Genomic DNA, 56832 nt, shown 5'->3' on the forward strand with positions numbered 1-56832 from the left:
ATGATCCTTTCCCGCTATGAGCGGATGATTGCCAAACGCTATCTTTTGCCGGGCAAGGGGGAAGGGTTCATCTTCCTCGTCGCCGGGATCAGCCTTTTTGCAGTGATGCTTGGCGTCGCTGCGCTGATCATCGTGATGAGCGTGATGAACGGCTTTCGCGCGGAGCTTTTCGACAAGATCGTCGGGCTCAACGGTCATGCCGTGGTGCAGGGCTATGGCGGCAAGCTCAACGATTGGCGCGATGTGCTCGCCGAGGCGCGCAAGACCCCGGGGGTCACCTCGGCCACCCCGCTTATCGAGCAGCCGCTGATGGCCAGCGCCGATGGCCGCGTCGAGGGCGTTCTGGTGCGCGGGATGGACGTCAAGGACATCACCGGCAACCCGACCATTGCGGGCAACGTCGTGCAGGGCGATCTGCGCAGCCTTCAGCCGGAATCGGATAATGTCGCCATCGGCGCGCGTCTGGCGGAGTCGCTTGGCGTTCGCGTCGGCAGCCAGATCAGCCTGATCAGCCCGCAGGGGCTCACCACGCCGTTCGGCAGCGTGCCGCGCATCGTCAGCTATCAGGTCGCCGCCATCATCGAGGTCGGCGTTTATGATTACGACAAGGCCTTTGTCGTCATGCCGATGCAGGATGCGCAGATATTGCTGCTGATGGGCGATGCGGTCGGCATGATCGAGGTCGAGACTGTCGATGCCGACAAGGTCGGCGAGATCCTCGCGCCGCTTGCCGAAAAGGTCGCCGGCAGCGCCGTGATCTCGGACTGGAAGGCCATGAACTCCCAGCTTTTCGAGGCGCTGGCGGTTGAACGCGTCGCGATGTTCGTCGTGCTGTCGATCATCATCCTCGTGGCGGTGTTCAATATCCTTTCCTCGCTCATCATGCTCGTGCGTGCGAAAAGCCGTGACATTGCGATTTTGCGGACGATGGGCGCCACCCGCGCCGGGCTCATCAAGATCTTCGTCACCGTGGGGGTCACCATCGGCGCGCTCGGCATCGTCGCCGGCATGATCCTGGGGGCGATCTTCCTCTTCTTCCGTCAGTCGGTGGTGAACTTCATCCAGCTGGTCACCGGGCAAAACCTCTGGGATCCCTCGATCCGCTTCCTGACAGAGCTTCCCGCCAAGACCGATCCGTTCGAGGTTCTGGGCATTTGCGCCATGGCACTCGTCTTCAGCTTCCTCGCCACGCTCTATCCGGCCTTCAAGGCGGCGAGCACTGATCCGGTTCAGGTTCTGCGTTATGAATGACATTCTCTCGACGACCGATCTTCGCCGCAACTTCACCCAGGGTGGGGAGGTCATCCATGTGCTGCGCGGAGTAAATCTTCGCGTCGCGCCGGGGGAGATTGTCGCGCTCCTCGGCCCCTCGGGCTCGGGAAAATCGACCCTGCTTCAGGCGGTCGGGCTGCTCGAGGGGGGCTTTGAAGGCTCGATCCGGATCACCGGGCAGGAAGCCTCGAAGATGAATGCCGATGAACGCACCACGCTGCGGCGCGATGCGCTCGGCTTCGTCTACCAGTTCCACCATCTTCTCCCCGATTTCACGGCCGAGGAAAATGTGGTGCTGCCCCAACTCATTCGCGGGGCGGAGAACGAACCCGCGCATGCCCGGGCAAAGACATTGCTCTCAACGCTCGGCCTTGGTCATCGGCTTTCGCACCGTCCCAGCCAGCTTTCGGGCGGCGAGCAGCAGCGCGTGGCCGTCGCTCGCGCGCTCGCCAACCGTCCGGCGCTGGTGCTCGCGGATGAACCCACCGGCAATCTCGACGAGCACACGTCCGACGTGGTGCTTGGCGAATTTCTCCGGCTCGTGCGAGAAGAGGGCTCGGCGGCCTTGGTCGCCACGCATAATGAGCGCCTTGCCGCGCGGATGGACCGCGTGGTCCGCCTGCACGACGGGGTGCTCGAATAACTGGGAAGGGGGATCCCATGCGCGTTACCGATTTTGCCGTAAACATGCCCGGCGGGGAAAGCCGCCACCTGGCCGAATATGCCGGTAAGGTTCTGCTCATCGTCAACGTCGCGTCGCGCTGCGGCTTCACGCCGCAATATACCGGGCTCGAGGCGCTTTACCGCAAATATCAGGGTCAGGGCTTCGAGATTCTGGCCTTCCCCTGCAACCAGTTCGGTGCGCAGGAACCGGGCGATGCCGCTGAAATCGCCAGTTTCTGCAGCCTGAACTATGACGTCACCTTCCCGCTCTTCGCGAAGGTTGAGGTCAACGGCCCGGGCACCGATCCACTTTACGCTTATCTGAAGCGCGCGCGCACCGGCATTTTCGGCACCGGCCGGATCAAGTGGAACTTCACCAAGTTCCTCGTCGATCGCTCGGGCAATGTGGTCGAACGCTTTGCGCCGACAACAAAGCCCGAGGCGATCGAGGCCGCGATCGCGCGGCTGCTCTGATCAGGTTACGCGGCGCGCGATCATCAGCGCCGCGACCCCGCTCATCACGAAACTGATGCCGAGGATGTAACCGGGCAGCGTCATCGCGGTGAAGGGGATGGTCATCAGGATCAATATGTCGAGCAGGATGTTGAGCACACCCATGCCGATCATGATCCAGCGGTGCCGCGGAAAGCGGATGCCCCAATAAATCTCGAGCGCGCCGCGCACACCCAGCCAGATGGCGACGAGCAGGGTAATCGAAATCGCCCCTGACATGGGCCGTGCGATCATCATCACGCCCACGATCAGCGTCAGCAGCCCGAACAATATGTCGTACCAGCGCGATTCGTGCCCGGTTCCGCCAATGCCCGAAGCGATGGCGGCAACCCCCGAAATGATCAGCGCCACCCCGACATAGACGGTAACCGCAATCGTCGCCGGAAACGGCCAGACAAATGCCAATATGCCCAGAACAAGCGAAATCACGCCATAAGCGATCAGCCATTTGCGCCCGCGCTTGAACGGATCTGGCGCTGCTTGTGATGCATCATCCATCATCTCTGCCCCTTCGCAATGTCTCGTTTCGATGTCTAAACGAAAGACGGGTAAAGGCGTTCCGGCGGTGATCCACGCTTTTCAAATCGCGGCGGAAAGCCTAGCGTGAATCGATGTCTCACGCCGCTTATGTACCCCTTCGTATCTTTTCGTCCTTCACCATGCTCGATGGCGCAATCGAGCCGAAGAAGATCGCCTCGCGCGCCCGCGACCTTGGCTTTCCTGCCGCCGCGATCACCGATCGCAACGGCATGTACGGCGTCATGGCCTTTTCGGACGGGTGCAAGGGCTCGGGCGTGCAACCCGTTATCGGCACCATGCTGTGCGTGGCGCGTCCCTCGGTCGACGGCGCGGAACGCTGCTTCGATTGGCTCGCGCTCTATGCGCAGGACGAAGCGGGCTATGACAATCTCTGCGCGCTGGTATCGGCGGCGCATCTCGATCGCCCGGTCGAGGAACAGGCGCATGTCGAACTCTCGGCGTTGCAGGGGCGTACCGACGGTCTGATCGCGCTCACTGCGGGCGGCGAAGGCGCGCTCGCGAAGCTGCTCGCCGAAGGGCAGGCCAATCACGCCGCCGCCTATCTCGACAAGCTTCAGGCGCTGTTTCCCGATCGGCTCTATATCGAGATCGCGCGCCGGAACGAGGATGTGGAAACGCAGGCCGAGCCGCATCTCATCGAACTCGCCTATGCGCGCAATCTGCCGCTCGTCGGCACCAATCCGTGCTGCTTTTCCGAGCCCGATTTCCACGCCGCACACGATGCGATGCTCTGCATCGCGAGTTCATCGTATGTAGAAAGCGACGATCGCAAGAAAAGCTCGCCCGATGCCTGGCTGAAGCCGGTCGAGGAAATGCAGCGGCTTTTCGAGGATCTGCCCGAAGCGCTCGCCAACACGCTCGTCGTCGCGCAGCGCTGTGCTTTCATGGCGCCCAAGCGACCGCCCATTCTGCCCAGCCTTGCGGGCGACCGCGAGGGGGAAGCGAAGAAGCTGCGCGAGGATTCCTTTACCGGGCTCGAAAACCGGTTGGAAGTGGCTGGCATCACCGACCCGGCCGAGCGCCAGCCCTATTTCGATCGCCTCGAATTCGAGCTGGGCATCATCATCCAGATGGGCTTTCCCGGCTACTTCCTGATCGTTGCCGACTTCATCAAATGGGCCAAGGATCACGATATTCCCGTGGGGCCGGGCCGTGGTTCGGGCGCGGGTTCGCTCGTCGCCTGGGTGCTGACGATCACCGATCTCGATCCGCTGAAACTCGGGCTGCTCTTCGAACGCTTCCTCAACCCGGAACGCGTCTCGATGCCCGACTTCGATATCGACTTCTGCGAAACCCGGCGTGAAGAGGTGATCCGCTACGTCCAGCAGAAATATGGCCGCGACCATGTGGCGCAGATCATCACCTTTGGGCGCCTCAAGGCCCGCGCCGTGCTCAAGGACACCGGCCGTGTTCTGCAGATGAGCTATGGTCAGGTCGATCGCCTCGCCAAGCTCGTGCCGAACCATCCGACCGATCCGTGGACGCTGGAACGGACGATGGAAAAGGGCGGGGTGGCCGAGTTCCGCCACGAGTACGAAACCGACAAGGAGGTCCGTCGGCTCGTCGATCTCGCAATGAAGCTGGAAGGCCTGCCGCGCCACAGCTCCACCCACGCCGCCGGTGTGGTGATCGGCGATCGTCCGCTCGATCAACTGGTGCCGCTCTACCGCGATCCGCGCTCGGATATGCCGGTCACCCAGTTCGACATGAAATTCGTCGAGGGCGCGGGCCTCGTCAAATTCGACTTTCTGGGCCTGAAGACGCTTTCGGTTCTGCAAAAGGCGGTGCAGCTCCTCGCCAAGCGCGGGGTGACGATCGATCTTAGCAGCCTCGCCTGGGATGACGTCGATACCTATGCCCTGCTTCAGCGCGGCGATACGGTGGGCGTGTTCCAGCTCGAATCCGAAGGCATGCGCCGCACGCTTGCGGCCGTTCGCCCCACCAATTTCGGCGACATCATCGCGCTCGTCTCGCTCTACCGTCCGGGTCCGATGGATAACATCCCAACCTTCGGCGCGCGTAAGAATGGTCGGGAAGAGATCGAATATCCGCACATGTTGCTGGAGCCGATCCTGAACGAAACTTACGGGATTTTCGTCTATCAGGAACAGGTGATGCAGGCCGCGCAGATCCTCGCGGGCTATTCGCTCGGCGAAGCAGATCTTCTGCGCCGCGCAATGGGTAAGAAGATCAAGGCGGAAATGGATGCCCAGCGCGCCCGCTTCGTCGAAGGTTGCGCCGAAAAGGATATCGCTGCCGCCAAGGCGAACGAATTGTTCGACTTGATCGACAAGTTCGCGGGCTACGGCTTCAACAAGTCGCACGCCGCCGCCTATGCGCTGCTCGCCTATCAGACGGCGTGGCTGAAGGCGCATCACGCGCCCGAATTCTTCGCGGCGTCGATGTGCTACGATATGGCGCTGACCGACAAGCTCAGCATTTTCGTCGATGATATGCGCCGCCTTGAAATCCCGTGCCTGCCGCCGTGCATCAACGCCAGCGAAGCCGAGTTCACGGTCGAGCAGGGCGAAGACGGCCTGTCGGTGCGCTATGCGCTCGCCGCGCTCAAGGGCGTGGGCGAAAAAGCGATGGACGGCGTCGTCGACGAACGGCTCAAGGCCGGGCCTTTCCAGTCGCTCGACGATTTTGCCGACCGGATCGATCCCAAGCTGATCAACCGTCGCCAGATGGAAAGCCTGGCCGCGGGCGGCGCGTTCGACGCGCTCGAACCCAACCGCGCGGGCGTTCATGCGGTGGCGGAGACGATCCTGGCGGTCGCCGCCAGTGCGGAGCAGAGCCGGACCAGCGGGCAGGGCGGTCTTTTCGGCGATTTCGAAGCCAAGACCACGACGATCAAGGTGCCGCAGGATGCGCACTGGTCGCTTGCCGAGCGTATGGCCGAGGAAAAGGACGCTTACGGCTTCTACTTCTCGGCGCATCCGATCGATCGCTTCCGCCACATCGCCGACGGGCACGGCGCCCGCAGCTATGCCGCGCTCTGCGCGCAGCCCGGCGGGGCAGAGGCCAGCCGCACCATGGCGACGATGGCGGGCCTTGTCGAAGACGCGCGCTGGCGCACCTCCGCGCGGGGGCGCCGCTATATGATGGCCACCTGCTCCGATGCGTCCGGCCAGTATATCGCCACCTGTTTCGAGGAAGATCTCGGCAAGGAGCTTGAGGAAATCGCGCGCGAAGGCGGCTGCGTGCTCTTCACGGTCGAGCTTGATCGCCGCCCGGGCGAAGATGCCCCGCGCGTCACGATCAAGCGCATCCAGCGTTTCGAGCAACTGGCTGGCGCCACGCGCCTGACATTGGAAGTCGGCGTTTCCAGCGAAGCCGCGATCCGCACGCTCGCGCAACTGCTTGCCTCTGCGCAAGGGGGACGGGGCGAACTGGTCATCGATGTCGCGCTGCCCGATGGCGCGTCGGCGCGGCTCAGCGCGGGGCGGGATTTCTCGCTCGATGCCGAGCTTTCCGCGCGCATCGAAACGGTCACCGGCGTCACCTCGGTTTCGCTCCGCACCACCGACACGCCCCGGCTTGCACTCGTTTCCTGATTGTCTAACATTCCTGTAAATAAAACAGGAGAGTTGGATGCTTGGCGGGATGCAGGATTTCGAGCTGCGCGTGCCTCGTTTGCTCGACTATGCGGCGCGCGAACATGGTGGCCGGGAAATTGTCAGCTACTGGGCGGACGGAACCACCACGCGCACGAACTGGGCGGGCATTGCCCGCGATGCGCGCAAGCTTGCGCAGGCGCTTGAACGACTGGGGTTGAAAAAGGGCGACCGTGTCGGCACGCTGGCGATGAACCATGGCCGCCATCTGGCCGCATGGTACGGCGTGATCGGCATGGGCGGCGTGATCCACACGATCAACCCGCGCCTGTTCGACGAACAACTCGTCTATATCGCCAATCATGCCGAAGACCGCGTCCTGCTATACGACCGGGCGTTTCAGCCGATTGTCGATCGTCTGCGCGATCAATGGACGACCATCGAGCATTATGTCTGCTTCGATTCCCCGGGGCTCGACGGGTTCGAGGCGCTGATCTCGCCCTTCTCGGGGGACTATGCCTGGGATGAGGGATCGGAACGCGAACCCTGCATGCTCTGCTATACCAGCGGCACCACGGGCAATCCAAAGGGTGTGCTCTACGAACATCGGTCCACGGTGATCCACGCCGTGTCTGAAATTTCGCCCTCCTGCTTCAACCTTGAACCGCGTTCGGTCGCCTTGCCGATCGTGCCAATGTTCCACGCAGCGGGCTGGGGGCTTCCCTTTGCGGGCGCGATTGCTGGCGCCAAATTCGTCTTTTCGGCGATCAACGATGCCGCCGTGCTGTGCCGCCTCATGAACGAGGAAAAGGTCACCCATTCGGCGGGCGTACCAACCGTGTGGCTCGCCATGTTCAGCCATATCGACCAGACCGGGCTCAAGCCCGAATATCTGCAACTCGTCACCATCGGCGGGTCGGCGGCACCCCGTGCAATGATCGAGCGGTTGATGGGGATGGGCATTCGTGTCGGCCACGCCTGGGGGATGACCGAAACCTCCCCCATCGGCACCATGGGCGCGCCCACCTGGAACTGGGATGAGCTCAGCTTCGATGAACAGGTGGATCAGGTGTCGAAACAGGGCCGGGTTCCCTTCGGCGTCGAACTGCGCGTGGTGGACGGCGACGGCAATGTGCTGCCGCGCGACGGCACCTCATCGGGCCGTCTGCAGGTGCGCGGCCCCTGGGTGCTCCGGCGCTATTTCCAGGATGAAGCCGGCGATTGCATCGATGCGGAGAACTGGTTCGATACGGGCGACGTGGCGGTCCTCCACCCATGCGGCACGATGCAGATCACCGACCGGTCAAAGGACGTCATCAAGTCGGGCGGCGAATGGATCAGTTCGGTCGAACTGGAAAACGCTGCGGTCGGCCACCCCGACATTGCCGAAGCCGCGGCGATCGGCGTCCATCACCCCAAATGGGACGAACGCCCGCTGCTCCTCGTCGTCCGCAAGGCCGGGGCAGACCCTTCGGCGGCCGATATCCATGCCTTCCTGTCAGACAAGGTGGCCAAATGGTGGCTTCCTGACGAGATTCTGTTCGTCGATAGCCTGCCGCACACCGCAACGGGCAAACTGCTGAAAACCGCACTCCGGGCGCAATATGCCGATCATGTCCTGCCCACCGCCAAGGCGGCGTGACGGGACGGATCAGAACAGGTTGAACTGGTCTCCGGCGGGGGCCTTGAAAAGATCGCAGCGGAGCGGCCTCATCGGTTCCCGGTTGAGGCCGTTCTTGCGACAGGCGATCCTGAAGCGCGCGCGGATCAGTTCCGCCCATGGGCCGCTACCGCGCATCCGCCCGTAAAAATTTGGATCATTGTCACGCCCCCCGCGCAGCGAACGGACGATCGCCATCACCTTGTCCGCGCGGTCGGGATAATGCGCGTCGAGCCAGGCGCCAAACAGCGGCGCCACCTCGTGCGGCAGCCGCAGCGGGATGAACGATGCGTGGGATGCGCCGGCTTCGGCTCCCGCTTCGATCAGCGCCTCGATCTCATGGTCGGTGATCGCGGGTATCACCGGTGAAATCGACATGACGACGGGAATGCCCGCCTCGCTCAGCGCCTTCACCGCCGCAAGCCGGCGGCGCGGCGCGGGCGCGCGCGGCTCCAGCGTCATCGCGATATGCGGATCGAGCGAGGTGATCGAAACCATCACCGAAACAAGCCCCTTTGCCGCCATCGGCGCCAGCAGGTCGATATCACGCACGATCCGGTCGGATTTGGTGGTGATCAGCAAGGGGTGCTGCGTTTCAGCCAATATAGCCACGCAATCGCGCATGATGTGCCAGTCGCGTTCGATCGGCTGATACGGGTCGGTATTGGTCCCCATCGCGATCGGCGCGACGGTATAGCTGGGCTTCGACAATTCCTTGCGCAGCAGCGCGGCTGCACCGGGCTTGGCAAAGAGCCGCGTCTCGAAATCGATGCCGGGCGACAGGTCGTGATAGGCATGGCTCGGCCGCGCAAAGCAGTAGATGCAGCCATGCTCACAACCCGAAAAAGGGTTAATAGACAGGGTAAACGGAATGTCTGGAGAGTTGTTTCGCGTGATGATTGTGCGCGGGTGAAGGACGGTTACGGTCGTCCTCAATCGCGGGATTTCACCATCGACCAACTCTCTTTCGTCGACCCAATCTCCATCAACCTCTTGATGTAGAGTGTTAAATCTGGTGCAGGCCCGATTGTTTGTTGCGCCTCGTCCACGTTCCTTACGCATTGCGTCACTAGAACATAAAGTGAACGAAATCGCAAGCCGTTCGATGGGCGCTCTTCGATTCCGAGCAATAGATACAGCCATGGACAGCGATGAAAAAATCAGCGGCTGGTTTGTGAGTGCAATGGGCTTCGCATCCCATATAGAATCACACTCAGGTTTCTTTACCTATCTGCGGCTGCACGCCGCCAGTTCGCTCTGAACTCCACACTCATATGTCAGGATATTTATCTATCGATGCCATTCATTTGTTTGCGTGAAACCAATCTATGAACCGTTTGCTCAGGTCAGTTACATCTTCGCGTAGTTGGATTGCTGCCTTGTAAGCCGTGGTACGCTCAAGGCTGAACTGACCACGTTGATAGACGACCTTTGTGAAGTGCCTAAAAGGATCGAGGTCGCCTTCTCGTGTAGCTGGTCCACGACCAACGCCAGCAGCATAATCATCAAAGTGTTCAATCATATCGCGCAATGCCTTGAGGCCATTGTGACCGTTTATTTGAAAAGTGTTATCAAACTTGGCCACGGCATGATCAGTAGCACTTTCTACTGGGCTAAGTTTCCTCAGCGTTCTAACGGTGGTGCGATACAGCCAGAGACGGATGATGAAGTTTTCCCAGTGATACTCCACCTCAAATCCGCGAGCCATTTCGTCTGCTGTGTCTGCGATCTGATCCAGCTCGCGCCATGAAAGAACGAGCATGTTCCATGCGTGGGTATGGCGTGGTTTGTAATAGTCCCAAATGACGCCTTGCTCTTGAACGGAACGCATTCGCAAATCCTCGACCGTGATCTCAAACCACATTTTCACTTGCTAGAAACGGCTTGCAATCCCAGATTTTCGGCGCCTTTGCGGGTTTACACATCTGTTACTGGGATGCTCGCACCCGCGATAGGGATTGATCGAACGGTCGAAGAAAATATCGGGTGAGTAGTTGCGTGTGATGATCGTGCGTGGATGCTCGATGGTCACTGTCGTCCGCGCTGGGGGCGTCTCGCCGTCGATCTGCGCCTGCTCATCGCGCCAGTCGCCGTCCAGCTCGCGTCCGGGAAGGTTGAAGCGGTCGCTCAGCCGGTTGAGCGTAGCGCCGCGGGCAGGGCGACGTCGGGCATCCATCCGAAGATGGTGCCCGACATTGTGGAACATATCAAGAACAAATGTGTGAGGCGCGCGCTCAGTCTGCGGTCAGTGCCCGGGTCCGCGGGTCGATGCGAACGGCGGTTGCGCCGCGCAGCCCCGGGAAGCGCGGCCACATGCCCTGCGCCAGCGCCGCCAGGCTCGACGACGGATCACCGGCATTGCGCTGGTACATCCAATAGTTGCGCAGGACGATGGTCACATATCCGCGCGTTTCCCAATAGGGCAGCGATTCGATGTAGAGCAGCGGATCGCCGCCATCGATGTTGCGGGCGTTCCAGTCGCGCACGGGCGCGGGGCCGGCATTATAGGCCGCGATCACCTTGGGCAGCAGCCCCTGCGTTCCCTGGAAATCGCGCAGATATTCCATGTAGCGCTGGCCGAATTCCATGTTGGTGGAAGGATTGGTCAGCGCCTCGCGCGACGGATCACCGCCCCGATCCCGCGCCATATGGCGCGCGGCGGCCGGCATCACCTGCATCAAACCGTAAGCCCCAGCCGGGCTCACCACGTCGCGGCGGAAGTTCGATTCCTGCAGTGCGTGCGCGAACACCAGCGACTTGTCGACGCGCCAGCCGCCATCGGGCACCCAGTCGGGCGCGGGGTAGCGCGCATTGGCCGATGGATTGGCGCCGGATGGGCCGTTGTGCGAAAGCCAGATCTGCGTTTCGGGCAGGTTCAGCCGCGCGGCGAGCGATACCATCGCGGCATGATCGCCGCGCCCGCCGATCCGCGCCTGATGGCGCAGCGTTTCATCCGCCAGCCGATATTCGCCAATCTCGTTGAAGGCGATCGCCGCCCGCACATTATTGAGCTTGGACAGGCGCTTCCAGTCGGCCGAAAGCATGTCCGGCCCGGTGTCGTTCCTGGGCGCGAGGCCGAGCGCCTGCGCCGCGAGCAGGCCATAAAAGGTTTCGTCCATGCGCGCGGCGATGCGCAGCCGTTCCTGCACGCGCGCCGGTTGCCCGCCGGCCATGTCGGCACGCGCGGCCCAGAAATGGCCGGCGGCGCGAAATTCGCTGTCATCCCCACGCGCGGCGACCGCCTGGAACGCGGTGCTGGCTTCGCGGAAATCGCGGTCGCGCCAGGCGGCAAGCCCGATCACCCATTCGGCATGGGTGGCCCAGACGCCGGGGCCGCGCCGGGCTTTTCCAGCCAGCTGGCGCGCGGCCGCATCATTCCCGGTGAGATAATAAGACCAGGCCACGCGCTGCTGCCATTCGGTAAGCGCCTCGGGGGTCAGCTGGCCTTCGACTTCGGAGATCAATTTCTCGGCGCTCGCCGGATCGTCGATCTTGATGAGCGGCAGAATCTTGGCGCTCAGCGCGTCGGCAATCGGATCGCCCTTGGTCGCCGAAGCGCGCGCACGCACGGGCTTGCCGCCGAGCCACACCATCTTCTGCGTCTCGGGGATGGAGGGCAGGGAGGTGCCCCCGCGCGTCGTCGCCAGGCGGGTAAGCTGCGCGGCGCGGGGCATGTCGGGTGCCGCGTTGATCAGCGATACCAGCGGATCAAGCTCCACCTTGGGTGAGCCCTTGGCCAGGAACAGCTCGGCCCGGGCATAGGGGGCCAGCAGATCGTCCTTCAGCGCGTCGATCCGCATGGCGGCATCGGCCCATTGCTGGGTACGAATCGCCGCAAAGATCGCGCGATATTCCTCGCGCTCCGAAGCCGAGAGCTGGCGCGGCAAATCTTCGCGATCCGATTTTTTGACACTGGCCAGCGTTTCGTTCGCGATCACCGGCTGCGCGACGATCGCGAGCATCGCGCCCGCCAGGAAAAACTTAAGCTTCAATGTTCCAGTCCCTTGGTCAACAATCTCAGATCCTTCCAGGCATCGGCCTTGCGCGCCGGGTTCTGGATCAGGAAGCGCGGCGCGAACGTCGCAACCGCTTCGATTTCAACCCCATTGTCGTTGATGATGTGCGTTTGCCCGCGTGCGGCGGGAAGGTCCATGCCCAGCACCGCCTGGCACGTCGCCTGCCCCATGAGCAAAAGCCGGCGCGGGTGAACCAGCGCGGCATGGCGGCGGGCCAATCGGCCCAGCGCCTTGTGGTGTGCCGGATCGATCCGGCCACCGGCGGGCCGCGCCAGCGCGATCGATCCCAGATAGGCGGTTCCGCGATCCTGCCCCACGGCGGCCAGCATGCGATCCAGCAATTGCCCCGTTTCGTCGGAGAGCAGGCGTTCCGCCTCGGCGTCGGCCGCTTCGGGCATATCGACAAGGATCATCACCGTTGCACCCGCGGTGCCTTCCGGCAGCACGCGGCGGTCAACAGGCGAATCGTCGGGCAGCGCGCCGTGGCTTGCCAGCCAGTTCCGAAATGCTTCGATCGTCTCTGGCATGGCGGTTCTGGCCGCAGGCACCTGCGGCGCGGGAACTGCCGCTACGGCACGCGCGACCGGCCGGCTGCGTTCCGCCAGCCAGTTCCTTGGCACCTCGTCGATCATCACGTCGACACCGGCTTCCTGCCACCAGTCAAGTACGCTCAACGCACTCGCCGTATTCATGATCTCAGCCCCCGCTTCCATCAAAACACTAGAGTCAGAGGTTGACGGCGGGGTCAATCTAATTGCACGGGCTATTGTGACAAAGCGTTGTACGGGTGCGATGACAGGATGCATGGCGCCCTGCATGGAGGGAAGCGGAATGAGTGAACGGGAATCGATGCCCTATGACGTCGTGATTGTCGGCGCGGGGCCTGCTGGCCTCGCAGCGGCGATCCGGCTGAAACAGCTGGCAAATGAGCAGGGCAGCGAACTCTCTGTCTGCGTGCTCGAAAAGGGCTCGGAAGTGGGCGCGCACATCCTGTCCGGTGCGGTCGTCGACCCCAAGGCGCTTGATGAGCTGCTGCCCGAATGGCGCACCATGGGCTGCCCGATGGCCGAAGTGCCGGTGACGGAAAACCATCACTGGGTGCTCACCGAGAACAAGAAATATGAAATGCCGCACATCATGATGCCGCCTTTCATGAACAACAAGGGCACCTATACCGGTTCGCTCGGCAATCTTTGCCGCTGGCTCGCCGAACAGGCCGAAGGGCTCGGCGTTGAAATCTTTCCGGGCTTCGCTGCGGCTGAAATCCTGTTCAACGAGGATGGCTCGGTAAAGGGCGTCGCCACCGGCGATATGGGCATTGCGCGCGATGGTTCGCGCAAGCCCGATTATCAGCCCGGCCTTGAACTCCACGCAAAATACACCTTCTTCGCCGAAGGCGTGCGCGGTCACCTGACCAAGGAGCTGAAGCGGATCTACGATCTGGAGGCGGATTGCCAGCCGCAGGTCTACGGCATCGGCCTCAAGGAACTGTGGGATATCGATCCCGCCAAGCACGTCCCCGGCCGCGTCATTCACAGCCAGGGCTGGCCGCTTGACGATGCATGGGGCGGCGGCTTCCTCTATCATCAGGCGAACGGCCAGGTCGCGCTCGGTTTCGTTGTCGCGCTCAGCTACAAGAACCCGCATATGTCGCCCTTCATGGAATTCCAGCGTTGGAAGACGCATCCGGAAATCCGCAAGATTTTGGAAGGCGGCAAGCGCGTGTCCTATGGCGCGCGTGCGATCAACGAGGGTGGCTGGCAGTCGGTGCCCAAGCTCACCTTCCCGGGTGGCGCGCTGATCGGCTGTTCGGCCGGTTTCGTGAACGTGCCGCGCATCAAGGGCAGCCATACCGCGATGAAGTCGGGCATGCTCGCCGCCGAAGCCGCTTTCGAGGCGATCGCAGGCGGCCGTGAGGCCGACGAGATCACCGCATATCCCGATGCGCTCAACAGCAGCTGGGTAGCCAAGGAACTCAAGAAGGTCCGCAACGTCGAGCCCGCCGTCGCCAAGTTCGGCGGCACCTTTGGCACGATCATCGCCGGCGCCGACATGTGGATGCGCCAACTCGGCCTCGGCCTGCCGTTCACCTTCGGCCACAAGCCCGATCACAGCAAGCTGTGGCGTGCGGACCAGTGCCAGAAGATCGACTATCCCAAGCCCGATGGCGTCATCAGCTTCGATCGCCTCTCGTCGGTGTTCCTCTCGAACACCAACCATGAGGAAGATCAGCCCTGCCACCTGACGCTCAAGGATCCCGACGTTCCGATCAACTACAATCTGCCCGTGTTCGACGAACCCGCGCAGCGTTACTGCCCGGCGGGCGTGTACGAAGTCGTTGGTCAGGACGAAGGAAATCCGCGGTTCCAGATCAACGCGCAGAACTGCGTCCACTGCAAGACGTGCGACATCAAGGATCCCTCCCAGAACATCAACTGGGTGGTTCCCGAAGGTGGCGGGGGGCCGAACTATCCCAATATGTAATCGCCTGACGGCAGCGGCGCTTTTTGCCGCGCTGGCACTTCCCCTCCCGGCATCGGCCAATCGGCCCGATGCCGTGGAGATGGCGGAATATGTACGGGCGCGTCTGGCGGATTCCGCCGGGCGCCCCGATCTGGCGGTTGCCAGCTATTCGGTTTTGCTTGCCGATAATGCAGGCGATCCGGCGATGGCGCTGCGCGCCTATCGCGGCGGCATCGGGGCGGGAGACATGGTGCTCGCCGTTCGGGCCGCGCACGCGCTCGATCAGGCCCAGCAACTGCCGCCCGATGGCCTTGTGCTGCTCTATGCCGATGCCCTTTCCCGGCAGGATTGGGCGGGTCTTGATGCGACGATCACGCGCATCGAAGGGCAGAATAATTTCTCGTTTCTCGCGCCCATCCTGCGCGCCTGGGCCGAATTCGGGCAATCCGGAAACGGCTCCGCCATTTTGGATCGTCCCACGCAAAGCGCGCTCACCGGTGTCTATGCGGGTGAACAGCGCGCGCTGATGCTTCTCGCCGAAGGCCGCGCAGACGAAGGCTATTCCACGCTACTCGCACTGAATTCGGGCGCCACGGGCATTGCCGGCAATGTCATTCGGATCGGCTCAGCGGGGCGGTTGAGCGCGCTGCGCCGGCGCGATCTCGCCAATGCGCTGCTCGTTTCGAACGATGCGTCGATCCGCGCGGTGGCGGCGCTCGTTGCCAAGGGGCGCAAGGTGCCCGGCGCCATCGATAGCGCACAAAAGGGCGCGGCGACCCTGCTTGCGCGGCTCGCCAGCGATATCGGTCGGCAACAGCCCACGCCCGTTGCGCTGGCGCTGGCGCGTTCGGCGCTGCTCCTTGATCCGCAAAATGACGGCATCCGGCTTCTCACCGGCGCCATGATGGCCGCGCAGGGCAATCCCGAAGGCGGGATCATGCTGCTTGCGACCATCAACAAAAAAGGGCCCTGGGCGGCCGACGCGCTCGATGGTCGCGCGCGGCTTCTCGTCGATGCCGATCGTCCCGCCGACGCGCTCGCAATTGCGCAGGGGCTGGCGCAATCGCCCAATGCCCGGGCACAGGATTTCATCCGGCTCGGTGAGATCTACATGGCGATGAAGCGCCCGTTGGACGCCGTTAGTGTCTATGACCGCGCCATCGCGCTTGCCGAACGCGACGAAGGCGGGGCGCCCTGGTCGTACTGGCTGTTCAAGGGCAGCGCGCAGCATGATGCGGGGCAGTGGCCGGCGGCCCGCGATGCGCTTGCCAAGGCGGTAGCACTGGCCCCCGATCAGGCGATCGCCTTGAACTATCTCGGCTATTCGCAGCTCGAACGCCGCGAAAATCTCGATGAGGCCGAACGGCTCATACGCAAGGCCAGTGAGCTGCGCCCTAAGGACAGCGCTATCACCGATTCGCTGGGCTGGACCTATTTCGTGCGCGGCAAGGTGCCCGAAGCGATCATCACGCTTGAGCGCGCCGTGCGCGATGAACCGGGTGAGCCGACGATCAACGAGCATCTGGGCGATGCCTATTGGACAGCGGGGCGCCGGATCGAGGCGCGTTATGCCTGGAATGCCGCGCTCATCCATGCCGATGAAAAGGCGGCGGTGCGGCTTCGTGCCAAGATCGATTTCGGCCTCACCCCGGAAACCATTTCGCCCTGACGCCATGCCGATGCTTGAAGAAACCGCCTGGGCCAAGATCAATCTGGCGCTTCACGTCCGTGCCCGCGGCGCGGATGGCTATCACCGGATCGAAAGCCTGTTCGTCTTCGCCCGCAATGGGGACAGGCTGCGCGCGGAGGAAGCGGACACACTCTCGCTCGAGATTTCGGGCGAATTTGCTCCGATGTTGGCGGACGAGGGCGACAATCTGGTGCTGCGCGCCGCGCGGGAAATGCAGGCCCGGTTCGGCATTGCGCGCGGCGCGCGGATCTGGCTCGAAAAGAACGTGCCCGTCGCGGCGGGGCTGGGCGGGGGCTCGGCGGACGCCGCCGCCGCCATGCGTCTGCTCGCGCGGCTCTGGGGTGTCGACGGAAACGATTCGGCGATGATGCAGATTGCCGCCGGGCTCGGCGCCGATGTGCCCGCCTGCCTCGCAAGCCGCACGCTGCGTGGTGAGGGGCGGGGGGACGAACTCGATTTCATCGACGGAACGGCGCTTTCCGGGCGCCCGATCCTGCTCGTGAACCCACGCATTCCGCTGGCAACCGGCCCTGTTTTCAAGGGCTGGGATCAGGTCGATCGCGGTCCGCTTGCGCATGGCGATCCGCTCGCCGCCGCACGGGCCGGGCGCAACGATCTTGAGCCACCCGCCTTCGCGCTGGTCCCGCAAATTCGCGAGCTGGTCGAGGCACTTGGAACGCTTCCCGGCGTCACGCTCGCGCGCATGTCGGGCTCTGGCGCCAGCTGCTTTGCGCTGTTCGAGGATGTAAACGCGATGGCACAAGGCACCTCCGCGCTCCGTGCCCGCTGGCCTGGCTATTGGTACTGCGCAAGCGCGCTTCGATAGGCCGCGCGCCCCAGCGGATGGCCAATTCGGGGCCAAGCGCGTAAAGAGCAGATATGTTGCCGCTTCATCTTCCCGGTCGCGCAGAATCGGGCATTCTCATCATCGTCGATCACGCCTCGAACCATGTTCCCGAAGATATTGATCTCGGCGTATCGGATAGCATCTTGAGCGATCACATGGCCGTCGATATCGGCACATGGGATCTGTGCCATGACATTGCCGAGCGTTTGGCTGCCCCCGCGGTGCTCGCCACCGTGTCGCGCCTCGTGATCGATCTCAACCGCGAAAAACATGCGCCGGGGCTGATCCCCACGCAGAGCGACGGCCACGCCATCCCCGGCAATGCCACGCTGGGTGAGGACGCCCGCACCGGTCGTATCGCGCGCTTCTGGGATCCCTATCACGGCGAGGTGAAGAAACTGATCGCGCAGTACCGGCCCGAAATGCTGGTCTCGCTGCACAGCTTCACCCCGGCGCTCAAAAGCGATCCCGATCAGGCCCGCCCGTGGCAGATCGGCGTCCTCTATAATGAGGATGACCGCGCCGCGCGCCAAGCGATCCCCATGTTCAGCGCCGCGGGCGCCGAAACCGGCGACAATCTGCCCTATTCGGGCAAGGTGTTGAACGCGACGATGAACCTCCACGGCGAGGATGGCGGCATCGCCTATCTCGGGCTCGAGGTGCGGCAGGATCTCATCTCCACGCCAACGGGTGTCGCGAAATGGGGAGAGATCATCGCCCCCGTCATCGCCGAAACCCGGCTGAGGCTTGCGCGCCAGGCCGGTTTGCCGACATAATCGCGACCGGGGGAGAAGGCGTGGTGAGACATGCACCGGATCGACAAGACCAAACTCCCCAGTCGCCATGTGTCCCTCGGGGCCCAGCGCGCGCCGCATCGTAGCTATTATTACGCGATGGGGATGACGGGCGAGGACATCGCCAAGCCCTTTGTCGCGGTCGCCTCGGCCGGCAATGATTCCGCGCCCTGCAACACCACGCTCAACGCCCAGGCCGATTTCTGCCGCGAGGGCGTGATAGAAGGCGGCGGAACGCCGCGTCGGTTCAACACCATCACCGTTACCGATGGCATTGCCATGGGCCATCAGGGGATGAAGAGCTCGCTCGTCAGCCGCGAGGTGATCGCCGATTCGATCGAATTGTCGGTGCGCGGCCATTGCTATGATGCGCTGGTCGGCTTTGCCGGATGCGACAAATCCCTGCCGGGGATGATGATGGCGATGCTCCGGCTCAACGTTCCATCGATCTTTGTCTATGGCGGCTCGATCCTGCCCGGCAGTTTCCACGGGCGCGACGTCACCGTGGTCGATGTGTTCGAGGCGGTCGGCCGGCATGAGGCCGGCAATTGCCCGCTCGAGGAACTGATCGCGCTCGAAAAGGTCGCCTGTCCCGGCCACGGCGCCTGTGGCGGGCAGTTCACCGCCAACACCATGGCCTGCGTTGCCGAGGCGATCGGGCTTTCGCTGCCGCACAGCAACATGGCCCCGGCGCCCTATCGCAGCCGCGACGATATTGCGCGCAGCGCCGGGCGTCAGGTGATGGAACTGCTGGCGAAAAACCTCAGGCCGCGTGACATATGTACGCCACAAGCCTTTGAAAATGCTGCACGGGTTGTGGCCGCTACGGGCGGATCGACGAACGCCGCGCTCCATCTTCCTGCGATGGCGAATGAAGCGGGCTTCGCATTCGATCTGTTCGACGTGGCCGAGCTTTTCCGGTCGACCCCCTATATCGCGGACCTTAAACCCGGCGGGCAATATGTCGCGCGCGATCTCCATGATGCAGGCGGCGTCTACATGGTGATGAAGACGCTGCTGGCCGAGGGCTTGCTGCATGGGGATTGCCGCACCGTCACCGGAGCCACGCTTGGCGAGAATATCGACGAGGTCACCTGGAACCCCGATCAGAAAGTGATCTTCGACGCCAAGATGCCGATCTCGCCCACCGGGGGCGTGGTGGGCTTGCGCGGAACGCTCGCGCCCGACGGGGCGATCGTGAAGATCGCGGGGATGCACCGGCTGTCCTTTTCCGGCCCCGCGCGCGTCTTCGATTGCGAGGAGGATTGTTTCGCCGCCGTCGAGGCGCGCGATATTGCCGAGGGGGCGGTGATCGTCATCCGCTATGAAGGGCCAAAGGGCGGCCCGGGCATGCGCGAGATGCTCGCCACCACCGCCGCGCTTTACGGGCAGGGCATGGGCGAAAAGGTCGCGCTCATCACCGATGGCCGCTTCTCGGGCGCGACGCGGGGGTTCTGCATCGGCCATGTCGGCCCCGAAGCGGCGGACGGCGGGCCGATCGCGCTGGTCGAGGATGGCGATATCATCGCGATCGACGCCGAAGCAGGGACCATCGATCTCGCTGTTTCCGACGCGGTTCTGGAGGCGCGCTGCAAGAACTGGGTACCGCGCCGGACCGATTATAATTCGGGCGCGATCTGGCGGTTTGCACGCAATGTCGGCCCGGCACGCTACGGCGCCGTCACCCATCCCGGCGCGCGTGCCGAAACGCATGTCTATGCTGACATCTGATCGTTGCACTTGGGGCCAAGGCATTGAATAAACCGGTCTCATGACCGGATATTATCGCCCCATTCTTACCGCTGCGGCCATGCGCGCCGCCGAAGAACACGCCATGGCCGATGGCACCAGCGTCGATACGCTGATGGACCGCGCGGGCCATGCGGTTGCCGAGGCGGCATGGCGTTTTGGCGGCGGCCGCCCGGTGCTCATCCTGTGCGGCCCCGGAAACAATGGCGGCGACGGTTATGTCGCGGCGCGCTATCTCTCCGAACGCGGCGTTCCTGTCCGCGTGGCGGCCAGCGCCGATCCGCGCACCGAAGTGTCGATCCGCGCGCGCCAGACATGGACCGGTCCGGTCGAGCCGCTCGCCACAGTCGCGCCCGGCGCGGTTCTCGTCGACGCGCTGTTCGGCACCGGCCTCACGCGTCCGCTCGACGGCACGATTGCGGATCCGCTGGCCCGGTGTGTCGCGGCCGCGCATTTCAGCCTCGCAGTCGACGTGCCGAGCGGCATGGACGCGGATAGTGGCGCGCTGCTCGCGCCCTTGCCGCATTTCGACATGACGATCGCGCTCGGCGCGCTGAAGCCCGCGCACCGTCTGCAACCGGCTGCGGCGCATTGCGGCGCGGTCATCATCGGCGATATCGGCATCGCGATCGAAAGCCGCTGGACTGAACTCGCACAGCCGCGCCTGAAGGCGCCGGGCCCGCTCGATCACAAATATAGCCGCGGGCTCGTGGCCGTGGTGGCGGGCGATATGCCCGGCGCGGCGCGGCTTGCCGCCATGGCGTCAGCGCGGGCAGGGGCGGGCTATGTCCGGCTTTACGGCGCGTCAGTACAGGCTGACGCCATCGTTTCCCATCCCGTTGAGGCGCTGGAAAGCGATCTGGCGGATGCCCGCATCGGCGCGCTCCTCATTGGGCCGGGGCTTGGCCGGTCAAATGCCGCGCGGCGTCTGCTCGCTTTGGCCCTAGCCACCGACCGGCCTTTGGTGATCGACGCCGATGCGCTCCACCTCCTGAAGGGCGTTGGCCTCAAGACGCTGGCGCGGCGAACCGCCCCCGCCATCCTCACCCCGCATGGCGGTGAGTTCACCGCGCTCTTTGGTGACGGGCAGGGGGGCAAGATCGACCGTACCCTCGTGGCGGCCGCGCGCGCCAATGCGGTGATCGTGCACAAGGGCGCCGACACCGTGGCCGCCGCGCCGGATGGGCAGGTGACGGTCGCACCGCCTGCATCCTCATGGCTGTCCACCGCAGGAACGGGCGATGTTCTGGCCGGGATTACCGCCGCGATGCTCGCGCGCGGGCTGGCGCCACTGGCTGCTGCCGAGGCCGGGCTATGGCTCCATGCAGAGGCTGCGCGCCTTTCCGGGCCAGCCTTTATCGCAGATGACCTTGCATCCAACCTCGCGCGCGCTATTGCCCCGTGCCTGTGACTGAAAATTCCGAAATCATCCGCATCGCCGCGCGCGGCGACGGCGTTACCGCCGATGGGCGCCATGTTCCGCTTGCCGCGCCGGGGGATCACGTCCTTCCCGATGGCAGCCTCGTGCCCGGTCCGCATCACGCCGAACCGGCCTGCCCGCATTATCCCGAATGCGGCGGTTGCCAGCTCCAGCATCTCGACGAACCGAGCTTCACCGACTTCGTGATCGATCGGGTGCGCAACGCGCTCGCGGCGCAAAAGGTGGACTTGCCCGAATTCCGCCCGGCGCACGTCTCGCCCGCCAGAAGCCGCCGCCGCGCGAGCTTTCGTGCCGAGCGGCGCGGCCGCAAGATCCTGTTCGGCTTCAATGCCGGGCAATCGCACCGCATCGTCGACTTGAAGGATTGCGCGACGCTCGATCCCGCGTTGCAGGCGCTCATTCCGCCGCTGCGGGCGATGATCGGGCCGATGCTGCAGGAAAAACGCGCCGTCGGCGTCCGCATGACGCTCGCCGATCAGGGCATCGATCTTCTGCTGGAAAATATCGAGGCCAATGGCCTCGAAGCGGCCGAGGGGCTGTCGCGCTTTGCCGAAAAGCATCGGCTCGCCCGGCTTTCGATCGATGACGGCTTTGGCCCCCAGACGCGCTGGGAACCCGAACCCGTGACCGTCACGCTGGGCGGCATTCCCGTGCCGCTCCCGCACAACGCCTTCCTGCAGGCGACGGCCGATGGCGAAACCGTGCTCGTCGCTGCCGTGCTGGAAGCGATCGGGGACGCGCCCACCGCAGCCGATCTGTTCTCCGGTCTCGGCACCTTCGCGCTCGCCGTCGCGCAAGGCAGCCGCAAGGTCTATGCCGCAGAGGCGTCGCGCGATGCCGCCGCCTCGCTCAAATCGGCGTCGGGCCGCGCGATGCGCCAGGTCTTTGTCGAGCACCGCGATCTCTATCGCCGCCCGCTGACGACCGCCGAGCTCAACCGCTTCGGCGCGATCATCCTCGATCCGCCCCGGGCGGGCGCCGAAGCGCAGATCGCCGCGCTCGCCGCCTCCACCGCGCCGCGCATCGCCTATATTTCCTGCAATCCGGCCACCTTCGCGCGCGATGCGAAGACGCTGGTCGACGGCGGCTACCGGCTCGATTGGGTCCGTCCCGTGGGCCAGTTCCGCTGGTCCACCCATGTCGAACTGGCGGCGGCCTTTTCGCGCTGAGATTATCCCGGCCCGCCATTGCGCGGGCCGGTTTCCTCAAAAGACGATCATCGCCGCGCGGATCGCCAGCGCGATCAGGCAGAACGACGCCAGCATGAAGACGCCAAAGCGCAACGCGATCCGGTTGCCCAGCACCTGCACAAGGCTGTGCACGATGCGCAAGGCCACATAGCCCCAGGCAATCATGGCATTGAGCCCGCTTCCGGCACCAAGCAGCGCCAGCGTCAGCGCCACCGCATAGAAGAGCGTCGGTTGCTCCATCAGATGGTTGTAATTATCCGCCTTCCAGCGGACGGTGGCGGGCAATCCGGCGGTCAGCTCGCGCGGCGGTTTGTCGGGATCAAGCGCCACACCCGCGCGGCGCATCGCGGGCAGGCGGGTGGCATACATCCACGCCCATATGATCATCGACCAGAGGATCAGGGCCACCACCGGCTGTAATATCGCTGTCTGGGGCGTCATCGCCATTCTCCCTCAAAGCGTCGCGAGTAGCGCGGAAATGGCGAGGATCAGGAGAATGATCGACGACAGCGCGAACAGTGGAAAGCGGATCGAGATGCGGTTCACCGTCACCTGAACCACGCTGTGCACGACGCGCAAGCCGACATAGGCCCAGGCCAGCGCAACGCTCTGCGGTGTCGCCGCGCCGGCGACTGCGAGGATCACGACCGTCGCGTAAAAGATCGTCGGCTGTTCCATCAGATGCGCATAATTATGCGCCTTCCAGTTCACATCGGCCGGCAATACGCCTTCAAGATCGGCGCCGCGTCCGCCCACCGCCTTGGACAGATCGATGCCCATGCGCTTCAGCGCGGGGAGGCGCGTGGCGCCCATCCAGACGAGCATCACGAGCGACCAGATCACCAGCACGGCCGCTGGCGTCAATATCTGCAGAGTCATGAAAACACCCCCTCCCGTTATGGCGGGAGAGGGTGTCTCAACTTGTTTCGGTCGTCAAATGAAACGGATTGGCGGTCAGCTCACGCGATTGAGCGAAACCACGCTGCCCGAACGCCGCGGCGCATCCGCTTCCTCGGTCAGATAGGTGCTGGCCATCGGCTCATCCTCGACGATCACCGTCTCGGTGGCGCCAAAGCCGTTGAACGCGGTGCGCATCGCGCAGCCATAAGCGCCCAGCATGCCGACCTCGATATAATCACCCACGGTGACATCGGCGGGCAGCATGAACGGGCCCGCCATATGGTCGAGATCGTCGCAGGTGGGGCCGTAAAAGCTGAACGCCATTTCGCGCGTTTCGCTCTCTTCTTCGCGCACCAGCTGCACCGGGAAGCGCCAGCCGACATGCGCTGCATCGAACAGGGCGCCGTAGGCACCGTCGTTGATGTACAGCTCATCGCCGCGGCGACGCTCGACGCGCACCAGCAGGCTCGCATATTCGGCGCACAGCGCGCGGCCGGGTTCGCACCACAGTTCAGCCGAATAGCTGATCGGCAGGCTTTCGAAGGCCGCGTGGATCGCCTGGAAATAGCTTTCCAGCGCCGGCGGCTCCATGCCCGGATAGATCGACGGGAAACCGCCACCGACATCGACCAGATCGACGGTAACCGCCGCCTGCACGATCGCCTGGCGCACGCGCTCCATCGCCTCGACATAGGCCTGCGGCGTCATCGCCTGGCTGCCCACATGGAAGCAGATGCCCAGCGTGTCGGCGGCCTGACGTGCGGCGAACAGCAGCTCCGTTACTTCCGACGGTTCCGCACCGAATTTCGACGCCAGGCTGAGCTTCGAGTGGTCCGACGACACGCGCAGGCGCACTGCCAGCGTCAGGTCTTCGGCATTGCGCGTCGCGCGCTGGATCTTCTTCAGCTCGTCCATCGAGTCGAGCGAGAAGGTGCGCACGCCGTGCGTGAAATAAGCTTCCTCGATCGCTTCCTCGGCCTTTACCGGGTGCATGAAGCACAGCACGGCTTCGGGCAGCGTCGACGCAACCAGGCGCACTTCTGCAATTGAAGCGACGTCGTAATGCGTGATTCCGCTGTCCCAGAGGATCTGGATCAGATCGGGGGATGGGTTCGCCTTTACCGCATAAAGCGCACGGCCCGGAAACTTCTCGACGAAGAAGCGGGCTGCACGACGGGCTGCGTGCGGACGAACGAGCGTAACCGGCTGTACCGGACGGAGGGCAGCTAGCCCCAGCGCGCTATGGTGCTTGTGCAACTCAAGGGACCTCCAGTGGGTAGTTCCAAACGAAGCTGCCTTGCGGTGGAAGTCCCATGGGGCAGCGGAGGCGCGATATATGGTGGGGGGGGCTGGGTGTAAAGAGCGTTTATAACATTCGTTCCTTTTGCCGCAGGAATGCTACGTTTCCTGCGGCAAAACGGGGCTAATCCGCGATAATGTCAGGACAGCCGATCGCGGAAATCGGCATAGCCGAACTGCTTGATAAGCCTCAGTGAGTCGGTTTCGCTGTTCCACAGCGCGATCGACGGAAGCGGAACGCCGTTGAAGGTGTTCGTCTTTACCATCGAGTAATGCGCCTGATCGAGAAAGGCGATCCGGTCGCCCACCTGCGGGGCCGCTGCAAAGCCGTAGTCGCCGATCACATCCCCTGCGAGGCACGAAGGGCCGCCCAGGCGCATCGTGACGCCCTCAGGGGCCTCTGAGAGCATTGCAGGGCGATACGGCGCCTCGATCACGTCGGGCATGTGGCAGGTGGCCGAAATGTCCGTGATGCCGATCGGCATGGCATTCTCGAACGTGTCGAGGATCTCGCCCACCAGAATGCCCGCGTCGAGCGCTACGGCCTCGCCCGGTTCGATATAGACCGTAAGCCCGGTGCGTTCGCGAATGTCCTTCAGAAAGGCCACCAGTTCGTCACGCTGATAGTCTGAACGCGTCACATGATGCCCGCCCCCGAAATTCAACCATTTCAGCTGGCCGAAATAGGGCGCGATCTGCGGCTCAAGCGCTTCCCAGGTCCGGCGCAGCGGCTCGAAATCCTGTTCGCACAGCGTGTGGAAATGGAGGCCGGAAATGTCCTCCATATCCTCGGGGCGCAGCTGCGATACCGGAAAGCCAAGGCGTGAGCCGGGCTGGCACGGATCATATTTGGGCACTTCGCCTTCGCTGTGCTCGGGGTTGAGCCGCAGCCCGAGGTCGAACTGCTCGCCGGCGGCGCGCGCGGCCGCGATCTCGGCGGCAAAACGACGGTGCTGCATCGGGGAGTTGAAGACCACCGTGTCCGAAAGCCGGAAGATCTCGGGCAGGTCCGCGGCCTTGTATCCCGCGCAATAGGTTTCGACGATGCCGTGATAATGGTCGCGGCCAAGCTGCGCTTCCCACAGGCCGGAGGCGCAGACCCCGTCGAGATATTCGCCGACGACATCGCCGAGCGACCACATGGAAAAGGCCTTGAGCGCGAGCAGCACCTTCGCGCCCGATCGGTCGCCGATATCCTTCAGCGTCGCCAGATTGCGGCGGATCGCCGCCTCGTCGACGACGAAACAGGGGGAAGGAACGCGCTTCAGGTTGAAATGGGCAAATGCCCCCGGATCACCGGCTCTGGTTTCCATCAGGTCTCTCTTTAACGACGATCCCGCGGGAAACGTCGGCCCGGCCATGCCGAACCGCCGCCCCGCGGGAAATATTGTTCATCGGCCCGGATATCCGGGCTGGTCGGGCTGCGGGATCAGAAATCCAGCGGCTTGTCGAGTTCGACAACCTGCCAGGGCAGGCCGTGCTTGTTCAGCATGTCCATGAACGGATCGGGATCGAACTGTTCCATGTTGAACACGCCTTCGCCCTTCCAGGCGCCGGTCAGCACCATCGCCGCGCCGATCATTGCCGGAACGCCGGTGGTGTAGCTCACCGCCTGGTTGCCGGTTTCTGCATAGGCTTCTTCGTGGTCGCAGACGTTGTAGATATAGACGGTCTTGGGCTTGCCGTCCTTCTCGCCGGTCGCGATGTCGCCGATGTTCGTCTTGCCCTTGGTGGTCACGCCCAGGCTTGCCGGTTCGGGCAGAACGGCCTTCAGGAACTGCAGCGGAATGATTTCCTTGCCTTCATAGATCACCGGATCGATCCGGGTCATGCCGACATTCTGGAGCACTTCGAGGTGCTTCAGATACTGGTCGCCAAAGGTCATCCAGAAACGGATGCGCTTGATTTCGGGATAGTGCGTCGCAAGCGATTCCAGCTCCTCATGATACATGAGGTACATGTTCTTTTCGCCGACCTGGTCGAAATCGAACACCTGCTTGGTCGACAGCGCGGGCGTTTCCACCCACTGGCCGTTCTCATAGTGACGCGCGGGCGCGGTCACTTCGCGGATGTTGATTTCCGGGTTGAAGTTGGTCGCGAAATGCTGGCCATGATCGCCGCCATTGCAGTCGAGAATGTCGAGCGTGTCGATGCGGTCGAGGTGATGCTTCTTCAGATGGCTTGCGAACACGCTCGTCACGCCCGGGTCGAAACCCGAACCGAGCAGCGCCATCAGGCCCGCTTCCTTGAAGCGCTCATGATACGCCCATTGCCAGCTATATTCGAACTTGGCTTCGTCGCGCGGCTCGTAATTGGCCGTGTCGAGATAGTTCACGCCGGTCTTGAGGCACGCCTCCATGATCGTCAGATCCTGGTAGGGCAGCGCGAGGTTGACGACGAGTGCGGGCTGCACCTTCGCGATCAGCGCGGCGGTTGCATCGATATCATCCGCGTCGACTTCGGCGGTGTCGATGGTGACGCCGGTACGTGCCTTCACCGAATCGGCGATCGCATCGCACTTGAACTTGCGGCGGCTCGCCAATGTGATGTGCGAGAAAATATCGCTGTTCATCGCCATTTTGTGAACCGCGACCGAGCCGACGCCGCCGGCACCAATGACAAGGACCTTGCTCAATTCTGTCTCCATGAAAGGAAAAGTTGGGCGCTATATAGGGATGCAATGTTACAGGGCAAAATCTTTGTACGAAAGGAAGGCAAAATGCGGGGGGCAACGCGCGATGGCGTCATGGAGGCAGCCGGCAAAATCGCCGCGATCGTACCGCCGACACCCCTGATTTCGCTGCAATTGAACGGCCACGCACTGTGGTGCAAGGCAGAGGCGCTGCAACCCATCGGCGCGTTCAAGCTGCGCGGCGCATGGCACCGGCTGAGCGCGCTCGCACCGTCGGACCGCGCCGCCGGCGTCGTCGCCTTTTCGTCCGGGAACCATGCCCAGGGCATTGCCTGGGCGGCGCAGCGCCTCGGCATGCCCGCGCTCATCGTGATGCCCGCTGATGCGCCGGCAAAGAAACTGGCCGCCACCCGCGCGCTTGGCGCGGAAATCGTCACCTATGATCGGCACCTTGAAAGCCGGGAAGAGATTGCCGCGCGCATCGCAACGGAGCGCGGCGCCGTGCTCGTACCCAGTTTCGACGATCCCTGGGTGGTGGAGGGGCAGGGCAGTACCGGCGTCGAAATCGCCGCCCAGCTTGCCGAGCGTGGGCATCCCGGGCCTGCGCGCATCATCATCCCTTGCGGCGGCGGTGGCCTCGCGGCCGGCATCGCGCTGGCGTGCCCCGATGCCGAGATCATCGTGGTGGAGCCTGAGGGTTGGGACGATATGGCGCGCTCGCTCGCCGCCGGCCAGATCGTTCCCGTCGGCCCGGATGCGCCCCACACCGCCTGTGACGCGCTTCAGACGCGGCAGGTCGCACCAATTACCTTCGATGTGCTGAAGGCGCGGGGCGCACGCGGCGTCGCGGTTTCGGAAGCCGAGGTCGAAACCGCGATCCGTTTCGCCTTCGATCAATTTCGAATCGTGCTCGAACCCGGCGGCGCGGTTGCGCTCGCGGCGGCACTTGCGGCAAAGATCCCGCTTGGCGACGGCACGGTGCTCGTGCTGTCGGGCGGCAATATCGATGCGCAGGCCTATGCGCGCATTATCGCAAAGGGGGCGGATTGATGGAGGGGATGTTGGGCGCGGCTGCGGGGTTTGCGGCGCATGCGGGGCCGGCGTTGCTGATGATCGCGGCCTTCCTCCTCGCGCTTGCCGGAAGCCGGATGCTGATGCGCGGGGAGAACCGTCAAAAGGCGGTACTGATGCTCGTTTGCGCGGTCGTCTTCGTTATCAATGTGGCGATCTGGACGGTTTAAAAAATAACCCCGCCGCAATGGCTTGCGGCGGAGTCATCATTTTTTGCGCGAAGATCGAAATCAGCGGATCGGCGAGTTCGGATCGAGCCGCATGTCGAGATAATTGTCGACCGATTTCATCAGGTCCACCATTTCATGCTCGAAGAAATGGTTCGCCTTGGGGATCTCGTCATGATGGATCGTGATGTGCTTTTGCGTGCGCAGCTTGTCGACCAGCTTCTGCACCGCGCTCGGCGTCACGACTTCATCGCCCGTGCCCTGGATGATGATGCCCGAGGACGGGCAGGGCGCGAGGAAGGTGAAATCATACATGTTCGCCGGCGGGGCGATCGAGATGAAGCCCTTGATCTCGGGGCGGCGCATCAGCAGCTGCATGCCGATCCACGCGCCAAAGCTGAACCCGGCGATCCAGGTGGTCTGCGCTTCGGGGTGAAAACTCTGCACCCAGTCGAGCGCGGCCGCCGCGTCCGAAAGCTCGCCGACGCCGTTGTCGAACGTGCCCTGCGACTTGCCGACGCCGCGGAAGTTGAAGCGCAGCGTGGCAAAGCCGCGACGCTGGAACGTCTTGTAGAGCGCCTGCGTGATCCGGTCGTTCATCGTGCCTCCGCCCTGCGGATGCGGATGAAGGATCATCGCGACAGGTGCGCGGGGGCGGGGCGGCGGGCTGAAACGCCCTTCAAGGCGGCCTTCGGGGCCGGGAATGATGACTTCAGGCATGGCACCTTCAGATAGAATTTGAGTTTGGCGCAGCTTCATGGCGACATGGGGCTGTGCATCGACGTGCCAGCCTATATAGAAATTGGCTAGGGTTTCGCAATCAGATCGGATGACTAAGGGTGTCTGACCGACTTTATCTGGACCACGCGGCGACAACGCCGGTGATCCCCGCCGCGCGTCAGGCGATGATGGAAGGGCTGGAACGCTGGGCCAATCCATCCTCTCCCCATGCCGAGGGGCGCGCCGCGCGCGCCGCACTTGAGGATGCGCGCGCACGCATCAAAAAGGCGCTGGGCTGGGAGCATGAGCTGATTTTCACCAGCGGCGCGACCGAGGCGATCGCCATCGCGCTGCGCCGTGCCGCGGGCGTCGACGCATGCTTTGTCTCGGCGGTCGAGCATGATGCGGTGCACCGCACCGTACCCGGCGCCTACTTTCTTCCTGTTCAGCCCGATGGCACGGTTTCGGCGGAGGCTCTCACCGGCCGCCTTGGCGCGCTGGGGGCGCAGCGGCCGCTTGTCGCGATCCAGTCGGTCAACAACGAAACCGGCGTCATGCAGCCGCTGGCTGATCTGATCCCGATCGTGCACGGCGCGGGCGGCATTTTCTTTGCCGATTGTTCGCAGTCCGCGGGCAAGCAGCCTTTGCCGCTGGAGGCCGATCTCATATCGATCTCCGCGCACAAGCTGGGCGGCCCGCCGGGCATCGGCGCGCTGCTCATTCGCAACCTCGCCGATATCGCGCCCGATGGCGGGCAGGAAAAGGGCTATCGCGGCGGCACCGAAAATCTCCCGGCGGTCCTGGGCTTTGCCGCCGCGCTCGAAGCCTCCAATGCCTGGGTGAAGCGCGCCGAGGATCTGCGCGCGCATCTCGACGGCGCGGTCGAGGCGGCCGGCGGCGTCATTGCGGCAAAGCGCAGCCCGCGCATTCCCACCATCGCCACCTATCGCATGCCCGGCATGGCGTCGTCGGCGCAGCTGATCCAGTTCGACATGGCGGGCATCTCGGTCTCGGCGGGCGCGGCCTGTTCCTCGGGCACGCTCAAGACCAGCCATGTGCTGATGGCGATGGGCTGGAGCGAGCGGGAGGCGACCGAGGTCGTCCGGGTCTCCTTCGGGCCCGATACCACGCGCGCTGGCGTTTACCGCTTTGTCGAGCAATGGCAGCGCCTTGCACGGGAGGCGAAGACCCGCACGGCATGAAACCCGTCATCTATCTCGATTATCAGGCCACCACGCCGCTCGCCCCCGAGGCGGCGGCCGCGATGCGGCCCTGGCTCGATGCGAAATTCGCCAACCCGCATTCTCCCCATCGCCTTGGGCGCGAGGCTTCCGCCGTCGTCGAACTGGCGCGCGATCGGATCACGGGCGTATTGGGGGGCACAGGCGGACGCCTGCTCTTCACGGGCGGTGCCACCGAGGCCGCAAATATGGCCATTCAGGGCGCGTTGCGCGCGGCCCATCCCGCGCGGCGCAAGGTGGTCACCATCGTTACCGAACATGCCTGTGTGCGCGATACCGCGCTGTGGCTGGGGCGCAACGGTTTCGAATGCGAGCTGCTTCCGGTCGGGCCCGATGGTCTTGTCTCGCTCGACATGGCCGAAAGGGTTATTGATGCGCGCACCGCCTTGGTCGCGGTGATGCTGGTCAATAATGAAATCGGCGTCATCCAGCCCGTCGCGCAGATTGCCACGATCGCCCGAAAAAATGGCGCACTGTTTTTCTGCGATGCGGTGCAGGGCTTTGGCCGCGTCTCGCTGCCGATCGATGCGTGCGATCTCATCGCGCTCTCGGCGCACAAGGTTTATGGCCCCAAGGGGATCGGTGCGCTCTGGGTGCGGGATGGGGTCACGCTCGAACCCCTGCTTCATGGCGGGGGGCAGGAGGGCGGTATCCGCTCGGGCACGCTGTCCCCAGCGCTCTGCGTCGGTTTCGGCGCCGCCGCCGTGCTGCTCGCCGAGCGGCGTGAACAGGATGCCGCGCATGTCGCGACCTTGTCTGCCATGGCGCTCGACTATCTTTCAGATTGGTCAATTAATGGATCAATATATGATCGTTACGCCGGAAATCTGAATGTTCGCGTGAAGGGCCTTGATGCCGCACGGCTCATTTCCGAAGTCCGCGGCGTCGCCTTTTCGGCGGGCTCGGCCTGTGCCAGCGGTTCGGGACGGCCCAGCCATGTGCTGAGCGCACTTGGGCTGTCCGATGCGGAGGCGCGGTCGAGCATCAGGCTTGGCTTTGGTCGCTACACGACCGAAGGGGAACTGCGCACGGCGCTTGAGTTGATCGAGGAAGGCGCGCGGCGCCAGGGGGTGATGTGAACATGACGACCATCAAATTCATCAGTGCGGATGGTCAGTCGGTCAGGCAAGTCGAGGGCCGGCCCGGCGACAATCTTCTGTCGCTGGCGCAGAATGACGGGCAACCGCTCGAGGGGACGTGCGAAGGCCAGATGGCCTGCTCGACCTGCCATGTCATCGTTGACGCCGAAGATTTCGCCAAGCTGCCCCCGGCCTCCGAAATGGAGGAGGATATGCTCGATCTTGCCGCCGGTGCGACGCGGACGAGCCGGCTTTCGTGCCAGATCTGGATCGACGAAAAGCTCGATAAACTCACGGTTCGTATCCCCGGTGAGGCACATAATATGCAGGGGCGTTGATTTACGTAAAACTTTCGCCCATATGCCGCTCCGGGAGTCGGGCGGACGTAACAGTCGCCAACCCGGTCAGGTCCGGAAGGAAGCAGCCGTAACGATATCGTTGCGGGTCGTTCCGGCTCCCACCTTCCACATGTGAGCAGGCCGGCGGGGCGATCATGCGCGCCGCGCCCGATCGGGTTGATCGGGCACAGGAAAAGCGGGCGCGACGAAACAGCAATGGTTCCCCGTCATGGGAAACCGCTCTAGGGTGCGAGCATGTCCGAATCCAACCAGCCTTACCGCGTACTTGCGCGCAAATACCGGCCGCAGAACTTTTCCGAGCTGATCGGGCAGGATGCGATGGTGACGACGCTTGGCAACGCGATCAAGCGTGGCCGGCTCGCCCATGCGTTTCTGCTCACCGGCGTCCGCGGCGTGGGCAAGACGTCGACCGCGCGGCTCATCGCCAAGGCGCTCAACTGCATCGGTCCGGACGGGCAGGGTGGCCCCACGATTTCGCCGTGCGGCGTGTGCGAGCCGTGCCTCGCAATTGCCGAGGGGCGGCATATCGACGTGGTCGAAATGGACGCGGCCTCGCACACCGGTGTCGACGATGTCCGCGAGATTATCGAGGCTGTGCGCTACGCCGCCGTTTCGGCGCGTTACAAGGTCTATATCATCGACGAGGTCCACATGCTCAGCAAGAACGCGTTCAACGCGTTGCTGAAGACCCTCGAAGAACCGCCTGCGCATGTGAAGTTCCTGTTCGCGACGACCGAGGTGAACAAGGTTCCCGTCACCGTTCTGTCGCGCTGCCAGCGTTTTGATCTGCGGCGGATATCGGCGGATATGCTTGCCGCGCATTTCGCGATGGTCGTCGATAAGGAAGGCGTTCAGGCCGAACCCGAAGCGCTCGCCCTCGTTGCCCGCGCGGCCGAAGGCTCCGCGCGCGACGGACTCTCGATCCTCGATCAGGCGATCGCCCATGCCGATATGGATGGGCATGGCGTCACGGCGGCACAGGTCCGCGAAATGCTTGGCCTGTCGGATCGCGGTGCGGTGCGGCGGCTGTTCGGGCAGATCCTTTCGGGCGATTCGCAGGCGACGCTCAAGGGCCTGCGCGATCAGCATGATCTGGGCGTCGAGCCCGTGGCTATCCTGCGCGCGCTGCTTGAAACCGTGCACGGGACGACGCTCGCGAAGGTCGGCGGCAATGAAGATCCGGCGCTCTCGGTCGAGGAGCGCGAGGCGCTGGCCGATTGGGCGTCCAAGCTCTCCTTCGCCGCACTGCACCGGCTCTGGCAATTGCTGCTCAAGGGGCATGACGAGGTCGTCCGCGCCTCGATGCCGATCGAGGCTGCCGAAATGGCGATCCTGCGGGTGATCCATGCGTCGCAGCTGCCCGATCCGGGCGAACTCGCGCGCAAGATCGCGGGCGGCGAACCCATCCCGATGCCCATGCCTGCCGCCGCTGCGTCGGCTCCGGCGCCCGCGCCAGCACCGGCGCCAGCGGTGGCGCACGAGCCCGTCGCGCCGGTTGCACCCCCGGCGCAGGATTTTGCGCCGGTACAGGATATGGCCCCTGAACCCGCCTATTTCGACGCGCCGGAGGACATGACATCCTTCGCGCCCGAACAGGCTGCGCCCGCCCCCGAGCCTGCAGCGCCCGCGCCTGTCCTTCCGGCGAGCTTTGCCGAAATGATCGATATGCTCATGCACAATGGTCGCGCGCATATGGCGCAGCAACTGCATGACTATATCGGGCTGATCCGCTATGCGCCGCCCGATCTCAAGATCCGGCCGACCAAGCCGATGGCGAGCGAGTTCAACCGCGACCTTGCCGTGGCACTGAAAGCGATCACCGGCGTTACATGGGAAGTCGCCTCGCCCGATGAAGAGGCCGAGCCGACGCTGCTGGAGCAGGAGCATATGCGCGAACGCGCGGCGCGCGACGCGATCATGGCAACGCCGCTGGTACAGGCGGTCTTGAAAGAGTTTCCCGATGCCGAACTGCTTGAATATAAGCAGGCCGCGCAGGGGTGATGGTTGATAAAATTTTTTAAGTGCAGGGTATAGTATCATGAAAAGTCTTGATGAAATCCTGAACATGGCAAAAAATGTTCAGGATGAACTTGAAAAGGCGCAGGCCAATCTCGACACGATCGAGGTTGAAGGCGTGTCGGGCGGCGGGCTGGTGAAGGTGACCGCCACGGCCAAGGGCCGGATCGTTGGCATCAATATCGACGACAGCCTGCTCGCTCCATCGGAAAAGCAGATGCTTGAAGACCTGATCGCGGCCGCCATCAACGATGCGCGCGGCAAGGCCGATGCGGCATCGAGCGCCGAGATGAGCAAGATGACCAGCGGCCTTCCGCTGCCCCCGGGCTTCAAGCTGCCGTTCTGATTTGCGCTGGCTGCTGGCTTCGGGCTTGATGTTGGCAACGGGGTGCGCCTCGTTGCCAACCGCGCGAAGCGCGGGCTGCGATGCAACTGTCCCCACCGCTGCCAGCGCCCCTGAAGAAACGGCGATGGCGTCCCGCCTGCTCGACGTCATGACCTTTAATGTCGAGGGATTGCCCTGGCCCGCGCGCAGCGGCCGGTCCGCCTCCCTCAAGGCAATCGGCGAACATATCCGCGATTTGCGCCACCGGGGCAAAGCCCCCGACGTCATCCTGTTTCAGGAAGCCTTTGCCCGGCCAGCAACCCGCATGGTCGAGGCAACCGGCTATCCCACGATCGTTCCCGGGCCCGGCCATCGCGCCCGGTCGACGGTGCCGCGCGGTGGCACCAGGCGGCCCGGCGCACGCGTCTGGGGCAAGGGGGAGGTCGGTCTGAAATTTCTTGGCTCGGGGCTTGCGATCGTCAGCGAATATCCGGTGACCGACAGCTTTGTTTCGGCCTTTGCGCGCAAAAGCTGTGCGGGCATCGATTGCCTGTCCAACAAGGGCATGGTGCTCGCGCGCCTGCACATCCCCGGCGTGCCCGCGCCGGTCGAATTGCTGACAACGCATATGAACTCGCAGCGCGCCTCGCGCGTGCCCAGCCGCCGTTACAACGCCGTCCATCTCGCCCAGACCAACGAACTGCAGGCCTTTATCGGGATGAACAGCGATCTGTCCGCGCCGCTCATCTTCGGCGGCGATTTCAACATGCGCCACGAGCAGCTTCGCTTCGATCATTTCGAACGCAAGGTGGCGATGAAGCTCGTCCACCGCGAATGCGGGGCCTTCCCCGAACGCTGCGACGTCCGCATGTCGTGGGACGGCGATGCCCCGTGGATGGATACGCAGGATCTGCAACTCTACAGCGACGGCGCGGCGGTTCAGGTCGAACCCATCCGCGTCGAGGCCTGGTTCGATGGCCCCGAAAAGGGCGGCAGGCTGTCGGATCACGATGCCTACCGCGTCGTCTATCGGCTCAGTTGGCCGAAAACTGCCGCACCGTACGTGCCCGATTGCGGCGGCTGATCGTCAATCGAGACAACTGTCGAGCCGGTCGCGCTTGACCGTTCCGATCCACGCTGCAAGTCGGTTGCCGTGGCGCCTTGTAAAGCCGCTCGGGGCAATCGCCTCGCGCTTCTTGGGCAGCGGCAGCACTGCCGCGATCCGCGCGGCCTCGGTCGGCGAAAGATTGCTCGCATCCTTGCCGAAATAGCGCTGCGCCCCGGCATTGACGCCGTAGGTGCCGATGCCCGTCTCGGCGATGTTCAGATACACCTCCATGATCCGCTTCTTGCCCCAGATCAGCTCGATCAGGACGGTGAACCAGACCTCCAGCCCTTTGCGGACAAAGCCGCCGCCCTGCCACAAAAAGGCGTTCTTCGCGGTCTGCTGGCTGATCGTCGATCCGCCGCGAATGCGCCCGCCCTTGGCATTGTGCCGGATCGCCTTGGCAATCGCTTCCTGGTCAAATCCCCGGTGCGAACAGAATTTGCCGTCTTCGCCGGCGATCACCGCGCGCGCCATGTCGCGGTCGATTTCGGAAAGCGGCATCCAGTCCTTGCGAATGCCGTTGCCCGCCACAAGGTCGCCGATCATCGTCGCGGTCACCGGTGGCGGCACGAATTTATAGATCGTCACCCAAAGCAGGGAAATGCCGATGAAATACAGGACGATACGGGTTATCATCCAGAAAATGCGTGAGGGAAGCGTGCGCGGTTTTGCCTTGGCCATATCCGGCTGTTAGCAAAGCCTTTGGGCCTGCGTCACCCCAATGCGGCGGCCGCCCGCGGCGAATTTACTGATATTGCTCGGGCATCCGGTTTTCGTCGATATAATCGCTGAACCGCGTAACCTTGCTGTCGAAGCGCAGGCGCACCGTGCCGGTGGCACCGTGACGTTGCTTGGCGATGATCAGCTGCGCCAGGCCGCTGATCTTGAAGTCTTCCTGCAGCCAGGCGTTATATTTGTCGACTTCCTCGGCGGTCGATTCCGCACTGGGTTCGGCCGGTTTCTTGAACGAGTGATAATAATCCTCGCGGTACACGAACCAGACCATGTCGGCGTCCTGTTCGATCGATCCCGATTCGCGAAGGTCGGACAGCTGCGGGCGCTTGTCGTCGCGCGATTCCACCGCGCGGCTCAGCTGCGACAGCGCGATCACCGGCAGGTTCAGTTCCTTGGCCAGCGTCTTGAGGCCACGGCTGATTTCCGAGATTTCCTGCACGCGGTTACCGTCGCTCGACTTGCCCGAGCCCTGAAGCAGCTGAAGATAGTCGATGATGATGAAGCCGATGTCATGGCGTCGCTTCAGGCGGCGCGCACGAGTACGCAGCGCGGCAATGGTGAGGCCGGGCGTGTCGTCGATGAACAGCGGCAGATTTTCCAGCTCGCCCGATGCGCGCGCCAGATTGCGGAAATCCTGCTGGCTGATCTTACCCATACGCAGATTTTCGCCGCTGATCCCCGATTGCTCGGACAGGATACGCGTCGCCAGCTGGTCGGCCGCCATTTCGAGGCTGAAGAACGCGACCTTGGCACCCACCGACTTTTTCGGGTCGATGCCGTCTTCCATGTCGCGCTGGTAGCGTTTCGCCGCGTTGAACGCGATGTTGGTGGCAAGCGAGGTCTTGCCCATACCGGGGCGGCCGGCAAGGATGATAAGGTCGGAATGGTGCAGACCACCGATGCGCGAATTGACGTTTTCGAGCCCGGTCGTGACGCCGGACAGGCCGCCGCCGGCGTTCAGCGCCTTTTCGGCCATCTCGATCGCCGTACGGCTCGCCTGGAGGAAGGATTTGACCGACCCCGTCTCGCCGCCTTCTTCGGCCACGCGGTACAGCGCGACTTCGGCCTCCTCGATCTGCTTGCGGGGATTTACCTCGTCGCTGGTGTCCATCGCCTTGTCGACCAGCTCGCGGCCGACGCCGATCAGCGCGCGGAGCATCGCAAGCTCGTAAATCTGCTCGGCAAAGTCGCGCGCGCCGATCAGCGAGGCGCTGCTGCCCGTCAGCCGCGCCAGATAGGCGGGGCCGCCCAGCGCCTTCATCGCCTCGTCAGTTTCGAACATCGGGCGTAGCGTCACCGGGTTCGCCACCATGTTCTTGGTGACGAGTTTGAGGATCGCGTCATAGATACGGCCGTGCACCGGCTCGAAGAAATGCTCGGCGCGCAGCTTCTGCATCGCGTCTTCTGCAACGCGGTTGTCGATCATCATCGCGCCCAAAAGCGCGGCTTCCGCCTCGATATTCTGGGGCAGTTCGGGCGCGGTGCCGTCCTGGGCGGGAATGAGTCGAAGCATGTCAGACATGGGGCTGCTTTTCGCGCACCCGGGCGCAGGGCTCAAGGGGAACAAGGCTGTGGATAAAATGTGGATGAATTGTGCATATCTGGTGTGTCGCGGTGGCTGTGCATCCCCCGTCGCGGCAAGAGGTTGAGGCAAAGCGATAACCCGGATACAGCGCAAGAAATGTCGGATCCGCGCATCATCGCTATCGAGCTGGACCAGGCGACGATCATCTGGCGCAATGCCGATGTCGAGCAGGAACGCCGGATCGCGATCTTCGACATTCTCGAAAATAACTTCTTCGCCCCGCAACGCGCGCAGGCCGAGGGGCATGCCGGTCCCTATGCCATCCAGTTGCGCGTGGAGGAGGGGCGGCTTGCGATCGATATCAGCAATTCGGATCGCGAGCCGATCGGCACCATCATCCTCGGGCTTGGGCGGTTCCGCCGGCCGATCAAGGATTATTTCGCGATCTGTGACAGCTATTTCCAGGCGATCCGCCAAGCCACGCCGCAGCAGATCGAAACGGTGGACATGGCGCGCCGCGCGATCCACAACGACGCCGCGTCGCTCCTCATGGAGCGGCTCGAGGGGAAGATCGACGTCGATTTCGATACGGCGCGGCGGCTTTTCACGCTGATCTGCGTCTTGCACATTAAGGGGTAAATTCGGGGGACATGGCCAAGCGGACGGTTAAGGGACTGCTTTTGCGGTTGGGCGGAGCCGTGGTGCTGTGCGCGGTGGGTGCGGTCGGCGCCTATGGCTATGCGCGCCAGTGGCGACCATCGACGCAACTTTATCCCATCCAGGGGGTCGATATCTCGTCCGAACAGGGCCTGGTCCACTGGCCCACGGTCAAGGGGGCAGGGGCCGATTTCGCCTATTTGCGCGCAACCGATGGGCTGACCGGCCGGGATGAAAGCTTCACCAGCCACTGGGCGGAGGCGAGCAGCGCGGGTCTGCGGCGCGGCGCCTATCATCAGTTCAGCCTGTGCCGTCCGGCGGCCGAGCAGGCGACGGCCTTCATCGCCACCGTTCCGCGCGAGGAAGCGGCGCTTCCGCCTGCCATCATCTTCGATTTTCAGGAAAACTGCGGCGCACGCCCCGAGAAGGCGCAGCTCCAGCGCGCCGCGCAGACGCTCATCGACATGATCGAGGCGCATAGCGGGCGCCCCGCGGTCCTCCGCGTCTCCGACGATTTTCAGGACGAATATGACATTACCGGCATCGCCCCGCGGACGATGTGGCGCGCGCGCAACTTTTTGGCGCCCGATGCCGAAAAACAGCCCTGGGTGATGTGGCGCGCATCCGATTTACATCGTATCGACGGCGTCGAAGGCCCCGTTGACTGGAATGTAGTGCATCAATGACAGACAGGCAGAAGCTCTTTTCCGCGGCCCGCGCGGCGGCGGCGCATGCGCATGCGCCCTATTCGAATTTCGCGGTCGGCGCCGCGCTGTTGCTCGACGATGGCGAGATCGTGACCGGCACCAATTTTGAAAATGCCAGCTACGGCCTTTCGCTCTGCGCCGAGACCGTCGCACTCGCCAAGGCGAACAGCGAAGGCAAGTTGCGCCGCGTGGTTGAAGTGGGCGTGATCGGCGGCATGATCGGCGCGGGCGGCGCGCTTTCGGGCGATCAGCCCGTGCGCCCCTGTGGCCGCTGCCGCCAGATCCTGAACGAGGCCGCGCAGATCGGCGGGCACGACATCACGGTGCACTGCGCCTCGGCCGATGCCTCGGTCGAGGAAAGCTTCCGGCTATCCGATCTTCTGCCCCACGCATTCGGCCCCGCCGATCTGGGCATAGGCTGAAAATTCGATTACGGGCATCGCATCAAGAGGGGACAGATAAATGGCAATCCTGAGCGACAAGTGGATTCGCGAACGTGCGATGGCCGACGGCATGATCGAGCCGTTCGTCGAAAACCAGCGGCGCGACGGTTGCATCAGCTATGGCCTGTCCTCTTATGGCTATGACGCCCGCGTCGCCGACGAGTTCAAGATCTTCACCAATGTCGACTCGGCGGTCGTCGATCCCAAGGATTTCGCGTCGAACAGCTTCGTCGATCGCAAGACCGACGTCTGCATCATCCCGCCCAATTCGTTCGCGCTCGCGCGCACGGTCGAATATTTCCGCGTGCCGCGCGACGTGCTGGTGATCTGCCTCGGCAAATCCACCTATGCGCGCTGCGGAATCATCGTGAACGTCACCCCGCTCGAACCGGGCTGGGAAGGGCATGTCACGCTCGAATTTTCGAACACGACGCCGCTTCCGGCGAAGATCTACGCCAATGAGGGCGCCTGCCAGTTCCTGTTCCTCAAGGGCAATGAACCATGCGAGGTCAGCTATGCCGATCGCGCCGGAAAATATATGGGGCAACGGGGGGTTACGCTGCCTCGTCTGTAGTATTTCCGCCAAGCATTCGTTGACGTCTCGTTCCAACAGGCGCACCCTGTAGCCGTCCCTAACAAGGGAGGGTGTGTGTGATGACTACGTTCAATGGATTGATCGTTCTGCTCGCCCGTGTCCTGCTCTCCGCCATCTTCATCTGGAGCGGGTGGGGCAAGGTTGCCGATATCGGCGGTACCGCCGCCTATATCGCCAGCTCCGGCCTGCCGACGATCCTGGCATGGCCTTCCGCCTTCTTCGAACTCATCGTCGGCCTGTTCGTCCTCATTGGCTTTCAGACCAAATGGGCCGCGCTGGCGCTGGCGTTCTTCTCGTTCGTAACGGCGTTTCTGTTCCACACCGGGTTTGCCGACCCGATGCAGCAGATCAATTTCTTCAAGAATCTGGCGATGACCGGCGGATTTCTGATGCTCTACGCCTACCCGCACAATCACTACAGCATCGAAGCCGTCTGGACCGAAGAGGATTGATAGCTCCGCCTGAGCACCGGGCGCGGGCGTTTCCGCCCAACCGCCCGGCCTCTAGCGGCCCTGTGCGTCAGAATACCGGCTGATTGGCCGGATCGTCGGGGTCGACGATCGACGTATGGATGCCGCATTCCACCTTGTCCCACCCGCGCCACCGGCCGGCACGCGGATCTTCGCCGGGCCGCACCTTGCTGGTGCAGGGCTGGCACCCGATCGAGGGGTAGCCCTCGGCTTCCAGTGGATGGCGCGGAAGGTCGTTTGCCTCGAAATAGGCGTCCAGATCTTCCTTGGTCCAGCTGGCGAGCGGATTGACCTTCAGGCGGTCACCATCCAGTTCGAACCGGGGCAGGCCGGAGCGCGTGGCGGACTGGAAGCCCTTTCGCCCGGAAATTGAGCTATCATACCCAGTCAGCTGTTTTTCCAGGGGAATTACCTTGCGGATCTCACAGCAGCCATCGGGGTCGTACGACCAGCGAAGTTCGTTGTCGTCCTTTGCCGCAAGCGTCTCCGGATCGGGACGATAGGTGATCACATTGGTCAGGCCGAGATGAGCCACCAGCGCGTCGCGGTAGCTCAGCGTTTCGGGAAACATCTTCAGCGTGTCGCCGAACAGCACGGGCGTATCCCGGTCGATCGAGGCGATCAGGTGCAGCAGCACCGCAGACTCGGCACCGAAGGACGACACCACCGCAACCCGGCCCAGAACGCCTTCCTCGAACAGCGTGCGCAGCATCTCAACCGTGTCGATACCCCGAAAACGGTTGTTCAGTGCGATCGCATCTTCCTGGCGAAAGCGCGGGCGCGCGTCGATGATGTCGGCCTGTCGCAATGCTTTAGCCATGACGCCTTTTCCAAGCCGGAACGGCCGGGTCGACCGCGGTCTGGTAAACCGTCTCGTAGCGTTCAAGCTCAGTCTTCACCACCGCCGGGTCAAGCGGGTGGCGCGGCGCGAAGCTGTCGAACCCGCAGCGGCGCATATGCGAAATCTGGTCCACCAGAACATCGCCTTCGGCGCGCAGCTCGCCCACATAGCCGGCCTCGCGCAGGATGCGCGCGGCCGAATAGCCGCGGCCGTCGCGAAAGGCCGGAAAGCTCACCTCAATCAGCGCAAGCCGGTCGAGAAAGGGGAGCAGCGCGCGCACATCCTCGCCCGGCTCGATCCGGACGGCGGTCGCGTTCGACTGGCCCAGAAACGCGTCGAGCGTTACCGCCGGTTCTTCATGCGGGGCATCGTCGCGGAAGGAAATCGCATCAACCATAAATCGCTTCCTTGAAAGGCTCCATGCCGACGCGGCGATAGGTGTCTACGAAGCGCTCGTCCTGCTGGCGCAGCGCCTTGTAGACGTCGGTCACCTTCTCGATCGCATCGACCACGCCGTCCTCGTCGAAACCGGGGCCGGTGATCTTGCCCAGGCTCACATCCTCGGCGCCCGAGCCGCCCAGCAGCAGCTGGTAGTTTTCGGTGCCTTTGCGGTCGACGCCCAAAATGCCGATATGGCCGGCATGGTGATGGCCGCACGCGTTGATGCAGCCCGAAATCTTCAGCTTCAGCTCGCCCAGGTCGCGCTGACGATCGAGATCGGCAAAGCGCTTGGCGATCTTCTGCGCCACGGGGATCGAACGGGCATTGGCCAGGCTGCAATAATCAAGCCCCGGGCAGGCGATGATATCGCTGATCAGGTCGAGATTGGGCGTCGCCAGATCGGCTTCGGCCAGCGCCTGCCAGACGACGTAGAGATCGGCCTTTTTCACATGCGGCAGCACGATGTTTTGGGCATGCGTCACGCGCAGTTCGTCAAAGCTGTAGCGCTCGGCAAGGTCCGCGATCACGTCGATCTGGTCGGCCGTCGCGTCCCCCGGAATGCCGTCGACCGGCTTCAGGCTGATATTGGCGATGGCATAGCCGGGCTGCTTGTGCGCAATCACCTGCTGGTCCACCCACAGGCGGAAATCGGGGTCGGACAGGTCGATCTCGTCGCTCAGTCCGGCTTCGAACGCGGGGCTTGCGAAAAACGCGCGGATCCGTTCCAGCTCGGCCGCCGGCGGGGTGATGCCCAGCGTCCGCACATGGGCGAATTCTTCCTCCACCTGGCGCTTATATTCCTCGACGCCGATCTCGTGGATCAGGATCTTGATGCGCGCCTTGTACATGTTGTCGCGGCGGCCATAGCGATTGTACACGCGCAGGCAGGCCTCGAGATAGGCGAGCAGCTCGTCGGCCTCGATGAAGTCCTTGATTTCGGGCGCGATCATCGGGGTACGGCCCATGCCGCCGCCCGCAAACACGCGTCCGCCAAGCACGCCGTCCTTCGTCACCAGCTCGATGCCGATGTCGTGCAGCCGCATCGCCGCCCGGTCCTCGGGGGCCGCGATCACCGCGATCTTGAACTTGCGGGGCAGGTAGCTGAATTCGGGGTGAAAGGTCGACCATTGGCGCAGAAGCTCGGCCCAGGGGCGCGGATCCGCCACTTCGTCCGCTGCGGCGCCGGCATATTGGTCGGAACTGATATTGCGGATGCAGTTGCCGCTGGTCTGGATGGCGTGCATCTCAACCGTCGCCAATTCAGCAAGAATATCAGGTGCTTCGTCCAGCTTAATCCAGTTGTACTGGAGGTTCTGGCGCGTCGTGAAATGGCCATATCCGCGGTCGTATTTGCGCGCGATATGCGCCAGCATGTGCATCTGGCGGCTGTTCATCGTGCCATAGGGCACCGCGACGCGCAGCATATAGGCGTGCAGCTGCAGATAGAGCCCGTTCATCAGCCGCAGCGGCTTGAACTGGTCCTCGCTCATCGCGCCCGACAGGCGACGCTTCACCTGGTCGCGAAACTCCTCGACGCGGGCATCGACGATCGACTGGTCATATTGGTCATATTGATACATGTCAGATCACCCAGTTGCCGGCATCGGGGTCGGCGGGTTTCAGGGTAAGGTCGGGGCGCACCGTGGGGCCAAGCGCGCGGATGCGATCCTTGATATGCGCGGGGCGCGGGCCGTCCGCCGTGGCGGTGGCCTCGATCACATAGGGCGCGTTGACGCGCCGGGACGCTTCCTCGCGGCGGGCAATATCCTCGCCCTGTTCATCGACATCGACGGCATCCTCGACATGGCGGGACCAATCCGAACCGGTCCACCACACCACGTCGCCCGTCGGCAAATCATTCCCCGTCAGGATCTTCACGCAAGAACCTCCGCCTGTCTGGCAAATTGAAACAGCCGATCTTCGGCATCCGAATGTAAAACCACGTCGCCCACGACGATCAGCGCCGGGCTCTTCACGCCCTCGCGCACGATCAGGTCGCCCAGATCCGCGAGCAGGCTGCGCAGCGCGCGGGAATCGCCACGCGTCCCCTTTTCCAGAACCGCCACGGGCATATTGGGGGCAACGCCGTCGGCGATCAGCTTGTCGGCGATCTCGCTCGCGGTCGCCACCCCCATGTAGATGACGAGCGTTCGACCTTTTCCGGCAAGGCCGGACCAGTCCTGCTCGGTCAGCCCCTTGCACTGGCCAGCGACAAAGCTGACCGCGCTTGCGGCGTCACGGTGGGTGAGGGGCAGGTTCGCCTCGGCCGCGCAGCCGATCGCCGCCGAAATGCCGGGGACGACGTCAACCGAAACACCGGCCTTGCGGCAGGCCTCGACTTCCTCGCCGCCACGCCCGAAAATAAAGGGATCGCCGCCCTTCAGGCGGATCACCGTTTCGCCCTTCAGCGCCTCGGCCACCAGCAGCGCGTTGATCGCCTCCTGCGCCATGGTGTGGCGGGCGCGGCTCTTTGCCACCGAAATCAGCCGGGCAGAGGCAGGCGCCATCGCGATGATCGAATCGTCGACCAGCCCGTCGTGCACCACCACGGTCGCGCGGGCGAGCGCGCGCACGGCCTTGACGGTCAGCAGGTCCGGATCGCCCGGCCCCGCGCCGACAAGCGTCACGGTCCCGGCGGAAAGGGGGCGGCTCTGGTTCATGACAGGCAGATGACGCCTCGGCCGCTCGAAATCAAAGCAGGGATTTTATCGGGGGCGCTAGTTCAACTATCGCTGAGCCCGATTCCGATAAACGCGCGGGCATGCTCGGCCTCGAGCGAGGCGACCGGAAACACGCAGTGATCGGCCGTGTAGAAGCCTCCGGGGCGGTGGTTTCCGGACAGGCCAAGCCCGCCGAAAGGGGCCGCCGCATGCGGGCGCAGGATCGTCCGGTTCCATCCGATCAGCCCGGCGCGCACTTCAGCCCAGAACCGCTCATAATCCGCCGGGTCGCTGCCGATCAGCGTGGCCGCCAGCCCGAAACGCCCGCTATTGGCCTCGCGCAGCGCCGCGTCGAAATCGGAAACGCGCACCAGTTGCAGCACCGGCCCGAAAATCTCGTCTTCGCAAGGCTCGGAGACGTCGGTGACGTCGATGATCGCCGGGGTCAGAAATGGCTTGCCGGGAAAAGGGCGCTCCAGCGGAATGACCGGCTTGCCGCCCGCTTCGATCAGGCGCTGATACCCCTGCTCGACGGCCTCGGCCTGCGCCTCGTCGATCATCGGCCCCATGAACGGGGCAGGGCTGTCGAGCGGCGCCCCGATGATCATCCGTTTCAGGATATTGCGGATCTCGGCCAGAAATGGCTCGAAGCGCCCGTCTTCCACGATCAGTCTGCGACCGGCCGTGCATCGCTGCCCGCCCGCGCCGAAAGCCGATTGTACGATCAGCGCAGCCGCCGAATGCACCTCGCTCGTATTCCAGAGCAGGATCGGATTGTTGCCGCCCAGGCTCATCGACACCAGCAGATCGTGCCGATCGGCAAGCAAGCCCTTCAGCTTTAATCCGCTGCGTGCCGATCCGGTGAAGAACAGCGCATCGACGTCGCGTTCGCGCGCCAGCGCTTCGCCCGTTTCGGGGCCGCCCGGCAACAGACGAAGCGCATTTTCCGGGATACCCGCTTCATGGCAGGCCGAAACCAGAAAGGCGCCGGTCGCGGCCGCGCGCTCGGATGGCTTGAACACCACGGTATTACCGGCGATCAGCGCGGGCACGATCTGCCCGCCCGGCAGGCTTGCCGGCATCGCATAGGGGGTGATGACGGCGACAACGCCTAGCGGACGGTGGCGTACCGCGCTGCGCGCGCCCATGTCCCCCTCCAGCCTGCGCTGCGGCGTGCGATCGGCATAGGCGCTTACCGACACATCGACCTGCGCGATCACCGCCTCGGCCTCGGCCCGGGCTTCCCAGAGGGGCAGCCCGCTTTCGCGCGCGATCAGGTCGATAAAGTCATCGAGCCGTATGCGCAGGATATTGGCAAAGCGCCGCAGCGTTTCAATTCGTACCGTTAGCGGTTTTGCCGCCCAGGCTGCCACGCCCCCTCGCGCCGCCTGCACCTCGGCGGCGGCATTGCCCTCCGCCGCCCGCCAAATCTCAACCCCAGTCGCGGCTTCCCGCGAAATCAGTTCCTGCATCCTTAGACGCCGCCCCCCATTGCATCCCCCATGCGGCGAATGGCCGCCACCTTGCGTTCCAGCGCCGTCCAGTCATCGGCCTGATCGATCCGCGCCCAGATCGCCTCTACCTCGTCGATATGCATCGAGCAGGGGGCTTCATCACGCCAATAGTCATGGTCCAGACGCACGGCCGGGCCATAGCTGGCAAGCGCGCCCTTCAGATCGTCAAAGGCCGGGCTGTCATAGCGCGCCGCCGCCGTTTCGCTGCGCAACTGCCCGCCGCGCCAGTCGAAGAAGAACCGGTCGATCTCAACCGAGTTTTCCATCAGCGCGCGCTCAAGCGCCCCGGTCATCGCCTTGTCCGCCACCGCGCCGCGCGATTTGACGCCAAGGCGTCGCAGCAGCGCAGCCAGAAGCGATTCCTCATAATAGGCTGCGAAATGCTCCAGCGCGGGCACCAGTTCCTCGGCCCTGGCAATCAGGCGCAGCGCCACGGCGAGCTGGACGACGTCCCAGTGCACCGCCTCGGCCTGTCGGCCAAAGGCATAGAGCCCCTGATGGTCGAAATAGGCGGCGGTGAACGCCGGGTCGTAAAAGGGCGTGAAGCGCCATGGGCCATAGTCGAAACTTTCGCCCGAAACATTGATGTTGTCGGTGTTGAGCACGCCGTGAACAAAGCCGGCCCCGATGAAAGAGGGGGCGAGCACCGCCGTTTTCTCGACCACCTTGGCCAGCAGCTGTGCTGCCGCGTCTTCGCCTGCTTCCGTGCCGAAATAGTGTTTCAGCGTATAGGCGACGAGGCGTTTCATCCCCTCGGCATCCTTCAGATGGGCAAGCCGCTGAAAGGTCCCGATCCGGATATGGCCATGGCTGAGGCGGACGAGCACCGAAGAGCGCGTGGGAGAGGGCTCGTCGCCACGTTCCAGCGCCTCGCCGGTCTCGATCAGCGAAAATGTCTTCGACGTTTCGACGCCAAGCGCCTCGAGCATCTCGGTCGCCAGGATTTCGCGCATGCCACCCTTCAGCGTCAGCCGCCCGTCGCCAAATCGGCTCCACGGCGTCTGGCCGGATCCCTTGGTGCCCAGATCCATCAAGCGATCGCGCCCGTCGCGCATCTGCGCGAACAGGAAACCGCGGCCATCGCCCAGTTCGGGGTTGTATACGCGGAACTGGTGCCCGTGATAGCGCAGCGCCAGCGGCTGCTCCAGATTGCCGGGCAACGGTTCGAAGCGGCCAAAATGCGCGATCCACTGCGCATCGCTCAATCCGTCCAGCCCAACGGTCTCGGCCCAGCGGTCATTCCGGAAACGCAATCGCGTCTGCGGGAAGGTCGCGGGCGCGACGGCGTCATAGAACGAATCTCCGAGGGAAAGAATCGGTGTTTCAGGGCGATAAATGGCGGGTTGCGGCGCGAACGTCATACCGCGATATGGAGGGGGAAAGGGGAAAGGCGCAACCTATGGCCGCATTTAACGATGGATATTGGTGGTCCAACGACAATCTGCGCCTGCATTTCCGGGATTATGCAGGCCCCGATGATCGCGCACCCGTGCTGTGCATTCCGGGGCTGACGCGCAACGCCCGCGATTTCGAGGGGGTTGCCCAGCGGCTTGCCGGGCGTCGGCGCGTCATTTGCGTCGATCTGCGCGGGCGCAGCGAAAGCGCCTATGCCAAGGATCCGATGACCTATGTCCCGCTCACCTATGTGCAGGACATCCAGCGTCTGTTCGAAGAACTCGGGCTTGCCAAGGCGGTGCTGTTCGGAACTTCGCTCGGCGGCATCGTGACGATGCTGCTCGCGGCCACCGGCACGCAGAAATTCACCGGCGTTCTCCTCAACGATGTCGGTCCGGAGATCGATCCGCGCGGGCTCGACCGTATTCGCGGTTATGTCGGCAAGACGAGCAGCTGGCCCACCTGGGTCCATGCGGCGCGCGCGCTCGGCGAATCCAGCGCCGATGTCTATCCCGAATATGGGCTTGAGGATTGGCTCCGCATGGCCAAGCAGCTCTACAAGGTCAACGCGCAGGGACGGATCGTGCCCGACTATGACGCGCGGATCGCCGAGCCCTTCCGGATGCCGGGCGGGGAAGCTGGGGTCGATCTCTGGCCCGCGTTCAAGGCGCTCCAGCGCATCCCGACGCTCGTCATACGCGGCGAGAATTCGGATATCCTGTCCGCCGACATTGCCACCCGCATGGTCGCGCGGCTCGACAATGGCCGCCTCGTCACGGTTCCGGGCGTGGGCCACGCGCCGACACTGGACGAGCCCGAGGCCGCCGCCGAGATCGATCAGTTCCTCGACACGCTTGGCTGACGATCGTGACGCTGCATATTTTGCATCTGGCCGATGCGTTCGACACGGGCGGCAGCGCAAAGCGCACGGTCGCGCTCATCAACGTCTTTGGCAACCGCGCGCGCCATGTGATCGCGACGAACCAGCCCGTCGCCCCCGCCACCGCGCGTGGCATCGCCAAGGACGTTCGCGTTGATTTCACCACCGATTGCCCACCCATTGGCGGCAGCCCTTCGGTCGCGCGCTATCAGGCGCTTGCGCGCTACATGCGGCGTTTCGATCTCGTGCTCAGCTATGATTGGGGCGCGATCGATGCGGTCATGGCGCGGCGCCTGTTTCCCGCGGGTGTGCCGATGCTCATCCATCACGAATATGCCCTTGATGCGCACGAGGCTGAGCGGCCGCGCTTCGAACGGAATATCTACCGGCGTATTGCGCTGGCGGGGGCGCATGCGCTGGTGCTATCGTCCGACGCATTGGCTGAGCGTGCGACGAAGCACTGGAAGCAGCCGCATGATCGCGTGCACATCGTGCCGAAAGGCAATGAAAAGGCCATAAATGCGTGGTTCGCTGCGCTTTACGGGGGCACCGCCGGGCAATCTGGGGTGCTCGCCGCAAAAGGCTGATTTTGTCCGCGCATTTTACGTGAACGCTGCTATAGCGACCCCGATTTGAGGGAGTTTTCGAATTGTTCAAGGGTCTGAAGCCCATCATATACGGCGGCCGCGAAGTTTGGCCGATCGTGGAAGGCGGCAAGGGCGTTGCCGCAAGCAACCATATGAGCTCTGGCGCCTGGGCGGCTGCCGGGGGCATTGGCACGGTCTCCGCGGTCAACGCCGACAGCTATGATCCGACGGGCAAGATCATTCCGCAGATCTACCATGCGCGCACGCGTCGCGAACGCCATGAGGAACTGATCCAGTACGCCATCGACGGGGCCGTCGAGCAGGTGAAGCGCGCCCATGACATTGCGGGTGGCAAGGGCGCGATCAACATCAACGTGCTTTGGGAAATGGGCGGTGCGCAGAAGGTTCTGCACGGCGTTCTCGAACAGACCCGCGGCCTTGTCGCCGGCGTCACCTGCGGCGCGGGCATGCCCTATAAGCTGTCCGAAATCGCGGCGCAGTACGAAGTCAGCTATCTCCCCATCGTCAGCTCGGGCCGCGCCTTCCGCGCGCTCTGGAAGCGCGCCTATTCCAAGGCGGCGAACTGGCTGGCGGCGGTGGTGTACGAAGATCCCTGGCTTGCTGGTGGCCATAACGGCCTGTCGAACGCCGAAGATCCGCTGAAGCCCGAAGATCCCTATCCGCGCGTCAAGGCGCTGCGCGATACGATGCGCGAAGGCGGCATTTCGGACGATGTGCCGATCGTGATGGCGGGCGGCGTCTGGTTTCTGCGCGACTGGAACGACTGGATCGACAATCCCGAGCTTGGCAGCATCGCCTTCCAGTTCGGCACGCGTCCACTCCTCACCAAGGAAAGCCCGATCCCTGAGGAGTGGAAGGCGCGCCTGATGACGCTTGAGGAAGGCGACATCCTGCTCCATCAATTCTCGCCGACCGGTTTCTATTCTTCGGCTGTTCGCAATCCCTTCCTGCGCAGTCTTGAGGCGCGATCTGAACGTCAGATCGCGTTTTCGGGCGAGGCTGCGGGCGATCACCAGTTCCAGCTTGACGTCGGCGTCAAGGGCAAGAGCTTCTGGGTCACGCGCAACGATCTGCTGCGCGCGCGCGAATGGCACGGCCATGGCTTCACCGAAGCGCTGAAGACGCCCGACAACACGCTCGTCTTCGTGACGCCGTCGGAACGCGACGAAATCCGCAAGGATCAGGCCGATTGCATGGGCTGCCTCAGCCATTGCGGTTTCTCCAGCTGGATGGACAGCGAAACCAATTCGACCGGGCGTCTGGCCGATCCGCGCAGCTTCTGCATTCAAAAGACGCTGCAGGACATCGTTCATGGCGGCCCTGTCGACAACAACCTGATGTTCGCCGGTCACGGCGCCTATAATTTCAAGAAAGATCCGTTCTATTCCAATGGGTTCGTACCGACTGTTAAGCAACTGGTCGATCGTATCCTGACGGGCGACTGATCCGATGTGCGCGGGGGCGTCGCACGCGACACCCCTGCGCCCCTCATGTCGTTTTTGTATCCGAAAAGCGCGGTGGCGGTTTGCCGCGTGGCACCCCACACGCTACACCGGTATGGCTAAGCCTATGCGTTTATAGGGATTGGCCTGACCCGGAAGGAATGCGCGCGTGGCCCTGCCCATTGCAAAAATCTTGATGGCGGTGCCTTGGGGCAAGGTGATCGAAAACGCCCCGTTGCTGGTCAATCAGGCGCAGCAGCTCTGGTCGGCATCATCGCGCCGCAAATCGCCCAATGACGAGAGCTCCAGTCCGTCGGTGGATCCCGAGGCGCTGGCGCGCCGGATCGCGACGCTCGAACGCAATAATGAAGATCTGCGCGCGCAATTGTCGCAAACCAACGCGCTGATCGTTGAGCTTACGGAGCAGAATGCGGTCCTGATCGGGCGTGTAGAGCGCAACCGTGCGCTGCTCTATATGGCGTCGGCCACGGCGCTGCTGGCGCTTGTCGGCGTGATCTGGCTGGCGCAGGCTTAAGGCCTAAGGCCGGCAGCACGCGCCACCGGCCTCAATCCCGATCAGTTTACCGGCACCCCGAACAGGTCGTGCTCGTCCGCATCCTCGATCTCGACCTGAATGATATCGCCGGGCTTCAGCCCCTCGGCGTCGCGCAGGTGCACTTCGCCGTCGATTTCAGGGGCGTCGGCCTTGGAACGGCCGGTGGCGCCGCCTTCGTCGTCGACGACATCGATGATCACGTCGAGCGTGCGGCCGATCTTGGCTTCCAGCTTGGCGGCTGAAATGCGCGCGGTCAGATCCATCAGGCGCGCATAGCGCTCTTCCTTCACCTCTTCCGGCACCGGATTGGGAAGGTCGTTCGCCGCCGCACCTTCAACCGGCTCGAAGCGGAAGGCGCCGACACGGTCGAGCTGCGCTTCTTCCAGCCAGTCCATCAGATACTGGAAGTCGTCTTCCGTTTCGCCGGGGAAGCCGACGACAAAGGTCGAACGGATCGCGATATCGGGCGCGATCTCGCGCCAGTTGCGAATGCGCTGCAGCACCTTGGATTCGTTCGCGGGGCGCTTCATCGCCTTGAGAACATTGGGCGCTGCGTGCTGGAACGGAATGTCGAGATAGGGGAGAACAAGCCCTTCGGCCATCAGCGGGATGACATGGTCGACATGGGGGTAGGGGTAGACATAGTGCAGCCGCACCCATGCGCCCAGCTTGCCCAGTTCGCGCGACAGGTCGGTCATATGCGCGCGGACTTCCTGGCCCTTCCAGTCGCGCGGCTGATGCTTGATGTCGACGCCATAGGCCGAGGTGTCCTGACTGATCACCAGAAGCTCTTTGGTTCCGGAAGCGATCAGCTTTTCGGCCTCGCGCAGGATCGCGTCGGGCCGGCGGCTCACCAGATCGCCGCGCAGCGCCGGGATGATGCAGAAGCTGCAGCGATGGTTGCAGCCTTCCGAAATCTTCAGATAGCTATAGTGGCGCGGGGTCAGCTTCAGCCCGTTCTCGGGCACCAGATCAAGGAACGCGCTCGGCGGAATGGGCGCTGCATCGTGCACCGCGCCGACGACATCTTCATATTGATGCGCACCGGTGATCGCGAGCACATCGGGGAAGCGTTCGCGGATCGCTTCGGCTTCCTTGCCCATGCATCCGGTCACGATCACGCGGCCGTTTTCGGCGATGGCTTCGCCAATCGCTTCCAGGCTTTCTTCCTTGGCGCTGTCGAGAAAGCCGCAGGTGTTGACGAGCACGACGTCGGCACCCGCATAATCGGGGGACATCGCATAGCCGTCAGAGCGCAGCTTGGTGAGAATGCGTTCGCTATCGACAAGGTTTTTCGGGCAGCCGAGCGAAACCATGCCGATCTTGGGCGGAGTGGGGAGTTCAATTGCCATGAGTGCGGGCGCACATAATGGCTTTTGAGGCAAATGTCATCACTCCACGCGCATCGCGTCTCCGGGGATGATCTCGACGATCGTATCGCCGGCCTGCAGCGCGCGGGCCTCTGGCTCCCAAAAGCCGATCGGCGTCTCGCCGCGATAGATGCGCACTACAACGCCCGTCTCGATGGCGGACATCGGCTTGCCGATCTCGTGCGGCTCCACGGTGCGCTCGGCCAGCTTCACGCGGCCACCTGTCGCCGCCAGATCGACCATGTAATCAGTGATGTGCGGGCCATGGGCTGATCCGGCCAGCAACAGCCCGGCAAAGCTTACCGGGTTGATCACCGTCGTCGCGCCGGCCTGCTTGGCGAGCACCTCATTATCCTCGGCGCGCACGATCACGCTGATCGGTACCTCGGCTGCCAGATGCCGGACGGTGAGCACGATCAGGATCGAGGTATCGTCCCGCCCGGCCGAAACAATCACCGCGCGGGCGCGCGTGATCTCGACATCCATCAGTGTCGCGTCGCGCGAAGCATCGGCTTCAAGCACCAGGCATCCCAGCGCTTCGGCCGCCTCCAACGCGGCCGGTGATCGGTCGATGACGACAATGTCCCCCGGTTTGGTGCCGCGCGCGATGAGTTCGTGGACGGCCTCGGAGCCGCTGGTACCAAAGCCGCAGACGACGACATGGTTGTGCAGATTGCGCTGGAGAAGCTTCATGCGCCACTTGTCCCAGGTTCGCTTGATGACGAAGTTGTAGGTTGTGCCGAGAAAGATCAGCACGACGAAAACACGGATAGGGGTCACGATCAGCGCGTCGAAAAGTCGCGCGCGCTCGGAAACCGGGGCAATATCGCCATAGCCGGTGGTCGTGATCGAGATCATCGTGAAATAAATGACATCGATCAGGCTGATTTCGCCGTCATAGCTGTCGCGCAGCCCTTCGCGGTCGATCCAGTGCACGCCCACGGCGATGGATACGAGCAGGAGCACGAACAAGACGCGCCAGCCGATCGAAACCCACACCGGTGTGTCGGCACGGCGCTGCAAGGTTGCATACTGCATGTCGCGTATGGATTTACGCCATCGCATCAGGGATTTGCCTCCGCCGCATTGGCCCGAACTTAACGCAATCGGGCGAATGCACCAGCCTCAACGATAGGCCGTGGCCAGGCTTTCGAGCGAGGCCTCATGCGTCAGGTCGAGATGCAGTGGCGTCACCGTCACATATTCCTCGGCAATCGCCTCCAGGTCGGTGCTACGTTCCGGGGTGCGCAGGCTGCTGCCCAGCGCGAACCAGTAATAGTCGTAACCGCGCGGATCGGTGCCGGTCACAATGCGGTTGCGGCCATAATCATGGAACCCCTGCCGCACCACCTTCACGCCCTTCACCTTGTCCGGTGCGGTCGCGGGGAAGTTGACGTTCACCAGCGTGCGGTACGGCATGTCCATGTCGAGCAGGGGCTTGAGCACTTTCGCGCCCCAGGCTTCCGCCACGGCAAAGGGGACATGGTCGCCCATGCCCTCACGGGCATAGACCTGGCTCAGCGCAATCGAACGAACGCCGGCAAGTGCGCCTTCCATCGCGGCCGAAACCGTGCCCGAATAGGTCACGTCCTCGGCCAGATTGGCACCGCGGTTGACGCCCGACAGAATGAGGTCCGGTTTCGCCCCTTCGATGACCTGGCCCAGCGCCATCAGCACCGAATCCGTGGGCGTCCCGCTCACCGAAAAACGGCGCGGATCATGGCGACGAATGCGCAAGGGACGGGTCAGCGTCAGCGAATGGCCGGCGCCCGACTGCTCCTCCATCGGCGCCACGATCCAGATATCGTCCGAAAGCGTCCGGGCGATCGTCTCCAGCACCTTGAGGCCGGTTGCATGAATACCGTCGTCATTGGTGAGGAGAATGCGCATCAGATCGGCTCCAGCGTGTCGATACCGCCCATATAGGGGATAAGCGCGGCCGGCAGCTTGACCGAGCCATCAGCCTGTTGCCCGTTTTCAAGCACCGCGACGAGCGTACGGCCGACGGCAAGGCCCGAACCGTTGAGCGTATGGACGAAGCGCGTTCCCTTGGTTTCGCCAGCCGGACGGAAACGCGCGCTCATGCGGCGCGCCTGGAAATCGCCGCAGTTCGAAATGCTGCTGATCTCGCGGTAGCAGCTTTGCCCAGGCAGCCAGACTTCGAGGTCGAATGTCTTGGTCGCCGAAAAGCCCATGTCGCCCGTGCAGAGCAGCATCTTGCGATAGGGGAGTTCCAGCGCCTGAAGCACCGACTCCGCTGCCGCGCACATCCGCTCATGCTCCGCTTCCGATTCCTCGGGCGAAGCGATCGTGACCAGTTCCACCTTGTCGAACTGGTGTTGGCGGATCATCCCGCGCGTATCGCGTCCAGCAGCGCCGGCTTCCGAACGGAAACAGGGGGTGAGGGCCGTCATCCGAATGGGCAGCGCTGCTTCATCCTGGATCGACTCGCGAACAAGGTTGGTCAGGCTCACCTCCGCGGTCGGTATAAGCCAGCGGCCATCGGTCGTCTGAAACAAATCCTCGCGGAATTTCGGAAGCTGTCCGGTGCCGAACGCCGCGTCGTCGCGGACGAGCAGGGGAGGAACCACTTCGGCATAGCCCCGGGCGCCCTGATGATCGAGCATGAACTGGCCAAGCGCGCGGTTCAGTCGTGCCATCCCGCCCCGCAGCACGGCGAAGCGCGCACCCGAAATGCGGGCAGCGGCTTCGAAGTCGAGGCCAAGCGCTGGCGCGAAGTCGGCATGTTCCTTCGGCTCGAAATCAAAGTTGCGCGGCGTCCCCCAGCGCATCACTTCGGTATTTGCCGTCTCATCTTCGCCTTCGGGCACATCCGCAGCGGGCAGGTTGGGGATCGCGGCCAGGATGGCGTCCAGTTGCTCGCCAAGTGCCTTTTCCTCGACTTCCAGCGCGGGCAGGCGCTCCTTCAATATGGCCACCTCGGCCATCAATGCCTGCGCTTCGTCATCGCGCTTCTGGGCCTTGGCTGCTCCGATCGCCTTGGATGCCTCGTTCCGGCGCGCTTGCGCAGCCTGCGCCTCGGTCAGCACTGCACGGCGCTTTTCATCGAGCGAAACCAGCTCACCAGCCACGGGGGCGGCGCCCCGGCGGGCAAGGGCGGCGTCGAATGCGGCGGGGTTTTCCCGGATCATACGGATATCATGCATGGCGCTGGCTATGGCTTTCCGGCGCCGCCCACGCAAGCGGGAAACCAGTGAGACAAGGTGCTGTCAGCCTGAGCCTCGCCCATATTGGCGCGGTGCAATCAAAATGTGATCATAAGGTGGTTGGCGTGCCGCTGCACTGTCGCTCTCCGCCGCAAAAGCCGGGTCTCCAAATATAATCGAAAATGGCGGCCAGATGTTTTATGAAACTTATTTTGCGTAATATGCTTATGAAATTGTTACGCATAAGTCCAATGTTGCACATCGCAACGATTTCGCCGTGAAAAAGCAAATTAGCATCAATTGATTCGAAAGCTTGTAAATTGGCACGGCTCTTGATTATAGCCGCCGCCGGGGAGATGCGCCTGCGCAGGTAAAAGCCTGGCGGCCGGTAACACGTAACGGAGATGGGCATGGCGACTGCGTTCACGGGCACTGGGGCAAATGGGGATACGGTCCTTAACGTACCCTCGCTCGATACAGATTATCGCCCTTCGTCAGACGAACCTTTCATGAATGATCGGCAGCTGAATTATTTTCGTGAAAAGCTGCACGCGTGGAAAGAAAGCATCCTTCGCGAATCCCGCGACACGCTGAACCAACTGCAGGTCGACTCGCTGCGCGAACCCGATGTCACCGATCGCGCTTCCAGCGAAACCGATTGGTCGATCGAATTGCGCACCCGTGATCGCCAGCGCAAGCTGATTTCCAAGATCGACGCAGCGCTGCGCCGGATCGATGAAGGTGAATATGGCTATTGCGAAGTTACTGGCGAGCCGATCTCGCTTGCGCGCTTGGAAGCACGGCCGATTGCAACCATGACTGTCGAGGCGCAGGAACGTCACGAACGTCAGGAAAAAATTTCGCGCGACGAATAGGGCCTTTATCGGCCGGGATTATCTCGGCCGATTGCCGAAAATTGGCGCGGCGCATCAATGCTGGTGAGTGTTTCAGTTCGCGTTTCGGTGGATGCGCTGCGGATGGTCATCCGCAGCGCGATTCACGGCCTTAGCTACTGGCCATCTCTTCCTTGATCTTGAGTTTTTGCTTTTTCAGTTGGGAGAGCAGCCCGAGATCTGGAGACGGTCGACGACTTTCCTCGGCTATGCGACTCTCGAGCCCGGTATGCTTTGCTTCGAGTGCCGAGAAATGTGCCTGTTCCATCCTTCTGTCTCCTTCTGGCTGGATGTTGGTCACAGCATTGAAGCATGGCTTTGGCATGGTGTCTCCCCCCCAAATGAGCAGTTCGGTAAAAGGCTCCACAGGTGCGACGTGCCGTTGACGAATGCAGAATGACGCGCGACTGTAGGGCGCTTTCCAATTATCCGAAGGGCCGGTGGAAGACATGGAAGAGGTGCGCGAACGCCTTGAAATTCTGAGGGCGCAGCATCGTGAACTTGACGAACGCATCGCCGACCGCGCGCAAGGCGCGATCATTGATCAACTGGAACTCGCCCGGCTCAAACGTCAAAAACTGCGCCTGCGCGATGAAATCGCTTTGTGCGAGGATGCGTTGA

General features: G+C 63.3%; 56 protein-coding genes, 1 other RNA gene and 1 pseudogene (1 of these 58 only partly in view). 32 read left to right on the plus strand and 26 right to left on the minus strand.

The features are described 5' to 3' along the window. Genes QYC26_RS00005 through QYC26_RS00015 form a run of 3 tightly spaced genes read left to right on the plus strand, consistent with a single transcriptional unit; the run spans position 1 to position 2409 of the window. Positions 1-1251 carry a lipoprotein-releasing ABC transporter permease subunit gene (locus tag QYC26_RS00005; RefSeq protein WP_317513365.1) on the plus strand — a complete coding sequence of 417 codons (1251 nt, stop codon included), beginning with the start codon at positions 1-3 and terminating at the stop codon, positions 1249-1251. Next, positions 1244-1915 carry an ABC transporter ATP-binding protein gene (locus tag QYC26_RS00010; RefSeq protein ID WP_317513366.1) on the plus strand — a complete coding sequence of 224 codons (672 nt, stop codon included), beginning with the start codon at positions 1244-1246 and terminating at the stop codon, positions 1913-1915. The genes QYC26_RS00005 and QYC26_RS00010 overlap by 8 nt, the downstream gene beginning before the upstream one ends. Before the next feature lie 17 nt (positions 1916-1932). Then, entirely contained in the window at positions 1933-2409 is a 477-nt protein-coding gene (locus tag QYC26_RS00015; RefSeq protein ID WP_317513367.1) for a glutathione peroxidase, read from the plus strand. Here QYC26_RS00015 and QYC26_RS00020 read toward each other — a convergent pair whose 3' ends face one another. Further along, a complete protein-coding gene (locus QYC26_RS00020; RefSeq protein ID WP_317513368.1) occupies positions 2410-2949 on the minus strand; it encodes an HdeD family acid-resistance protein in 540 nt (179 codons plus the stop codon). Between the two features lie 110 nt (positions 2950-3059). Between QYC26_RS00020 and dnaE the strand changes: the two genes are divergently transcribed. Next, positions 3060-6545, plus strand: a complete 3486-nt coding sequence (dnaE, locus tag QYC26_RS00025) for a DNA polymerase III subunit alpha (protein ID WP_317513369.1) — start codon at positions 3060-3062, stop codon at positions 6543-6545. Between the two features lie 37 nt (positions 6546-6582). Then, positions 6583-8187, plus strand: a complete 1605-nt coding sequence (locus QYC26_RS00030; RefSeq protein ID WP_317513370.1) for a long-chain fatty acid--CoA ligase — start codon at positions 6583-6585, stop codon at positions 8185-8187. 9 nt (positions 8188-8196) lie between these two features. Here QYC26_RS00030 and QYC26_RS00035 read toward each other — a convergent pair whose 3' ends face one another. The 5 genes and pseudogenes from QYC26_RS00035 to QYC26_RS00055 all read right to left on the minus strand — a co-directional run bounded on the left by QYC26_RS00035 (position 8197) and on the right by QYC26_RS00055 (position 12895). Then, positions 8197-9267 (minus strand): PA0069 family radical SAM protein, encoded by a 1071-nt coding sequence (locus QYC26_RS00035; protein ID WP_317515096.1) that lies wholly within the window; start codon positions 9265-9267, stop codon positions 8197-8199. 241 nt (positions 9268-9508) lie between these two features. Next, complete coding sequence (locus tag QYC26_RS00040; protein WP_317513371.1) at positions 9509-10069, minus strand: hypothetical protein; 561 nt, start codon at positions 10067-10069, stop codon at positions 9509-9511. Between the two features lie 57 nt (positions 10070-10126). Further along, positions 10127-10381 (minus strand): annotated as a pseudogene (locus QYC26_RS00045) (radical SAM protein); the annotation flags it as partial. Positions 10382-10439: 58 nt separating this feature from the next. After that, positions 10440-12197 (minus strand): lytic transglycosylase domain-containing protein, encoded by a 1758-nt coding sequence (locus tag QYC26_RS00050; RefSeq protein ID WP_317513372.1) that lies wholly within the window; start codon positions 12195-12197, stop codon positions 10440-10442. Continuing rightward, complete coding sequence (locus QYC26_RS00055) at positions 12194-12895, minus strand: uracil-DNA glycosylase family protein (RefSeq protein ID WP_317513373.1); 702 nt, start codon at positions 12893-12895, stop codon at positions 12194-12196. The genes QYC26_RS00050 and QYC26_RS00055 overlap by 4 nt, the downstream gene beginning before the upstream one ends. Before the next feature lie 157 nt (positions 12896-13052). Here QYC26_RS00055 and QYC26_RS00060 point away from each other — a divergent pair, with 157 nt between their 5' ends. The 7 genes from QYC26_RS00060 (at position 13053) to QYC26_RS00090 (ending at position 22374) form a co-directional block, all read left to right on the plus strand. Beyond that, the gene (locus QYC26_RS00060) at positions 13053-14705 is read left to right on the plus strand and encodes an electron transfer flavoprotein-ubiquinone oxidoreductase (protein WP_317513374.1); all 1653 of its coding nucleotides are present in this window, start codon (positions 13053-13055) and stop codon (positions 14703-14705) included. Between the two features lie 79 nt (positions 14706-14784). Continuing rightward, positions 14785-16353: a tetratricopeptide repeat protein gene (locus QYC26_RS00065; protein ID WP_317513375.1), complete on the plus strand. Its 1569-nt coding sequence runs from the start codon at positions 14785-14787 to the stop codon at positions 16351-16353. A 10-nt stretch (positions 16354-16363) separates the two neighbouring features. Further along, positions 16364-17200: a 4-(cytidine 5'-diphospho)-2-C-methyl-D-erythritol kinase gene (locus QYC26_RS00070; protein ID WP_317513376.1), complete on the plus strand. Its 837-nt coding sequence runs from the start codon at positions 16364-16366 to the stop codon at positions 17198-17200. Between the two features lie 53 nt (positions 17201-17253). Further along, entirely contained in the window at positions 17254-17997 is a 744-nt protein-coding gene (locus tag QYC26_RS00075) for an N-formylglutamate amidohydrolase (RefSeq protein ID WP_317513377.1), read from the plus strand. 30 nt (positions 17998-18027) lie between these two features. After that, entirely contained in the window at positions 18028-19746 is a 1719-nt protein-coding gene (gene ilvD, locus QYC26_RS00080) for a dihydroxy-acid dehydratase (protein ID WP_317513378.1), read from the plus strand. A gap of 40 nt (positions 19747-19786) precedes the next feature. Continuing rightward, the gene (locus QYC26_RS00085) at positions 19787-21175 is read left to right on the plus strand and encodes an NAD(P)H-hydrate dehydratase (RefSeq protein ID WP_317513379.1); all 1389 of its coding nucleotides are present in this window, start codon (positions 19787-19789) and stop codon (positions 21173-21175) included. Continuing rightward, a complete protein-coding gene (locus tag QYC26_RS00090; RefSeq protein ID WP_317513380.1) occupies positions 21172-22374 on the plus strand; it encodes a class I SAM-dependent RNA methyltransferase in 1203 nt (400 codons plus the stop codon). Before QYC26_RS00085 ends, QYC26_RS00090 begins: the two co-directional genes overlap by 4 nt. A gap of 36 nt (positions 22375-22410) precedes the next feature. On the opposite strand, the gene QYC26_RS00095 is transcribed toward QYC26_RS00090, so the two are convergent. The 5 genes from QYC26_RS00095 to QYC26_RS00115 all read right to left on the minus strand — a co-directional run bounded on the left by QYC26_RS00095 (position 22411) and on the right by QYC26_RS00115 (position 27229). After that, positions 22411-22836 (minus strand): MAPEG family protein, encoded by a 426-nt coding sequence (locus QYC26_RS00095; protein ID WP_317513381.1) that lies wholly within the window; start codon positions 22834-22836, stop codon positions 22411-22413. 12 nt (positions 22837-22848) lie between these two features. Further along, the gene (locus QYC26_RS00100; protein WP_317513382.1) at positions 22849-23274 is read right to left on the minus strand and encodes an MAPEG family protein; all 426 of its coding nucleotides are present in this window, start codon (positions 23272-23274) and stop codon (positions 22849-22851) included. A 75-nt stretch (positions 23275-23349) separates the two neighbouring features. Beyond that, positions 23350-24552, minus strand: coding sequence for a type III PLP-dependent enzyme (locus QYC26_RS00105; protein WP_317513383.1), 1203 nt, complete (start codon positions 24550-24552; stop codon positions 23350-23352). 182 nt (positions 24553-24734) lie between these two features. Continuing rightward, on the minus strand, positions 24735-25907 hold the full coding sequence (locus QYC26_RS00110; protein ID WP_317513384.1) for a carboxynorspermidine decarboxylase: 1173 nt from the start codon (positions 25905-25907) through the stop codon (positions 24735-24737). 116 nt (positions 25908-26023) lie between these two features. Beyond that, positions 26024-27229 carry a saccharopine dehydrogenase family protein gene (locus tag QYC26_RS00115; RefSeq protein ID WP_317513385.1) on the minus strand — a complete coding sequence of 402 codons (1206 nt, stop codon included), beginning with the start codon at positions 27227-27229 and terminating at the stop codon, positions 26024-26026. Positions 27230-27313: 84 nt separating this feature from the next. On the opposite strand from QYC26_RS00115, the gene QYC26_RS00120 reads away from it, so the two are divergent. Next, the gene (locus QYC26_RS00120; protein ID WP_317513386.1) at positions 27314-28276 is read left to right on the plus strand and encodes a threonine/serine dehydratase; all 963 of its coding nucleotides are present in this window, start codon (positions 27314-27316) and stop codon (positions 28274-28276) included. Beyond that, the gene (locus tag QYC26_RS00125; protein WP_317513387.1) at positions 28276-28467 is read left to right on the plus strand and encodes a hypothetical protein; all 192 of its coding nucleotides are present in this window, start codon (positions 28276-28278) and stop codon (positions 28465-28467) included. Before QYC26_RS00120 ends, QYC26_RS00125 begins: the two co-directional genes overlap by 1 nt. Positions 28468-28527: 60 nt before the next feature. Here the strand turns inward: QYC26_RS00125 and QYC26_RS00130 are convergent, their stop codons facing one another. Continuing rightward, positions 28528-29184, minus strand: a complete 657-nt coding sequence (locus QYC26_RS00130; RefSeq protein WP_317513388.1) for an alpha/beta hydrolase — start codon at positions 29182-29184, stop codon at positions 28528-28530. Positions 29185-29303: 119 nt separating this feature from the next. Between QYC26_RS00130 and QYC26_RS00135 the strand changes: the two genes are divergently transcribed. The 7 genes from QYC26_RS00135 (at position 29304) to QYC26_RS00165 (ending at position 35288) form a co-directional block, all read left to right on the plus strand. Next, a complete protein-coding gene (locus QYC26_RS00135) occupies positions 29304-30386 on the plus strand; it encodes a cysteine desulfurase family protein (protein ID WP_317513389.1) in 1083 nt (360 codons plus the stop codon). Next, on the plus strand, positions 30383-31504 hold the full coding sequence (locus QYC26_RS00140) for a cysteine desulfurase family protein (protein ID WP_317513390.1): 1122 nt from the start codon (positions 30383-30385) through the stop codon (positions 31502-31504). The genes QYC26_RS00135 and QYC26_RS00140 overlap by 4 nt, the downstream gene beginning before the upstream one ends. 2 nt (positions 31505-31506) lie before the next feature. Next, positions 31507-31842 (plus strand): 2Fe-2S iron-sulfur cluster-binding protein, encoded by a 336-nt coding sequence (locus QYC26_RS00145; protein WP_317513391.1) that lies wholly within the window; start codon positions 31507-31509, stop codon positions 31840-31842. A gap of 29 nt (positions 31843-31871) precedes the next feature. Beyond that, an RNA gene (ffs, locus tag QYC26_RS00150) (signal recognition particle sRNA small type) lies at positions 31872-31969 on the plus strand. A 128-nt stretch (positions 31970-32097) separates the two neighbouring features. Next, complete coding sequence (locus QYC26_RS00155; protein WP_317513392.1) at positions 32098-33864, plus strand: DNA polymerase III subunit gamma/tau; 1767 nt, start codon at positions 32098-32100, stop codon at positions 33862-33864. A 37-nt stretch (positions 33865-33901) separates the two neighbouring features. Continuing rightward, positions 33902-34225 (plus strand): YbaB/EbfC family nucleoid-associated protein, encoded by a 324-nt coding sequence (locus QYC26_RS00160; protein ID WP_317513393.1) that lies wholly within the window; start codon positions 33902-33904, stop codon positions 34223-34225. A gap of 124 nt (positions 34226-34349) precedes the next feature. Next, positions 34350-35288, plus strand: coding sequence for an endonuclease/exonuclease/phosphatase family protein (locus QYC26_RS00165; protein WP_317513394.1), 939 nt, complete (start codon positions 34350-34352; stop codon positions 35286-35288). Between the two features lie 3 nt (positions 35289-35291). Here the strand turns inward: QYC26_RS00165 and mtgA are convergent, their stop codons facing one another. Then, entirely contained in the window at positions 35292-35948 is a 657-nt protein-coding gene (gene mtgA / locus QYC26_RS00170) for a monofunctional biosynthetic peptidoglycan transglycosylase (protein WP_411197638.1), read from the minus strand. Between the two features lie 109 nt (positions 35949-36057). Continuing rightward, positions 36058-37569 (minus strand): replicative DNA helicase, encoded by a 1512-nt coding sequence (locus QYC26_RS00175; protein WP_317513396.1) that lies wholly within the window; start codon positions 37567-37569, stop codon positions 36058-36060. 159 nt (positions 37570-37728) lie between these two features. On the opposite strand from QYC26_RS00175, the gene QYC26_RS00180 reads away from it, so the two are divergent. The 5 genes from QYC26_RS00180 (at position 37729) to QYC26_RS00200 (ending at position 40426) form a co-directional block, all read left to right on the plus strand. After that, positions 37729-38211, plus strand: coding sequence for a UPF0262 family protein (locus QYC26_RS00180; RefSeq protein WP_317513397.1), 483 nt, complete (start codon positions 37729-37731; stop codon positions 38209-38211). An 11-nt stretch (positions 38212-38222) separates the two neighbouring features. After that, a complete protein-coding gene (locus QYC26_RS00185; RefSeq protein WP_317513398.1) occupies positions 38223-38915 on the plus strand; it encodes a GH25 family lysozyme in 693 nt (230 codons plus the stop codon). Then, on the plus strand, positions 38912-39358 hold the full coding sequence (locus tag QYC26_RS00190) for a cytidine deaminase (protein ID WP_317513399.1): 447 nt from the start codon (positions 38912-38914) through the stop codon (positions 39356-39358). Before QYC26_RS00185 ends, QYC26_RS00190 begins: the two co-directional genes overlap by 4 nt. A 40-nt stretch (positions 39359-39398) precedes the next feature. Continuing rightward, positions 39399-39953: a dCTP deaminase gene (dcd, locus tag QYC26_RS00195; protein ID WP_317513400.1), complete on the plus strand. Its 555-nt coding sequence runs from the start codon at positions 39399-39401 to the stop codon at positions 39951-39953. Positions 39954-40033: 80 nt separating this feature from the next. Then, positions 40034-40426 (plus strand): DoxX family protein, encoded by a 393-nt coding sequence (locus QYC26_RS00200; RefSeq protein WP_317513401.1) that lies wholly within the window; start codon positions 40034-40036, stop codon positions 40424-40426. A gap of 67 nt (positions 40427-40493) precedes the next feature. On the opposite strand, the gene QYC26_RS00205 is transcribed toward QYC26_RS00200, so the two are convergent. From QYC26_RS00205 to QYC26_RS00235, 7 genes are all read right to left on the minus strand, one after another. Next, the gene (locus tag QYC26_RS00205; protein WP_317513402.1) at positions 40494-41264 is read right to left on the minus strand and encodes a phosphoadenylyl-sulfate reductase; all 771 of its coding nucleotides are present in this window, start codon (positions 41262-41264) and stop codon (positions 40494-40496) included. Then, positions 41257-41682, minus strand: a complete 426-nt coding sequence (locus QYC26_RS00210; RefSeq protein ID WP_317513403.1) for a DUF934 domain-containing protein — start codon at positions 41680-41682, stop codon at positions 41257-41259. Before QYC26_RS00210 ends, QYC26_RS00205 begins: the two co-directional genes overlap by 8 nt. Next, on the minus strand, positions 41675-43306 hold the full coding sequence (locus QYC26_RS00215) for a nitrite/sulfite reductase (RefSeq protein ID WP_317513404.1): 1632 nt from the start codon (positions 43304-43306) through the stop codon (positions 41675-41677). Before QYC26_RS00215 ends, QYC26_RS00210 begins: the two co-directional genes overlap by 8 nt. Position 43307: 1 nt before the next feature. Next, positions 43308-43604, minus strand: a complete 297-nt coding sequence (locus QYC26_RS00220) for a DUF2849 domain-containing protein (protein WP_317513405.1) — start codon at positions 43602-43604, stop codon at positions 43308-43310. Next, positions 43601-44386: a uroporphyrinogen-III C-methyltransferase gene (gene cobA, locus QYC26_RS00225; RefSeq protein WP_317513406.1), complete on the minus strand. Its 786-nt coding sequence runs from the start codon at positions 44384-44386 to the stop codon at positions 43601-43603. The genes QYC26_RS00220 and cobA overlap by 4 nt, the downstream gene beginning before the upstream one ends. A gap of 62 nt (positions 44387-44448) precedes the next feature. Next, a complete protein-coding gene (locus QYC26_RS00230) occupies positions 44449-45858 on the minus strand; it encodes a succinylglutamate-semialdehyde dehydrogenase (RefSeq protein ID WP_317513407.1) in 1410 nt (469 codons plus the stop codon). Positions 45859-45860: 2 nt separating this feature from the next. Continuing rightward, the gene (locus QYC26_RS00235; RefSeq protein ID WP_317513408.1) at positions 45861-47261 is read right to left on the minus strand and encodes a protein adenylyltransferase SelO family protein; all 1401 of its coding nucleotides are present in this window, start codon (positions 47259-47261) and stop codon (positions 45861-45863) included. A gap of 38 nt (positions 47262-47299) precedes the next feature. Between QYC26_RS00235 and QYC26_RS00240 the strand changes: the two genes are divergently transcribed. The 4 genes from QYC26_RS00240 to QYC26_RS00255 all read left to right on the plus strand — a co-directional run bounded on the left by QYC26_RS00240 (position 47300) and on the right by QYC26_RS00255 (position 50760). Then, a complete protein-coding gene (locus tag QYC26_RS00240) occupies positions 47300-48157 on the plus strand; it encodes an alpha/beta hydrolase (protein ID WP_317513409.1) in 858 nt (285 codons plus the stop codon). Between the two features lie 5 nt (positions 48158-48162). After that, positions 48163-48762, plus strand: a complete 600-nt coding sequence (locus QYC26_RS00245; protein ID WP_317513410.1) for a glycosyltransferase — start codon at positions 48163-48165, stop codon at positions 48760-48762. Between the two features lie 62 nt (positions 48763-48824). Further along, on the plus strand, positions 48825-50228 hold the full coding sequence (locus QYC26_RS00250) for an NAD(P)H-dependent flavin oxidoreductase (protein WP_317513411.1): 1404 nt from the start codon (positions 48825-48827) through the stop codon (positions 50226-50228). A gap of 166 nt (positions 50229-50394) precedes the next feature. Beyond that, entirely contained in the window at positions 50395-50760 is a 366-nt protein-coding gene (locus tag QYC26_RS00255) for a hypothetical protein (protein ID WP_317513412.1), read from the plus strand. A 41-nt stretch (positions 50761-50801) separates the two neighbouring features. Here QYC26_RS00255 and rimO read toward each other — a convergent pair whose 3' ends face one another. The 4 genes from rimO to serS all read right to left on the minus strand — a co-directional run bounded on the left by rimO (position 50802) and on the right by serS (position 55318). Beyond that, positions 50802-52133, minus strand: a complete 1332-nt coding sequence (gene rimO, locus QYC26_RS00260; RefSeq protein ID WP_317513413.1) for a 30S ribosomal protein S12 methylthiotransferase RimO — start codon at positions 52131-52133, stop codon at positions 50802-50804. Between the two features lie 39 nt (positions 52134-52172). Further along, positions 52173-53189, minus strand: a complete 1017-nt coding sequence (locus tag QYC26_RS00265) for a potassium channel family protein (protein ID WP_317513414.1) — start codon at positions 53187-53189, stop codon at positions 52173-52175. Positions 53190-53276: 87 nt separating this feature from the next. Beyond that, positions 53277-54041, minus strand: coding sequence for a 5'/3'-nucleotidase SurE (gene surE / locus QYC26_RS00270; protein ID WP_317513415.1), 765 nt, complete (start codon positions 54039-54041; stop codon positions 53277-53279). Then, positions 54041-55318, minus strand: a complete 1278-nt coding sequence (serS, locus tag QYC26_RS00275) for a serine--tRNA ligase (protein WP_317513416.1) — start codon at positions 55316-55318, stop codon at positions 54041-54043. Before serS ends, surE begins: the two co-directional genes overlap by 1 nt. Positions 55319-55728: 410 nt before the next feature. On the opposite strand from serS, the gene dksA reads away from it, so the two are divergent. Further along, on the plus strand, positions 55729-56193 hold the full coding sequence (gene dksA / locus QYC26_RS00280; RefSeq protein WP_317513417.1) for an RNA polymerase-binding protein DksA: 465 nt from the start codon (positions 55729-55731) through the stop codon (positions 56191-56193). A 130-nt stretch (positions 56194-56323) separates the two neighbouring features. Here the strand turns inward: dksA and QYC26_RS00285 are convergent, their stop codons facing one another. Beyond that, a complete protein-coding gene (locus QYC26_RS00285) occupies positions 56324-56479 on the minus strand; it encodes a DUF465 domain-containing protein (protein ID WP_317513418.1) in 156 nt (51 codons plus the stop codon). 181 nt (positions 56480-56660) lie between these two features. On the opposite strand from QYC26_RS00285, the gene QYC26_RS00290 reads away from it, so the two are divergent. Beyond that, a protein-coding gene (locus QYC26_RS00290; protein WP_317514960.1) for a YdcH family protein crosses the window boundary here: on the plus strand, positions 56661-56832 show its 5' portion. It continues 20 nt past the right edge of the window; 172 of the gene's 192 nt are visible here — the first part of the coding sequence; its start codon is at positions 56661-56663; its stop codon lies off the right edge, out of view.

The sequence above is a fragment of the Sphingomonas sp. C3-2 genome (assembly GCF_033025475.1).
Taxonomy (GTDB): Bacteria; Pseudomonadota; Alphaproteobacteria; order Sphingomonadales; family Sphingomonadaceae; genus Sphingobium_A.

Coding starts and splice junctions, on each gene's coding strand:
- dksA (WP_317513417.1), top strand. CDS start 55,729: ATGGCGACTGCGTTCACGGGCACTGGGGCAAATGGGGATACGGTCCTT.
- surE (WP_317513415.1), bottom strand. CDS start 54,041: ATGCGCATTCTCCTCACCAATGACGACGGTATTCATGCAACCGGCCTC.
- mtgA (WP_411197638.1), bottom strand. CDS start 35,948: ATGATAACCCGTATCGTCCTGTATTTCATCGGCATTTCCCTGCTTTGG.
- ilvD (WP_317513378.1), top strand. CDS start 18,028: ATGCACCGGATCGACAAGACCAAACTCCCCAGTCGCCATGTGTCCCTC.
- QYC26_RS00085 (WP_317513379.1), top strand. CDS start 19,787: ATGACCGGATATTATCGCCCCATTCTTACCGCTGCGGCCATGCGCGCC.
- QYC26_RS00125 (WP_317513387.1), top strand. CDS start 28,276: ATGGAGGGGATGTTGGGCGCGGCTGCGGGGTTTGCGGCGCATGCGGGG.
- dcd (WP_317513400.1), top strand. CDS start 39,399: ATGGCAATCCTGAGCGACAAGTGGATTCGCGAACGTGCGATGGCCGAC.
- QYC26_RS00060 (WP_317513374.1), top strand. CDS start 13,053: ATGAGTGAACGGGAATCGATGCCCTATGACGTCGTGATTGTCGGCGCG.
- rimO (WP_317513413.1), bottom strand. CDS start 52,133: ATGGCAATTGAACTCCCCACTCCGCCCAAGATCGGCATGGTTTCGCTC.
- QYC26_RS00065 (WP_317513375.1), top strand. CDS start 14,785: ATGGCGGAATATGTACGGGCGCGTCTGGCGGATTCCGCCGGGCGCCCC.
- QYC26_RS00155 (WP_317513392.1), top strand. CDS start 32,098: ATGTCCGAATCCAACCAGCCTTACCGCGTACTTGCGCGCAAATACCGG.
- QYC26_RS00210 (WP_317513403.1), bottom strand. CDS start 41,682: ATGGTTGATGCGATTTCCTTCCGCGACGATGCCCCGCATGAAGAACCG.
- QYC26_RS00010 (WP_317513366.1), top strand. CDS start 1,244: ATGAATGACATTCTCTCGACGACCGATCTTCGCCGCAACTTCACCCAG.
- QYC26_RS00040 (WP_317513371.1), bottom strand. CDS start 10,069: ATGTGGTTTGAGATCACGGTCGAGGATTTGCGAATGCGTTCCGTTCAA.
- QYC26_RS00035 (WP_317515096.1), bottom strand. CDS start 9,267: ATGCGTAAGGAACGTGGACGAGGCGCAACAAACAATCGGGCCTGCACC.
- QYC26_RS00110 (WP_317513384.1), bottom strand. CDS start 25,907: ATGGAAACCAGAGCCGGTGATCCGGGGGCATTTGCCCATTTCAACCTG.
- QYC26_RS00185 (WP_317513398.1), top strand. CDS start 38,223: ATGGCCAAGCGGACGGTTAAGGGACTGCTTTTGCGGTTGGGCGGAGCC.
- QYC26_RS00200 (WP_317513401.1), top strand. CDS start 40,034: ATGACTACGTTCAATGGATTGATCGTTCTGCTCGCCCGTGTCCTGCTC.
- QYC26_RS00145 (WP_317513391.1), top strand. CDS start 31,507: ATGACGACCATCAAATTCATCAGTGCGGATGGTCAGTCGGTCAGGCAA.
- QYC26_RS00205 (WP_317513402.1), bottom strand. CDS start 41,264: ATGGCTAAAGCATTGCGACAGGCCGACATCATCGACGCGCGCCCGCGC.
- QYC26_RS00075 (WP_317513377.1), top strand. CDS start 17,254: ATGTTGCCGCTTCATCTTCCCGGTCGCGCAGAATCGGGCATTCTCATC.
- serS (WP_317513416.1), bottom strand. CDS start 55,318: ATGCATGATATCCGTATGATCCGGGAAAACCCCGCCGCATTCGACGCC.
- QYC26_RS00265 (WP_317513414.1), bottom strand. CDS start 53,189: ATGCAGTATGCAACCTTGCAGCGCCGTGCCGACACACCGGTGTGGGTT.
- cobA (WP_317513406.1), bottom strand. CDS start 44,386: ATGAACCAGAGCCGCCCCCTTTCCGCCGGGACCGTGACGCTTGTCGGC.
- QYC26_RS00230 (WP_317513407.1), bottom strand. CDS start 45,858: ATGCAGGAACTGATTTCGCGGGAAGCCGCGACTGGGGTTGAGATTTGG.
- QYC26_RS00160 (WP_317513393.1), top strand. CDS start 33,902: ATGAAAAGTCTTGATGAAATCCTGAACATGGCAAAAAATGTTCAGGAT.
- QYC26_RS00015 (WP_317513367.1), top strand. CDS start 1,933: ATGCGCGTTACCGATTTTGCCGTAAACATGCCCGGCGGGGAAAGCCGC.
- QYC26_RS00095 (WP_317513381.1), bottom strand. CDS start 22,836: ATGACGCCCCAGACAGCGATATTACAGCCGGTGGTGGCCCTGATCCTC.
- QYC26_RS00180 (WP_317513397.1), top strand. CDS start 37,729: ATGTCGGATCCGCGCATCATCGCTATCGAGCTGGACCAGGCGACGATC.
- QYC26_RS00175 (WP_317513396.1), bottom strand. CDS start 37,569: ATGTCTGACATGCTTCGACTCATTCCCGCCCAGGACGGCACCGCGCCC.
- QYC26_RS00005 (WP_317513365.1), top strand. CDS start 1: ATGATCCTTTCCCGCTATGAGCGGATGATTGCCAAACGCTATCTTTTG.
- QYC26_RS00130 (WP_317513388.1), bottom strand. CDS start 29,184: ATGCCTGAAGTCATCATTCCCGGCCCCGAAGGCCGCCTTGAAGGGCGT.
- QYC26_RS00140 (WP_317513390.1), top strand. CDS start 30,383: ATGAAACCCGTCATCTATCTCGATTATCAGGCCACCACGCCGCTCGCC.
- QYC26_RS00120 (WP_317513386.1), top strand. CDS start 27,314: ATGCGGGGGGCAACGCGCGATGGCGTCATGGAGGCAGCCGGCAAAATC.
- QYC26_RS00215 (WP_317513404.1), bottom strand. CDS start 43,306: ATGTATCAATATGACCAATATGACCAGTCGATCGTCGATGCCCGCGTC.
- QYC26_RS00190 (WP_317513399.1), top strand. CDS start 38,912: ATGACAGACAGGCAGAAGCTCTTTTCCGCGGCCCGCGCGGCGGCGGCG.
- QYC26_RS00285 (WP_317513418.1), bottom strand. CDS start 56,479: ATGGAACAGGCACATTTCTCGGCACTCGAAGCAAAGCATACCGGGCTC.
- QYC26_RS00070 (WP_317513376.1), top strand. CDS start 16,364: ATGCTTGAAGAAACCGCCTGGGCCAAGATCAATCTGGCGCTTCACGTC.
- QYC26_RS00030 (WP_317513370.1), top strand. CDS start 6,583: ATGCTTGGCGGGATGCAGGATTTCGAGCTGCGCGTGCCTCGTTTGCTC.
- QYC26_RS00235 (WP_317513408.1), bottom strand. CDS start 47,261: ATGACGTTCGCGCCGCAACCCGCCATTTATCGCCCTGAAACACCGATT.
- QYC26_RS00165 (WP_317513394.1), top strand. CDS start 34,350: ATGGCGTCCCGCCTGCTCGACGTCATGACCTTTAATGTCGAGGGATTG.
- QYC26_RS00100 (WP_317513382.1), bottom strand. CDS start 23,274: ATGACTCTGCAGATATTGACGCCAGCGGCCGTGCTGGTGATCTGGTCG.
- dnaE (WP_317513369.1), top strand. CDS start 3,060: ATGTCTCACGCCGCTTATGTACCCCTTCGTATCTTTTCGTCCTTCACC.
- QYC26_RS00240 (WP_317513409.1), top strand. CDS start 47,300: ATGGCCGCATTTAACGATGGATATTGGTGGTCCAACGACAATCTGCGC.
- QYC26_RS00020 (WP_317513368.1), bottom strand. CDS start 2,949: ATGATGGATGATGCATCACAAGCAGCGCCAGATCCGTTCAAGCGCGGG.